The 51,916-nt window shown below is 63.5% G+C and carries 59 protein-coding genes, 1 tRNA gene and 1 pseudogene; 29 read left to right on the top strand and 32 right to left on the bottom strand.

The features are described 5' to 3' along the window. Positions 1-478: flagellin (locus V7D69_RS05830; protein ID WP_333605330.1), on the top strand; the 478-nt coding region annotated here is incomplete at its 5' end. Between the two features lie 88 nt (positions 479-566). Here V7D69_RS05830 and V7D69_RS05835 read toward each other — a convergent pair. From V7D69_RS05835 to flgB, 14 genes are all read right to left on the bottom strand, one after another. Then, positions 567-890: an Hsp20/alpha crystallin family protein gene (locus tag V7D69_RS05835; RefSeq protein WP_324060847.1), complete on the bottom strand. Its 324-nt coding sequence runs from the start codon at positions 888-890 to the stop codon at positions 567-569. Positions 891-1,224: 334 nt separating this feature from the next. Then, positions 1,225-2,064 (bottom strand): flagellar motor protein MotB, encoded by an 840-nt coding sequence (locus tag V7D69_RS05840; RefSeq protein ID WP_324062456.1) that lies wholly within the window; start codon positions 2,062-2,064, stop codon positions 1,225-1,227. 1 nt (position 2,065) lies between these two features. Continuing rightward, on the bottom strand, positions 2,066-2,929 hold the full coding sequence (gene motA, locus V7D69_RS05845) for a flagellar motor stator protein MotA (protein WP_324062454.1): 864 nt from the start codon (positions 2,927-2,929) through the stop codon (positions 2,066-2,068). 57 nt (positions 2,930-2,986) lie between these two features. Then, the gene (gene flgL, locus V7D69_RS05850; protein WP_324062452.1) at positions 2,987-3,907 is read right to left on the bottom strand and encodes a flagellar hook-associated protein FlgL; all 921 of its coding nucleotides are present in this window, start codon (positions 3,905-3,907) and stop codon (positions 2,987-2,989) included. Between the two features lie 7 nt (positions 3,908-3,914). Further along, the gene (gene flgK / locus V7D69_RS05855) at positions 3,915-5,252 is read right to left on the bottom strand and encodes a flagellar hook-associated protein FlgK (protein WP_324062450.1); all 1,338 of its coding nucleotides are present in this window, start codon (positions 5,250-5,252) and stop codon (positions 3,915-3,917) included. 3 nt (positions 5,253-5,255) lie between these two features. Further along, positions 5,256-5,591 (bottom strand): rod-binding protein, encoded by a 336-nt coding sequence (locus V7D69_RS05860; RefSeq protein ID WP_324062448.1) that lies wholly within the window; start codon positions 5,589-5,591, stop codon positions 5,256-5,258. Continuing rightward, positions 5,588-6,739 (bottom strand): flagellar basal body P-ring protein FlgI, encoded by a 1,152-nt coding sequence (locus V7D69_RS05865; RefSeq protein ID WP_333605331.1) that lies wholly within the window; start codon positions 6,737-6,739, stop codon positions 5,588-5,590. Before V7D69_RS05865 ends, V7D69_RS05860 begins: the two co-directional genes overlap by 4 nt. Positions 6,740-6,750: 11 nt before the next feature. After that, positions 6,751-7,443: a flagellar basal body L-ring protein FlgH gene (locus V7D69_RS05870; protein ID WP_324062444.1), complete on the bottom strand. Its 693-nt coding sequence runs from the start codon at positions 7,441-7,443 to the stop codon at positions 6,751-6,753. Continuing rightward, positions 7,440-8,228 carry a flagellar basal-body rod protein FlgG gene (flgG, locus tag V7D69_RS05875; RefSeq protein WP_324062177.1) on the bottom strand — a complete coding sequence of 263 codons (789 nt, stop codon included), beginning with the start codon at positions 8,226-8,228 and terminating at the stop codon, positions 7,440-7,442. The genes V7D69_RS05870 and flgG overlap by 4 nt, the downstream gene beginning before the upstream one ends. A gap of 14 nt (positions 8,229-8,242) precedes the next feature. After that, a complete protein-coding gene (locus V7D69_RS05880) occupies positions 8,243-9,001 on the bottom strand; it encodes a flagellar basal body rod protein FlgF (protein ID WP_324062176.1) in 759 nt (252 codons plus the stop codon). Positions 9,002-9,025: 24 nt separating this feature from the next. Next, on the bottom strand, positions 9,026-9,862 hold the full coding sequence (locus V7D69_RS05885; RefSeq protein ID WP_324062174.1) for a flagellar hook-basal body complex protein: 837 nt from the start codon (positions 9,860-9,862) through the stop codon (positions 9,026-9,028). A 22-nt stretch (positions 9,863-9,884) separates the two neighbouring features. Next, positions 9,885-10,226 (bottom strand): flagellar hook assembly protein FlgD, encoded by a 342-nt coding sequence (locus V7D69_RS05890; protein WP_324062173.1) that lies wholly within the window; start codon positions 10,224-10,226, stop codon positions 9,885-9,887. Beyond that, positions 10,223-10,627: a flagellar basal body rod protein FlgC gene (flgC, locus tag V7D69_RS05895; protein ID WP_414690951.1), complete on the bottom strand. Its 405-nt coding sequence runs from the start codon at positions 10,625-10,627 to the stop codon at positions 10,223-10,225. Before flgC ends, V7D69_RS05890 begins: the two co-directional genes overlap by 4 nt. A 2-nt stretch (positions 10,628-10,629) precedes the next feature. Then, positions 10,630-10,974, bottom strand: a complete 345-nt coding sequence (gene flgB, locus V7D69_RS05900) for a flagellar basal body rod protein FlgB (RefSeq protein ID WP_324062171.1) — start codon at positions 10,972-10,974, stop codon at positions 10,630-10,632. A 213-nt stretch (positions 10,975-11,187) separates the two neighbouring features. Here flgB and V7D69_RS05905 point away from each other — a divergent pair, with 213 nt between their 5' ends. From V7D69_RS05905 to V7D69_RS05940, 8 genes are all read left to right on the top strand, one after another. Further along, positions 11,188-11,859, top strand: coding sequence for a MotA/TolQ/ExbB proton channel family protein (locus V7D69_RS05905; protein ID WP_324062169.1), 672 nt, complete (start codon positions 11,188-11,190; stop codon positions 11,857-11,859). Then, the gene (locus tag V7D69_RS05910; protein ID WP_324062168.1) at positions 11,856-12,317 is read left to right on the top strand and encodes a hypothetical protein; all 462 of its coding nucleotides are present in this window, start codon (positions 11,856-11,858) and stop codon (positions 12,315-12,317) included. Before V7D69_RS05905 ends, V7D69_RS05910 begins: the two co-directional genes overlap by 4 nt. A 33-nt stretch (positions 12,318-12,350) precedes the next feature. Beyond that, positions 12,351-12,845: a flagella basal body P-ring formation protein FlgA gene (locus V7D69_RS05915; protein WP_324062166.1), complete on the top strand. Its 495-nt coding sequence runs from the start codon at positions 12,351-12,353 to the stop codon at positions 12,843-12,845. A gap of 109 nt (positions 12,846-12,954) precedes the next feature. Further along, positions 12,955-13,269, top strand: coding sequence for a flagellar biosynthesis anti-sigma factor FlgM (locus tag V7D69_RS05920; RefSeq protein ID WP_324062164.1), 315 nt, complete (start codon positions 12,955-12,957; stop codon positions 13,267-13,269). Further along, positions 13,266-13,598 (top strand): flagellar protein FlgN, encoded by a 333-nt coding sequence (locus V7D69_RS05925; RefSeq protein ID WP_333605332.1) that lies wholly within the window; start codon positions 13,266-13,268, stop codon positions 13,596-13,598. The genes V7D69_RS05920 and V7D69_RS05925 overlap by 4 nt, the downstream gene beginning before the upstream one ends. 68 nt (positions 13,599-13,666) lie before the next feature. Continuing rightward, positions 13,667-14,551 (top strand): lytic transglycosylase domain-containing protein, encoded by an 885-nt coding sequence (locus V7D69_RS05930; protein ID WP_333605333.1) that lies wholly within the window; start codon positions 13,667-13,669, stop codon positions 14,549-14,551. Between the two features lie 32 nt (positions 14,552-14,583). After that, positions 14,584-16,680 (top strand): flagellar biosynthesis protein FlhA, encoded by a 2,097-nt coding sequence (locus V7D69_RS05935; RefSeq protein ID WP_442947043.1) that lies wholly within the window; start codon positions 14,584-14,586, stop codon positions 16,678-16,680. Further along, a complete protein-coding gene (locus tag V7D69_RS05940) occupies positions 16,677-17,465 on the top strand; it encodes a sigma-70 family RNA polymerase sigma factor (protein ID WP_324062158.1) in 789 nt (262 codons plus the stop codon). Before V7D69_RS05935 ends, V7D69_RS05940 begins: the two co-directional genes overlap by 4 nt. An 8-nt stretch (positions 17,466-17,473) precedes the next feature. Here V7D69_RS05940 and V7D69_RS05945 read toward each other — a convergent pair whose 3' ends face one another. Next, a complete protein-coding gene (locus tag V7D69_RS05945; RefSeq protein ID WP_324062156.1) occupies positions 17,474-17,677 on the bottom strand; it encodes a hypothetical protein in 204 nt (67 codons plus the stop codon). 84 nt (positions 17,678-17,761) lie between these two features. Further along, entirely contained in the window at positions 17,762-19,822 is a 2,061-nt protein-coding gene (locus V7D69_RS05950) for a protein-disulfide reductase DsbD family protein (RefSeq protein WP_442947044.1), read from the bottom strand. Between the two features lie 97 nt (positions 19,823-19,919). Here V7D69_RS05950 and V7D69_RS05955 point away from each other — a divergent pair, with 97 nt between their 5' ends. Next, entirely contained in the window at positions 19,920-21,596 is a 1,677-nt protein-coding gene (locus V7D69_RS05955; RefSeq protein ID WP_333605336.1) for an alkaline phosphatase family protein, read from the top strand. Next, a complete protein-coding gene (locus tag V7D69_RS05960) occupies positions 21,593-22,837 on the top strand; it encodes a UbiH/UbiF/VisC/COQ6 family ubiquinone biosynthesis hydroxylase (protein ID WP_333605337.1) in 1,245 nt (414 codons plus the stop codon). Before V7D69_RS05955 ends, V7D69_RS05960 begins: the two co-directional genes overlap by 4 nt. A 50-nt stretch (positions 22,838-22,887) precedes the next feature. Here V7D69_RS05960 and V7D69_RS05965 read toward each other — a convergent pair whose 3' ends face one another. The 3 genes from V7D69_RS05965 to hemC all read right to left on the bottom strand — a co-directional run bounded on the left by V7D69_RS05965 (position 22,888) and on the right by hemC (position 25,502). Continuing rightward, on the bottom strand, positions 22,888-23,766 hold the full coding sequence (locus V7D69_RS05965; RefSeq protein ID WP_324062624.1) for a hypothetical protein: 879 nt from the start codon (positions 23,764-23,766) through the stop codon (positions 22,888-22,890). Positions 23,767-23,835: 69 nt separating this feature from the next. Next, entirely contained in the window at positions 23,836-24,552 is a 717-nt protein-coding gene (locus tag V7D69_RS05970) for a uroporphyrinogen-III synthase (protein WP_333605338.1), read from the bottom strand. A 2-nt stretch (positions 24,553-24,554) separates the two neighbouring features. Further along, positions 24,555-25,502 (bottom strand): hydroxymethylbilane synthase, encoded by a 948-nt coding sequence (gene hemC, locus V7D69_RS05975; RefSeq protein ID WP_333605339.1) that lies wholly within the window; start codon positions 25,500-25,502, stop codon positions 24,555-24,557. 44 nt (positions 25,503-25,546) lie between these two features. Between hemC and tsaD the strand changes: the two genes are divergently transcribed. The 4 genes from tsaD (at position 25,547) to V7D69_RS05995 (ending at position 29,836) form a co-directional block, all read left to right on the top strand. Beyond that, complete coding sequence (gene tsaD / locus V7D69_RS05980; RefSeq protein ID WP_333605340.1) at positions 25,547-26,596, top strand: tRNA (adenosine(37)-N6)-threonylcarbamoyltransferase complex transferase subunit TsaD; 1,050 nt, start codon at positions 25,547-25,549, stop codon at positions 26,594-26,596. Continuing rightward, a complete protein-coding gene (locus V7D69_RS05985) occupies positions 26,593-27,591 on the top strand; it encodes an NAD(P)H-dependent glycerol-3-phosphate dehydrogenase (protein ID WP_324061140.1) in 999 nt (332 codons plus the stop codon). The genes tsaD and V7D69_RS05985 overlap by 4 nt, the downstream gene beginning before the upstream one ends. After that, positions 27,588-29,108, top strand: coding sequence for a lipopolysaccharide biosynthesis protein (locus V7D69_RS05990; RefSeq protein WP_324061135.1), 1,521 nt, complete (start codon positions 27,588-27,590; stop codon positions 29,106-29,108). Before V7D69_RS05985 ends, V7D69_RS05990 begins: the two co-directional genes overlap by 4 nt. A 140-nt stretch (positions 29,109-29,248) precedes the next feature. After that, positions 29,249-29,836 (top strand): hypothetical protein, encoded by a 588-nt coding sequence (locus V7D69_RS05995; RefSeq protein WP_333605349.1) that lies wholly within the window; start codon positions 29,249-29,251, stop codon positions 29,834-29,836. Positions 29,837-29,884: 48 nt separating this feature from the next. On the opposite strand, the gene V7D69_RS06000 is transcribed toward V7D69_RS05995, so the two are convergent. Together V7D69_RS06000 and uvrB are read right to left on the bottom strand one after the other, a co-directional pair. After that, positions 29,885-30,307 carry a type II toxin-antitoxin system VapC family toxin gene (locus V7D69_RS06000; protein WP_333605341.1) on the bottom strand — a complete coding sequence of 141 codons (423 nt, stop codon included), beginning with the start codon at positions 30,305-30,307 and terminating at the stop codon, positions 29,885-29,887. A gap of 294 nt (positions 30,308-30,601) precedes the next feature. Beyond that, positions 30,602-32,788 (bottom strand): excinuclease ABC subunit UvrB, encoded by a 2,187-nt coding sequence (gene uvrB, locus V7D69_RS06005; RefSeq protein WP_333605342.1) that lies wholly within the window; start codon positions 32,786-32,788, stop codon positions 30,602-30,604. Between the two features lie 141 nt (positions 32,789-32,929). On the opposite strand from uvrB, the gene V7D69_RS06010 reads away from it, so the two are divergent. Together V7D69_RS06010 and V7D69_RS06015 are read left to right on the top strand one after the other, a co-directional pair. Next, positions 32,930-33,475: a DUF3617 domain-containing protein gene (locus V7D69_RS06010; RefSeq protein WP_324061137.1), complete on the top strand. Its 546-nt coding sequence runs from the start codon at positions 32,930-32,932 to the stop codon at positions 33,473-33,475. 35 nt (positions 33,476-33,510) lie between these two features. Beyond that, the gene (locus V7D69_RS06015) at positions 33,511-34,266 is read left to right on the top strand and encodes an esterase/lipase family protein (protein WP_324061138.1); all 756 of its coding nucleotides are present in this window, start codon (positions 33,511-33,513) and stop codon (positions 34,264-34,266) included. A gap of 44 nt (positions 34,267-34,310) precedes the next feature. On the opposite strand, the gene V7D69_RS06020 is transcribed toward V7D69_RS06015, so the two are convergent. Together V7D69_RS06020 and V7D69_RS06025 are read right to left on the bottom strand one after the other, a co-directional pair. Next, positions 34,311-35,183 carry a cytochrome P450 gene (locus V7D69_RS06020; protein ID WP_333605343.1) on the bottom strand — a complete coding sequence of 291 codons (873 nt, stop codon included), beginning with the start codon at positions 35,181-35,183 and terminating at the stop codon, positions 34,311-34,313. A gap of 149 nt (positions 35,184-35,332) precedes the next feature. After that, positions 35,333-35,536: a hypothetical protein gene (locus V7D69_RS06025; protein ID WP_333605344.1), complete on the bottom strand. Its 204-nt coding sequence runs from the start codon at positions 35,534-35,536 to the stop codon at positions 35,333-35,335. Positions 35,537-35,806: 270 nt separating this feature from the next. Here V7D69_RS06025 and V7D69_RS06030 point away from each other — a divergent pair, with 270 nt between their 5' ends. Together V7D69_RS06030 and V7D69_RS06035 are read left to right on the top strand one after the other, a co-directional pair. Continuing rightward, a complete protein-coding gene (locus V7D69_RS06030) occupies positions 35,807-36,706 on the top strand; it encodes a VOC family protein (protein ID WP_333605345.1) in 900 nt (299 codons plus the stop codon). 160 nt (positions 36,707-36,866) lie between these two features. Then, positions 36,867-37,250 (top strand): annotated as a pseudogene (locus V7D69_RS06035) (acetyl-CoA C-acyltransferase); the annotation flags it as partial. A gap of 158 nt (positions 37,251-37,408) precedes the next feature. Here V7D69_RS06035 and V7D69_RS06040 read toward each other — a convergent pair. From V7D69_RS06040 to V7D69_RS06055, 4 genes are all read right to left on the bottom strand, one after another. After that, positions 37,409-37,828: a hypothetical protein gene (locus V7D69_RS06040; RefSeq protein ID WP_324063039.1), complete on the bottom strand. Its 420-nt coding sequence runs from the start codon at positions 37,826-37,828 to the stop codon at positions 37,409-37,411. Beyond that, on the bottom strand, positions 37,818-38,579 hold the full coding sequence (locus tag V7D69_RS06045; protein ID WP_324063038.1) for a DNA/RNA non-specific endonuclease: 762 nt from the start codon (positions 38,577-38,579) through the stop codon (positions 37,818-37,820). Before V7D69_RS06045 ends, V7D69_RS06040 begins: the two co-directional genes overlap by 11 nt. Positions 38,580-38,779: 200 nt before the next feature. After that, a tRNA-Thr gene (locus V7D69_RS06050) sits at positions 38,780-38,855 on the bottom strand. A 127-nt stretch (positions 38,856-38,982) separates the two neighbouring features. Continuing rightward, a complete protein-coding gene (locus V7D69_RS06055; protein ID WP_333605346.1) occupies positions 38,983-39,579 on the bottom strand; it encodes a TlpA family protein disulfide reductase in 597 nt (198 codons plus the stop codon). A gap of 19 nt (positions 39,580-39,598) precedes the next feature. Here V7D69_RS06055 and argH point away from each other — a divergent pair, with 19 nt between their 5' ends. The 4 genes from argH to V7D69_RS06075 are packed head-to-tail and all read left to right on the top strand — an operon-like array spanning position 39,599 to position 43,375. Then, positions 39,599-40,972, top strand: a complete 1,374-nt coding sequence (argH, locus tag V7D69_RS06060; protein ID WP_324063045.1) for an argininosuccinate lyase — start codon at positions 39,599-39,601, stop codon at positions 40,970-40,972. A gap of 5 nt (positions 40,973-40,977) precedes the next feature. Next, the gene (locus V7D69_RS06065; RefSeq protein WP_324063036.1) at positions 40,978-41,247 is read left to right on the top strand and encodes a hypothetical protein; all 270 of its coding nucleotides are present in this window, start codon (positions 40,978-40,980) and stop codon (positions 41,245-41,247) included. A 15-nt stretch (positions 41,248-41,262) separates the two neighbouring features. Beyond that, positions 41,263-42,528 carry a diaminopimelate decarboxylase gene (gene lysA / locus V7D69_RS06070; protein ID WP_324063034.1) on the top strand — a complete coding sequence of 422 codons (1,266 nt, stop codon included), beginning with the start codon at positions 41,263-41,265 and terminating at the stop codon, positions 42,526-42,528. A 49-nt stretch (positions 42,529-42,577) separates the two neighbouring features. Continuing rightward, positions 42,578-43,375 (top strand): precorrin-2 dehydrogenase/sirohydrochlorin ferrochelatase family protein, encoded by a 798-nt coding sequence (locus tag V7D69_RS06075; RefSeq protein WP_324063032.1) that lies wholly within the window; start codon positions 42,578-42,580, stop codon positions 43,373-43,375. A gap of 33 nt (positions 43,376-43,408) precedes the next feature. Here the strand turns inward: V7D69_RS06075 and ruvX are convergent, their stop codons facing one another. The 5 genes from ruvX to pyrE all read right to left on the bottom strand — a co-directional run bounded on the left by ruvX (position 43,409) and on the right by pyrE (position 46,733). Continuing rightward, positions 43,409-43,897 (bottom strand): Holliday junction resolvase RuvX, encoded by a 489-nt coding sequence (gene ruvX, locus V7D69_RS06080; RefSeq protein ID WP_324063043.1) that lies wholly within the window; start codon positions 43,895-43,897, stop codon positions 43,409-43,411. Between the two features lie 71 nt (positions 43,898-43,968). Then, positions 43,969-44,916 (bottom strand): signal peptidase I, encoded by a 948-nt coding sequence (lepB, locus tag V7D69_RS06085; RefSeq protein WP_324063030.1) that lies wholly within the window; start codon positions 44,914-44,916, stop codon positions 43,969-43,971. A 13-nt stretch (positions 44,917-44,929) separates the two neighbouring features. Continuing rightward, positions 44,930-45,346: a holo-ACP synthase gene (gene acpS, locus V7D69_RS06090; protein WP_324063028.1), complete on the bottom strand. Its 417-nt coding sequence runs from the start codon at positions 45,344-45,346 to the stop codon at positions 44,930-44,932. A gap of 43 nt (positions 45,347-45,389) precedes the next feature. Beyond that, entirely contained in the window at positions 45,390-46,133 is a 744-nt protein-coding gene (locus V7D69_RS06095) for a pyridoxine 5'-phosphate synthase (protein ID WP_324063027.1), read from the bottom strand. A gap of 15 nt (positions 46,134-46,148) precedes the next feature. Next, on the bottom strand, positions 46,149-46,733 hold the full coding sequence (pyrE, locus tag V7D69_RS06100) for an orotate phosphoribosyltransferase (RefSeq protein WP_333605350.1): 585 nt from the start codon (positions 46,731-46,733) through the stop codon (positions 46,149-46,151). A 206-nt stretch (positions 46,734-46,939) separates the two neighbouring features. Here pyrE and coxB point away from each other — a divergent pair, with 206 nt between their 5' ends. The 6 genes from coxB to V7D69_RS06130 form a co-directional block, all read left to right on the top strand. Then, positions 46,940-47,974, top strand: a complete 1,035-nt coding sequence (gene coxB / locus V7D69_RS06105) for a cytochrome c oxidase subunit II (RefSeq protein ID WP_324063025.1) — start codon at positions 46,940-46,942, stop codon at positions 47,972-47,974. A gap of 28 nt (positions 47,975-48,002) precedes the next feature. Continuing rightward, positions 48,003-49,685: a cytochrome c oxidase subunit I gene (gene ctaD, locus V7D69_RS06110; RefSeq protein WP_333605347.1), complete on the top strand. Its 1,683-nt coding sequence runs from the start codon at positions 48,003-48,005 to the stop codon at positions 49,683-49,685. 111 nt (positions 49,686-49,796) lie between these two features. Continuing rightward, a complete protein-coding gene (locus V7D69_RS06115; RefSeq protein ID WP_324064387.1) occupies positions 49,797-50,765 on the top strand; it encodes a heme o synthase in 969 nt (322 codons plus the stop codon). A gap of 9 nt (positions 50,766-50,774) precedes the next feature. Next, positions 50,775-50,906 (top strand): hypothetical protein, encoded by a 132-nt coding sequence (locus V7D69_RS06120; protein WP_324064388.1) that lies wholly within the window; start codon positions 50,775-50,777, stop codon positions 50,904-50,906. A 4-nt stretch (positions 50,907-50,910) separates the two neighbouring features. Continuing rightward, positions 50,911-51,513 carry a cytochrome c oxidase assembly protein gene (locus tag V7D69_RS06125; protein ID WP_324064389.1) on the top strand — a complete coding sequence of 201 codons (603 nt, stop codon included), beginning with the start codon at positions 50,911-50,913 and terminating at the stop codon, positions 51,511-51,513. 75 nt (positions 51,514-51,588) lie between these two features. Next, the coding region (locus tag V7D69_RS06130; protein ID WP_333605348.1) for a cytochrome c oxidase subunit 3 at positions 51,589-51,916 on the top strand (328 nt) is incomplete at its 3' end.

The raw sequence follows: 51,916 nt of genomic DNA on the forward strand, positions 1-51,916 counted from the left end.
CGCGCTCACGCAGCAGGTCAGCGACGTGCTGACGCAGACCAAGTTCAACGGCAACCAGCTGTTCTCGACCACCTCGGGCACCAACGTCACGTTCGACATCCAGACCGGCGCCAACTCGGGCGAGAAGGTCACGCTGACCTCGACCGCAATTGACGGCGCCAACATCACCACCACTGCGCTGGACGTCTCCACCGCCGGGGCCGCCGCTACCACGATCGGCAACGTCGATCTGGCGCTGAAGGACGTGAACGCCACTCGCGCTTCGCTGGGCGCCGGCCAGAACCGTCTTGAATCGGCGATCAACAACCTGACCAACAACGTGACGAACCTGTCGGACGCGCAGTCGCGCATTCAGGACGCCGATTACTCGACGGAAACGACGGCGATGGCCAAGGCGCAGATCCTCTCGCAGGCTTCCACCGCGATGATCGCGCAGGCCAACCAGAGCCAGCAGAACGTGCTGTCGCTGCTGCGCTGATAAGTCACAGCTTAACCAGCCTGCCCTAACCAAGCAGGTTTTCGGACCCGGCGGGTTTCCCCAGACCGCCGGGTCCTTTTTGCGTTCGTCAATGCTGGGTTTCGGCGTCCTTCCATGCAGGGGATTGAGTGCTGGGTGGAGCGCCGCGATCGATGGCGATGCGATGGTGGCGGTGCTGCTCCCCTTCGTGGGGAATGATGACCGTCAGCACGCCGCGATCGAAATGCGCGCGGACCTGCTCGGGATCGATCGGCTGCTGCAGCCAGAGCGAACGCTGCAAGGTCCCGTACATGCGTTCCTTGACATGCCGGGTATCGTTTTCGCCCTCCGTCTCAAGGCGTTTCTCAGCGCGGATGGTAAGCATGTCCTGCTTGATTGACAGGTCGATGTCCTCTTCCTTGACGCCAGGCAATCTGCGCGATCGAAAGGGGCGTTCCCCGCAAGCCGCGGCGCTGCCTCTTCTCGCAAGCTCACGATCACTCCGCAAACGCGATCTTGGCCGGAGCCGTTTCCGCCGGATCGATACCTTGTGACCGGTCGAGATTGCTGCGCGCCCGGCTGATATCCCGGCCCACCGAAAGGGAATGAGGGGATCCTCTTTGAGTACGCGAGGAAGTCGCTGTCGATGCGCGCGAATCATCATTCCCGCGACCTGGGGAGGCGCGGGAATGATGATTCGGACGGGCTTTGTGGCGTCCCTTTCAGGTCGGCAGGACAGGCCCGCGTCCGCCTCTCGGGCAGTCGTTCTAATCGAGCACGGTGATCGATATGCGGCGGTTGCGCGGATCGTGCGGATCGGCGGGTATCAGCAGCTCCTTGTCAGCCACGCCTTCGATCCGCTTGAAGCGGTCCTCGCCGATGCCGTCGCGCATCAGCGCCTGGCGCGTGGCTTCCGCGCGGCCGGCCGAAAGCGACCAGTTGTTGCCGTAAATGCCTTGCTTGTAGGGAAGGGCATCGGTGTGACCGCGGATCGTGAGCAGTCCCTGGCTGGGGCCGACAGCGGCGGTGATCGCATGGATCAGCTCGGCGGCCTCGGGCGTGAGCACCGTGGTGCCAAGGCGGAACATCGAGAAATTCGCATCATCGACCAGATCGATGCGCACTCCTTCAGTGGTGTCGACAAGCCGGACCTGCTTGGCCAGCTTGCGCAGCCGCTCGGACGACTGGAGCTTCTGCTGCAATTCCTGCTTGGCATGCGCCGAACGCTTGATCTTGGAACCGCCCTCCAGCGGGCCTCCGGTGGCGTCGCGCGGGATAGTCAGCGATTTCGATCCGGTTTGCCCGCCGCGATGGGGGTACTTGTCGACATCGGTGATCGATGATCCGCCCAGCAGGCCCGCCGCCGAACCCGCAGAGGCGTCCTTGTTCTTCACCAAGGTTGGCGTGAAGTAGTCGGCAATGCCCTTGCGCTGCTTTTCGGTGGTAGCGCCGAGAATCCACAGGAGGAGGAAGAAGGCCATCATAGCGGTCACGAAGTCCGCGTAAGCGACCTTCCACGCGCCGCCGTGATGGCCGCCTGCAACAACGGTGATCTTCTTGACGATGATCGGCTTGGGCGGCTCGTTCTTGCCCCGTTTCGCGGCCACGTCAGCGGCCCCTCATCGCGTCAAGCAGCTCGGACAGGCCAGGCCGGAAGGCGTGACCCAGGCCGGAGCGGGCGGATTCGACCACCAGCGGTTGAGGCCATCCGTGCAGGCTGGCGATAATCACTTGCTTTACGGCGTGGAAGATCTGCTCGTCCTGCTCGTTCACCTGCTTGAGCCGCCCGGCCATCGGCGCGACGATGCCGTAAGCCAGAAGCACGCCCATGAAAGTGCCGACCAGCGCCGAACCGATCATCGCGCCCAGGATCGAGGGCGGCTTGTCGATCGAGCCCATGGTCTTCACCACGCCCAGCACCGCCGCGACGATGCCCAGCGCCGGCAGCGCGTCCGCCAGGTTCTGCAAGGCGTGCTGCGGTTCGTGCAATTCATGGAAATGCGTTTTCATCGCATTGTCCATCACATCCTCCACCGCATGGACTTCCAGCGTACCGGAAGACACCACGATCAGGGTCAGCGTGTCGCAGATCAGGTGAACCAGCGCCTCGTTCGCGAGCAAGCGGGGGAACTCCGCGAAGAGCGAGGAGGTCTTGGGATCATTGACGTGGCTTTCGAGCGCGACCGGGCCTTCCGAACGCAGGATCTTCATCAGACGCGTGGTCAGGATGATCGCGTCGACATGATCCTGCTTATTGTGCTTGGGACCTTTGAAGACTTTGCCGAAGCCGCTGCCCAGGGCCTTGATCTCGTGCATCGAGTTGCCGATCACGATCGCGCCCACGGCAGCGCCGCCGATGATGATGAGCTCATGCGGGATCGCTTCCAGCACCGGTCCCAGCGCGCCGCCCGTAAAAGCGAAGCCGCCGAACACCATCACCAGCAGGATGACGAGGCCGATGATTGCGAACATGGTTAATTACCCCCGTCGAAGAAAAAAGCCGGCCCTGGCGAGGCCGGGGCACTGGCGTCAGTTCAAATTGTTGAAGAGGCTGAGGTTGGCGAGCTTGGAAAAGCTGGCCTGGCTGGCCTCAAGCACGGTCATCGTCTGTTGTAGCTGCGCCACGGTGGAAGCGATGTCCGTCGCGCCGAGATTCGATTCCTCGTTTGTGCGCAGTTCGGATTGAGAGACGCGCCGCGTGTTGGTCACGTCGATCCAGGCCAGCCGCGTGCCCACCACCGTCTGCCCCGTGGTCAGCGTGTCCAACCCGGTCTGCAGCGTCGTCAGGGCGCCGCTGGCCGCTCCGGTCGGATTTGTTCCGGTTTTGAGCGCGTCGGAAAGCGTCTTGATCGTCGCCATGATGTCAGTCGGGTTGCCGCTTGCGTCCTGGAAGTTGAGAAACTCCGGCCCGGTCATCGAGCGGGTGACGCTCTGACCTTCGCCGATCGGCAGCGCATCGGTGGAACCCGTGCCGATGTAGACGGCGTTCCCGGACGCATCGAGCTTGTAGGCATCGCCCGCGCTTTCCCCCCCGAACAGCGCGTGGCCGTTGGAGTCGCGGGCATTGGCCAGCGCAAGCAGGTTGCTGTTGATCTGGTCCAGCTCGGTGGCGATCGCCCCGCGCTGTTGGTCCGTGATCGTTGAGCTTGCGGCTTGCGTCGCCAGTTCCTTGGCCCGCGTGATCGCGCTGGCCATGTTGGACATCGCCGCATCCGCCAGCGACAGGTCCGAGTTGGCGCGATCGGCGTTGGAGGTATCGACCGTGGATAGCGCATCAAGCCGCGACAGCGCGCGCAGCCTGGATGCGGCGACCGGATCGTCCGACGAGCGTGTCAGCTTCTTGCCGCTGCTGAGCTGCATCTGCAGCGCTTCGGACTGCGAACGCAGGTCCTTCATATCGGCGCGGCTTCGTTCGTAGAAAGCGCTGGTGCTGGTCGCGATGGTCGCCATGGCTGTGCTACTTTATAGAGAGGATGGAGTTGAAGATGTCGGAAGCCACCTGCATCACCCGGCCGTTGGCCTGGAACGCCTGCTGGTAGCGCACGAGATTGACGGCTTCCTGGTCCATGTCGACCCCGGCCTGCGCCTGAAGCGCGACCTTGGCTGAACTGGCGATCGCTTCCAGCGCGTCACGAGTGACCGTGCGGCCGGCAACGGCGCTGGAGACGTCGAACAGCATCGCGTCTGTGGCGCCGGCGGGGTCGGCGGAGCTGAAAGCATTGCGCATGGCCGAAAGGTTGGAGGCGTCGCGGCTGTTGGCGCCGCTGCCGGTGGCGGCCGCCGCAATTGCGCTGCCGCCGGTCGCGATCATTGCGATGTCGGCCGCGCCGGTGCCGGAGAAGAGTGGGGTGCCGGTGTTGCCATTGAGATCGACGCCATTCGCTTGCGCGGAGTTGACCACATTGATGATGCTCGCGGCCACCGCGTCCAGCTTGCCGCGCGTCGATGCAAGCTGCGTGAGCGCCAGGCTCTTGCCGGCGATCGAGCCCGAGGACACGGTCGCCGCGGTGCCGTCCAGAGTAAACGAAATGGTGCCATCCGCGGCCGTGGTCATGGCCAGCGTTCCGGAGGTCCCGCCGGTAACGAGCGAAGGGCCGCCGGACCCGCCGAGCGTCACGGTCACCACGCCGCTCGCGTCGAAGCTGGTTGAAATTCCGGCGTAGCCGCTCAGGTCCTGGAGCAGTTGATCGCGCTGGTCGAGCAGAGCGGTCTGGTCGCTCGATGCGTCCGATGCGCGCGAAAGGCGCAAGTTCACCCGCGCAAGTTCGCCGGTAATGCGGTTGACGTTGTCGACGCCGTCCTGCGCGTCGAAGCGCAGGCCCGTCCCCGCCGCGTCCAGGCTGGAGGCGGCAGTGTTGAAAGTCTGGGCCATGGTGCGGCCCTGTTCGATCACGGACGCACGCAGGGACCCATCCGTCGGGTCAGCGACGAGCTTCTGCAAGCCCGCTTCGAAGTTGACGACCGAGTCGTACACACCTGTCTGCTCGACGGCCGCCTCAACGTTCTCCAGTCCCTGGACTTCGGCATCGGCGCGCGCTGCGTCGGCGCCGGTGCGGCGCACTTCGGACTGGCGGAATGCATCGGCATTGCGGATCACGCCCGTTACTTGCGCGCCCGCCAGGTTGACGGCAGTGGGGGCGGAGGTACTCGAATTGGCGACGACTTCGGAAACCTGAACGCTGCGGCGGATGTAGCTGGGGGATGAAGCGTTGGCGATATTGTTCGACGTGACGTCCAGCGCCAGCTTGGCGACATTCGCCCCGGACCTGGCGATCGAGAGGAGGTCGGCGGCCATGGCTTAGGCTCCCGTGCCTTTGCCAGCAGTCGAAGGGGCCTCGTCGGCAGTGGGCTGGGGCTGCACGAAGCGCGCCATCTGCGCTTCTATGATCGTAGCGAAGCCCAGAGTTCCCGATTGCGCGGTGACGTCAGCGAAGTGTTCGTCCTGCATCTGGTCGAACGTGGCCATCGCCTGGCTGCCGAACAGGTCGTCGCCGAAGTTGGTCTTGCGGGCGGCGGCCAGCATCTGGCGCATGAACACGGCTTCGAACTGCTTGGCGACGGCGGAGAGCTTTTGCCGGTCGGACGCGCCCGCCGCCGTCGACATACCGGGAAGGGAAGGGAGGATCGTGCTCATATCACCACCATTTCCGCCCTGAGCGCGCCGGCTTGCTTCAGTGCCTCCAGGATCGCCACGAGGTCTGATGGGGTGACGCCCAGCATGTTGAGCGCGTCGACCACCTTGGAAAGCGAGGCGCCGCCCTTGAACAGCGCCACGGAATGCTTCTCTTCGTCCGTGGTGATATTGGACTTTTCCTGCACTGCGGTGCGCCCCCTGCTGAAGGGCGCCGGCTGGACGACCGTGGGATTCTCATCGATCCGCACGGTCAGCTTGCCGTGGCTGATGGCGGCGGGAGAGAGGCGCACAGCGGAGTTGATGACGACTGTTCCGGTGCGGCTGTTGACGATGACGCGGGCCGGGGTCTCGGCCGGGCTCACCTCGACCATCTCGATCGCCGCCATCACGCTGGAGCGGGTGTTGGGATCGAGCGGCAGGCGCAGCGCGAGAGTGACCCCGTCCTCCACCGTTGCAGTGCCCGGCAGGCGCGTGTTGATGGCGTCCCGCACGCGGGCGGCAGTCAGGAAATCGGCGTCGAAAAGATTCCAGCGCAGCACGTCGGAGCTGTCAAAGCCGGTGGCGACCGCGCGCTCGACGCTGGCACCGTCGGCGATACGGCCCACGGTGGGGATGTTGATGGTGACTTTCGATCCGTCCTTGCCGCCGGCGTCGAGACCGCCGACCGCAAGATTGCCTTGCGCCATCGCGTAGATCTGGCCGTCCGCACCGTAAAGCGGGGTCATTATCAGCGCCCCGCCGCGCAGCGACTTGGCCTTGCCGATGGTGGAAACGGTCACGTCAATGCGCTGGCCCGGCTTGGCGAAGGCCGGAAGATCGGCGGTGACCATGACCGCGGCGGCATTCTTGAGGCCCGGCGCGACGCCCGGCGGCAGAGTCAGGCCCATGCGGCCCGAGACACCCTTCATCGCTTGCGTCAGGTATTCCAGGTTATCATCGCCGGTGCCCGGCAGGCCCACCACGATCCCATATCCGGTAAGCTGGTTCGATCGCACGCCCTGGAACTGGCCCAGATCGCGCACCCGCTCTGCGGATGCGCTCCCCGGCGCGACCAGCACCAGCGCGCAAAGCAAGCTTGCCCACAGCTGCCCCTCCCGCAAGCGGGAGAGGAGAAGGCGCGCGGTCGCTTGGAGGATCGAAAATCGCATCGCGGACACCATTAGAAGGGCGAGATCAGGTTGAAGAACCGGCCGAGCCAGCCCTGCTTGCTAGACTGCTGCAGCGCGCCCTTGCCCGTGTACTCTATGCGGGCATCGGCGACGCGAGTGGAGGAGATCTGGTTCTCCTGGTCGATGTCGGACAGGCGAATGATGCCGGAAAACCGGACCCATTCGTCTCCCTGGCTGACCAGCATCTTCTTTTCCCCTCTGACAAGCGCGGTGCCGTTCGCGCGAACCTCGGCGATGGTGACGGAAAGCGTGGAGCTGAGCGAACTCGTCTGCGCCGCGTTTCCTCCGCCATTGAACGACGAGGTGGAGCTGCCTTTAAGCGCGTTGGGTTTCAGGAAGGACAGTAGCCCGGCCGTGGGCGGAGTGATCGAGGCGTCGCCGCCCTTCTGGTTTTTCGAACTGACGGACTTGGCGGCGGTGGTGTTTTCCACCAACAGGATCGTAACCGGATCGCCTATACGCGCCGCGCGCGTGCCGGTGTAAAGCGGAGCATAGCCTGCAGAGACATTGAAGATACCGCCGGTAGCGGCCTGGGCCGGCACGACCTGTTCCATCGGCAACGTCGGCTCGAATCCGGACGCTGTCGGCTTCTTCGCGAAAGCCGGTGCGGCCATGACGGCCAGGCCAACGGCCAGCGTCAGGCCAGCCCGCTTGGCGGCAGGAGCGTGCGTCATCCCGGTCATAGCGTCTGGTTCGCGTTCTTCAGCATCTCGTCGACGGCGGAGATCATCTTTGAGTTGATCTCGTAAGCGCGCTGCGTGTCGATCATGTCGACCAATTCCTCGACGATGTTGACGTTCGATCCTTCCAGCATGCCCTGGCGGATGTTTCCGCGCCCTTCCTGTCCGGCTACGCCTATTTGCGCAGGTCCGCTCGCGGCGGTTTCCAGCATGAAGTTGTCAGAGGATGCCTGGAGCGCGGCCGGGTTAGTGAAGCTGGCGATAGTGATCTGGCCGATCTGAGAGGGATTGCTCTGGCCCGCAAGCTGGGCCGAAACGTTGCCGTCCGCCGAAACGGTGATCGATGTGGCGCCTTCGGGAATGCTGATCGGCGGTTGCACAATATAGCCTTGCGCCGTGACCAGCTGTCCTTCGGCCGAGCGCGTGAAGTTGCCGGCCCGCGTATAGGCCAGCTGTCCGCCTGGCAGATTGACCTGGAAATAGCCGCTGCCGTCCAGCGCCAGGTCAAGCGAATTGCCGGTGGAGGCCAGCGAGCCCTGCGTCTCCATCCGCGTGGTGGATTGCACGCCGACGCCGGTGCCCAGATTGAGCCCGGTCGCATAGGCCGTCTCGTTCGAAGACTGCGCGCCGGCGACGCGGGCGTCCTGGTAGGCCAGCGTCGCAAAATTGGCGCGGTCGCGCTTGAAGGCGGTGGTCGAGACGTTGGCGAGGTTGTTGGCGATCACGCGCATGCGCGTGTCCTGAGCCTCTAGTCCTGTGCGGGCGACCTGGAGAGCGGAACTGGGCATGGTGTTGTTCTTCCTCAGCTATCAATGCGCATCAGGCGCGTGCCGGCTTCGTCTAGCTGACCGGCGGTCTGGACAAGCTTGGTGCGCATGTCGAAAAGGCGCTGGGACGAGATCATCTCGACCAGCACTTCGGACGGATTGACATTGGACTGTTCGAGCGCGCCGGGGATGACCTGCGCGTTCTCATCGATGGGCAGGATCCCGCCGCCGGCCCCATTGGCGCCAGGCACGCGGAACTGGCCGGCGATGTCCTTGGTGATCTTCGTGCCGGTCGTGCTGACCAGCTTGAGCCGGTCGACACGCTGCGGCGGTTGGCCCGGCGTCGCCGGATCGGTCACCAGCACGCCGCCGTCAGGGGCGATTGTGACGTTCGCGCCCGGCGGCACCGTGATCGGTCCATTGCCGCCGATCACCGGCAAACCTTCGCCGTTTTGCAGCACGCCCGTCACCGTTACCGAAAGATCGCCGCGGCGGGTATAGCTTTCCTGGCCATCGGGGGCCTGCACGGCCAGCATGGCATCGCCGCGCATGGCGATGTCGAGCGCGTTGCCGGTCCGGTTGATTGCGCCTTCCTTCATGGAGGCGCCGCTGACTTCGGTGCTGGACATGGACCGCACTTCCAGTTGCGGGCCCTCCAGCGTCATCGGCGTCGCCTGCAGGATTTCCGACTTGAAGCCGACGGTCTGGGCATTGGCCATGTTGCTGGCGATCACCCGCTCCCTGTTGAGCGAGGCGTTCATCCCTGAAACGGCGGTATAGATCAGGCGGTCCATCGATCAGCCTCCCAGCGATCCGCGTCAGCTCCGCAGGTTCATGATGGCCTGCGAGATCTGCGTGGCGGTGTCGATGGCCTTGGCATTGGCCTGGAAATTGCGCTGCGCGGTAATCAGCGAAACCAGTTCCTCCGCGATATCCACGTTGGAGCCTTCCAGCGAGCCCGAAAGGAGGCTTGCCGTGGTGCCCGAGCCGGGCTGCGCGTAAGTTGCGGCGCCCGAGTTGCCACTCGCCGCCCAAGTGGAGTCGCCCAGTTGCCGAAGGCCGGTGGGCGCAAGGAACGAGGCGACGGCCACAACGCCCAGTGTCGCATTCGAACCATCGGAATAAGTGGCGATGATCTGGCCGTTCTTGCCGATGGTCACGCCCGCGTACGATCCGGGATTGGCCGGATCTTTCGGATTGGGGCTTGCAGCCGGGATCTGCACGTCCTGAAGAGTGCTGGTGCTGGTGATTGCGCCGGTGACGGGGTCGGTCGGGAACGCCTGCAGACGCGCGCCCTGGGCATTCACGATATAGCTACTGCCGTCGATCGTCAGCGCGCCGTTGCGGGTATATTGCGTCTCGCCCGAAAGCGGCGATTTGACAGTGAAGAAGCCGTCGCCGTTGATGGTGATGTCCAGCGCGCCGCCGGTCTGGTTGATCGCGCCCAGCGAAAAGTTCTGCGTGATCGTGGCCACGCGCGAGCCGATGCCCACAGTGTGCGATGAATCGGCCAGCGCAGAACTGGCGACGATATCGGCGAACGAAGTGTCGCTTTTCTTGAAGCCGCTGGTCTCGGCATTGGCGATGTTGTTGGAGATGACGTTGAGGTCGGTCTGAGCGTTCTTCAGGCCGCTGAGAGACGTATAGAAGGACATGGCGTTGCTCCTGCGAAAGGGATCAGGCTGCGGGCTGGGCGCCGCCGGCGTTGGACGCGGCGATGCTGGCGGCCAGGGTCGAAATCGCCTGCTGCGTGGCGTTCTGGCTTGAGACGAGAGTGTCGAGCTTGGACGAGATTGTCGTCAGCGTGTCAGACATCTTGGTGCTGCTGGACAGCTGCGAGAACTGCGCCATCTGCGCCAGCATTTCCTTCTGGTCGACCGGGTTGGTCGGGTCCTGCTGCTGCATCTGCGCAAGCATCAGCTTGAGGAAATCACCCGAATCGAGAGACGAGAGCGAGGTCTTAGGCCCCGTCGAGGCGCCCGCCGTCGGACTTGTCGAGTTTATGGAAGTGACAGTCATTTCATCCTCATCGTATCGAGCATAAGCTGCTTGGCGGTGGACAGGGCCTCGACCATGTTCTGGTACTGGCGCGAGGCTTCGAGCATTTCGACCATCTCCGCGTTCTCATCGACGGGAGCGGTCCAGACATCGCCGTTGGCATCGGCCAGCGGGTGATCCGGGTTGTGTTGGCGCACCGCCGCTGCCTGTTCGCGCACGACTCCGGCCACCTTCACACTGGCAAGGCCGGTCGCTTGATCGAGATCCTCGGCGAAGACGGCGCGGATCGGCTTGTAGGCAGTCGCTTCGCTTCCCGAGACGGTCCCGGCGTTCGCCAGGTTCGATGCGGCCGCGTTCATCCGCACGAGTTGGGCAGACATGCCGCGCTGGGCGAGATCGAACAGATTCATGCCACCGGGCATTGTCACTCTCCCTTGAGCGCGCGAGTCACGCTGTTCACGCGCGCGCTGATGAATTGGAGGGTGGCGGCATAGCCCACCGCGTTCTCGGAAAAGGCGAGCTGCTCGTTCTGGAGTTCCACCGTGTTGCCATCGAGTGAAGGCATCACCGGCACGCGGTAAAGCGTCGCGCGGTCAGCAGCGGAGGAAACGTCGGTTCCTTTCTCGGCCGCCTTGAGGGCGGCGTTGAAATCGATGTCCTTCGCCTTGTAGCCGGGGGTGCCGGCGTTGGCGATGTTCGAGGCAAGCAAGCCCATCCGCTGCGAGCGCAGTTCCAGAGCCTTGCCATTGATCCCAAACAGGTCGGGCATTTCACTTTGCGTCCTGCAATTGCCTGTCCGCATGGTTCCGCAAACATCGTGCCAATTTGCGCGAGGCCCCAAGTTTCTCTGTTTTTATCGAGATTGCGACAGAGCGGCAGGGCGGGAACGGCAAGAGTTTGCCGGAAATGCGGCAAATGGCCGCCCCGGCAATGAAACGAAGCCCGCCGTTGCCGTTCTGAGTGGTCAAGGAGACCAGTATTCATGCAGCCCGAAAGTCTGTTGGACGCTACCAGCGCCTTGATCGTGGTGGTCGGCACGTGCCTCGCCACCATCCTGCGCTGCGGAACGGGCGATGTCGCAGCCACCTTGAAGGCGGTCGCGGACCTGCGCCGGACGCACTTCGACGCCGCGCGCGTGCGTGCTGAGCTGGCGGTTCAAGTTCGGGAAATCCAGCGTGACGGGGTGATCCGCGCGGAGCCACGCCGCTTTGGCGACGCCGAGTTTGACGAGGCGAGCGACGCCTTGATCGGCACCCGCTCCGTTTCGGCGCTGCGTGCCGCGCACAAGGAGCACAAGCGCCGCCGCAGTCGGCTGAGCGTTCGGGCGGTGATGACGCTGAACCAGGCGGCAGACCTTTCCCCGGTGTTCGGCCTTGCCGGCACGCTGATTTCACTGACGCAATTGCCGGTGCGCCAGGATGGGGATTTCACTGCAGCCATATCGATGGCGGTGTTGACCACGCTTTATGGATTGCTCCTCGGAAACATGGTCTTCGCGCCGCTCAGCCGCGCGGTGGCGCGTCGCGCGGTGCATGAAGAGCAGGCGCGTCAACGCGTGCTCGAATGGCTTGAGAGTCAAGTTACGGAAGGACTGCCCGCAGCGCCCGCGCCTGCCGTACGGCGACGGCCGACTCTGGTGGGGCAGGCGCGATGAGCGCCCGCAGCAGGCAGAACTGGCAGACTTCGCTTGCCGATCTCTCCCTGGTCCTGTTTCTGATTACTGCCGCCGCGGTCAGCCGCCATCCGGCCAAGGCGGCGAAACCCAGCTCATCATTTGCGGCGTCTCCCTCACCGGCGGCGGTTTCGGCGGCGCCTTCGCCGCAGAGTGAGCCCCTCTCGGTCTATGTCGCCGAGCCGGGCGCGCCGCCGTTGGCGCAATGGCTGGGCCAGCAGTTCGCCGATTCTCGCCAGCAACTGACGATAACCGTGCGCTATGGCGCCGCTCCCGGCAGCCAGGCCAGAGCGCTTGCCGCTGCGGCACGCCTATTGACCGAAGCCGGGGCGCACGGCCGAGCGGCGCGTCTGGTGGTGGAGCCCGGCGGGGGTCCCGCGCGCGCGGTTCTTGCTTATGACGTTCCGGGCGGAGACAAGGTGGCACAAGACTTGCGTTAGCTGGGCTTGAGTTCAACTTACGGAACGCATGCCATGAGCCTCAGTCTAGCCCTCGTTGCCGCGGCGACGGTTTCCGGCGCTTTTGCCGATCTCGATTCGATCGACCGCCAAGTCGCGGCTTTCACCGGGGCCGGCGTTGGGGAGATCGGCGGCGCGCTTACTCCGGTGGACCGTCGCCTGCGGCTGCGGCCGTGCCTGAACGGTGTGGAACTGTCCTGGCGCACGGCGTTGCAGGAAAGCGTCATTGTCCAATGCGCGGATGCCAACGGGTGGCGTCTTTTCGTGCCGGTTCGTCGCGCAGCCCCTGTGCCGGCGGCCCCTGCCGCCAACGCCGTCAATCGCGGTGATGCGGTCTCGATTGCTGTTTCCGGCGATGGATTTACAGTTTCGCAACCCGGAGAAGCGATGGAGGCAGGGCCGGTCGGCGCGTGGATTCGCGTACGGCCGGTTTCAGGCGGAAGCGCGGGCGGAGAGCCCATGCGCGCCAGGATAGAACGACCCGGACTGGTCACTCTGCCCTTGCCCTGACCGGCAGGTTTCTTGCGTTTTTTGCCGGTCGCTGGCAGATTTTTGCCGCCCGCTTAAAAATCCCGATATCGCTCCGTTCTGAGTGCAGGAACTTTCAAGGAGCGGCATTATGCCACCTATCGAAGTGGGGCCTGCACGCGCTGCAACAGCGATCGATGCAAGGCTGGCCCGCGCGGCGGGCGGTGAAGCGCTGCCGGGCGCGAACAGTGTTGCGGCAAGCAGCAAGAAGAGCGCGTCCGGCCTCGCCGTCGGCGCGGCCGTGGAAACCTCTGACGCGCTCGATCCGGGGGCGGCTCCGATCGACACCGACCGCGTCGAGATGATCCGCAAGGCTGTCGAGACCGGCAAATATCCCGTCGTCCCCGCCAAGATCGCGGATGCCATGATTGCGGCCGGCGTGCTGCTGAGGAGCCCGAAGCAATGAGCAACGCCCACCTTCGCGATACCCTGCGGCAGATGCTTGCCGTGCTCGAAGAGGAACGGCAGGCCCTTGCCGGGCTGGACCTGGACGGGATCGTCGGCGCCACTCATGATAAGAACCGGCTGTGCGGCACCCTTGATGCCGGAGATGTGGTGGAACTTGACGAGGAATGCCGGGCCATGCTGGAGACCGCGCGCCGTCTGAACGAGGTAAACCGCCAGGTTCGCAACATCATCGCGGCCAATGTCTCGCGTAGGCTGGATGCGCTGACGGGGGCGCCGCAGCTTTATCGCCCCGGGGGCACATACGCTCTTACCGGCAGTCGCGCCTGATCTTCGGAGGATTTGGCACACCCCTTGCTTAAACAGTTCCCGGTAACATTCCGTGCCGGGAGCTGACGTTGAGCGAAGGACCAGTCTTTGAGGGAATCGGCGCTGCCGCCGCGTCCAGCGGGACGCAGGCGCGCGCCGCGATCGCCCGGGCGTCCCAGGCCACCGGCGTGGATTTCCAGTACCTGCTCGCGCAGGCCAAGCTGGAATCCAGCCTCGATCCGTCCGCCCGCGCGCCCACCTCCAGCGCTGCGGGCCTCTATCAGTTCACGCAGGGCACCTGGCTTCAAACGCTGGGGCGCCACGGTGCGGAACACGGGATGGCCTGGGTCAACGATGTGATCCACGGCGGGCAGCTGGCCGATCCGGGGATGCGCGCGCAAGTCATGGGCCTGCGTTACAATCCCGATGTCTCGGCGATGATGGCGGCCGAACTGGCCAGCGACAACAAGGCGGAGCTAACAGCGCAGCTTGGGCGTGCGCCTGATCCGGCGGAGCTTTACCTGGCGCACTTTCTGGGCATGGCCGGGGCTGCGCAATTCCTCTCCGCGCTCGCCACGGACCCCTCGCAAAGTGCGGCGGCGATCCTGCCCAAGGCGGCGATGGCCAACCGCGGGATATTCTACGCCGGCGGCGCGCAGCGCAGCGTGGGCGAGGTGATGGAGCTGATGCGCGGCAAAGTGTCCGGCGCAATGGAAAGCGCCGATGCCGCTTCCTGGGCCAGCGCCGCCAGTCCCTCCGGGATGCCCGCGGCCGATAGCGCCGCCCAAGGGTGGCAACCGCCGATGGGGCCGATCGCTCGCGAGTTTCACGCCGGTTTCTCAGCGCCTGATGCGCCGGGAATTCCAGCTCGATCCATGGCCGAAACGCTGCAAAGCGCATTCGGCGGGGCGCCGGGCGCTACGCCTGCGCATGTACGTGATGCTTATGCCAAGCTGGCGAGGTTCAACCTGTGAACTTGCTCAAGCGCATAAACGACCCCGGCGCGATGGCGCTGCCGGCGGGCATTCTGGTGTTGATCGTGCTGATGATCGTACCGGTGCCGGCCTTCGTGCTCGATATCTCGTTTGTCATGAATATCGCCCTTTCCCTGGCGATCCTGATGGCGGCGATGAATGCGGAAAAGCCGCTGGACTTCTCCTCCTTCCCCTCCGTCCTGCTCTTTGCCACGCTGCTGCGGCTTGCACTCAACGTCGCGTCCACCCGCGTCGTGCTGGTTCATGGGCATGAGGGCGAGTCCGCCGCGGGTCGGGTGATCGAATCCTTCGGTGAGTTCCTGATCGGCGGCAATTTCGCCGTCGGCATCTTCGTCTTCATGATCCTGATGATTATCAACCTGGTGGTCGTCACCAAGGGCGCGGGCCGCGTTTCGGAAGTTTCGGCGCGCTTCACCCTTGACGCTCTGCCCGGCAAGCAGATGGCGATCGACGCCGACCTTGCAGCCGGCCTGCTCACCGCCGCCGAAGCCAAGGCTCGCCGCCTGGAAGTGGCGACCGAGGCGGACTTCTACGGATCGATGGATGGTTCCTCCAAGTTCGTGAAGGGCGACGCCATTGCCGCCTTGCTGATCCTGGGCGTGAACATCATCGCCGGCTTCTGCCTTGGCATGATTAGCCACGGCCTGTCCGCGGGCGAAGCGGCGCAGACCTACATCACCCTGGCGATCGGCGATGCGCTGGTGGCGCAGGTCCCATCGCTGCTGCTCTCGATCGCCGCCGCCGTCATCGTGACCCGCGTTTCCGACACGCGCGGCCTTGCCGGCCAGATCGGTGGCCAGTTCGCCTCGCCCGGCACCTGGCTGCCGGTGGCCGTGGTGCTCGGCGCGATCGGCATGATCCCGGCCATGCCGCAGACGATTTTCCTGCCCGCCGCCGGCCTCGCGCTATGGCTGTGGCACACGCTGCGCAAACGGGCGGCTCGCGCCGCCGTGCCGGTGGCGGCTCCGCCGCCGGAAGTCGATCCCTCGAAGATCGAGCTGGAGGACGTGTCGGATCATACCCTCGTCACCATAGAGCTGGGTTATGGCCTCGTGCAGCTGGTCGACGAACGGCGGGGCGCACCGCTGGTTGTCCGTGTTACCGGCGTGCGCAAGCAACTGAGCCAGGCTTTCGGCTTCATCGTCCCCCAATTCCGCGTGCGCGACGCGCTTGATATGTCGCCCTTCGATTACCGCATCACCCTGGGCGGGGTGAACCTTGGGGGCGCGACGATCCGCGCCGACAAGGTGCTGGCGATCGATACGGGCGAAGTGCGTGAGGCCCATGCGCTGCGCGGCGAGCCCACGCGCGACCCGAGCTTCGGTTGTCCGGCGCTCTGGATCGAGCCGGCCGCGCGCGACCATGCCACGGCGGAAGGGTTTCTGACGGTCGATCCGGGTACGGTGGTTGCGACGCACCTCAACCAGTTGCTGGTCGAGCGGCCGCAGGACCTGCTTGGGCCGGATCAGGTCAAGGACCTGCTGGATTCGCTCAAGGAACATGCCGCCGGTCTGGTGGAGACGATCCATCCGCAACCGCTCTCGCTCGCGGCGCTCACCCGCCTGCTGCGCGCGCTGCTCGAGGATCACATCCCGATTTCCCATCCGCTGCCGATCCTCGCCAGCCTATCGCGCGCGGTGCAGCAGACCACGGACCACGATCGCATGATCGAGCTGGTCCGCGCTGATCTGGGCGCCCTTATCGTCGGACGCATCTGCCCGCCGCATGAGCGCCTGCCGGTGATTACGCTGGACGCCGGGTTGGAAGCGGCGATCGTCCAGGGAATGCATGACCCGGTCACGGGGCAGCCGGTGATCGAACCGGATCTGGCGCGCATGATCGGCGAGCGCATTTCGATGCTGGCGGAAGCACGCGGGCCGGGCGCGATACCGCTCACGCTTGTGGTCCAGCCGCGCGCACGTCGCACCCTGGCCGCCTTGTTGCGGCTGCGGGCGCCATCGTGTCTCGTCATATCGATTGCCGAACTACCCGCCACGCAGCCGATCGAAGTGATCGACGTCGTTGGCGCTCCGGCTCCGGCACACCAGCCGCCGAGCCTTCCTCACCCCGATTCCCATCAAGACCCAGCTGAGAGCATGGCCGCATGAAGCAAGACCAAAGGGCCTATACCACGCCGTCCGTCACCCCGGTTCCCACTTATCTGCCTGCCGCAGTCCGACCGAACCGCATCGCCGGGGCGTACCGCGGCGACATCGCCGACCGGGTGCGGCGTTTCCTGCCGATGGTTCGCCGCCTGGCCTGGCATGTTCACGGCACGGGACGCCCCGGTATAGAGCTGGAGGACCTGGTCCAGGCCGGGCTCGTCGCACTTACCGAATGCGCGCAGAAGCACTCGGGGCCCACCGAGGACGGGTTCGCGGCCTATGCGAAAATGCGCGTGCGCGGCGCCATGGTCGATCTTATTCGCCGCAACGTGCCGATGTCGCGAGGAGCGACTGAGCGGCGTCGCCTTCTTGCGGAGAAGGAAACGGCGCTTCGCGGGGAGCTGGGGCGCGATCCGCTGCCGCACGAACTTGCCGCCGCCATGGGAATCGCGGGACCTGACCTGGCGTATCTGCGTGACACCAGCCAGCCGCTGCGTTTTGATTCCATCGACGAGATCTATTCCGATCAGGACGCGGCTTTCGCTGACGAAACGCCTGACAGCTTCTCGTTGCTGGCCGATGAGGAACTGCGCGGTTCAGTGATCGAGGCGATCGCCGATCTTCCCGAGCGCCTCCGGTTGGTGGTGCAGCTCTATTTCGTGGAGGAGTTGAACCTGGCTGAGATCGCGCAGGTCCTTCAAGTCTCGATCCCGCGCGTGCATCAGCTGAAGGCCCAGGCACTCGCCAAACTGCGCGAAAGCCTGGAGGGCGTGGCGGACATTCTCTGAGAAGCGCTCTAGATGACTTGAGAGAGCAGGGCGGCCAGCCCGCCCCAGACGAGGACTGAGAACACCAGCGCGATGCCCAGGCCAAGGGCCGGTCGACGATCGCCATTGTCCGGCAATTCCGTGGGGGCGGTCATCACCAGCCATTCGGGCGGCGCCGTTTCGCTGCGCTCCGATGATAACGGTGCGTCGATGAATGAGCGTTCGAGGATCATGCGGCCTGTCTCCACCACACCAGAAGGTTCGTTGCCGCGTATCTATGATCCCCGCCATGCTCCCGGTATTGGTAATGTCCCCGATCAGCGGCCGGCCTTCTGAGCCAGCAGCGCAGAGCTGAGGACTTGCGGCAACAGCTCTGCCCCGCGGCCCGGCGCGTACCACACGTATAGCGGCACCCCGGCTGCACCGTGCGCGGTAAGGTAACGGGTGATCTCGGGATCGCGCCGCGTCCAATCACCGCGCAGGACGATTACCCCGGCCTTTTCGAAGGCGGCCTTCGTCTCCCCGCGCTCAATGGCGACTTCCTCGTTCACCTTGCAGGTCAGGCACCAGTCCGCCGTCATGTAAACGAACACGGGATTGCCGCTGCGCCGCGCCTTGGCCAGCGCTTTTTCACTGAAACTCCTGGTATCAAGCACCGATTCGATGTGGGCCGCAGGCGGGGCGGGTCGGGGAAGGAGAGCCGTGCCGACCAGCGCCGCCAGCGCGGCGGCCAGGGCAGGGACGCGTGCGGCCTTCGCTCGGCGCTGTTTTCGGCCGGCCCAACCCAGGGCCGCTAGCACCATTGCCAGGGTCAGCAGGGCCAGCGCGACAAAGGTTTGCCCGCCGACTTTCCACACCAGCCAGGCCAGCGCCAGAGCCGTCAGCCCCATCGGCAGGGCCATCCAGCGGCGGAACCTCGCCATCCATGCGCCGGGCCTTGGCAGTCGCATCCTCAGTGCCGGAACGAAGGCCACCGCCAGGAAAGGCAGGGCGATACCGAGTCCGAGCGCGGCGAACAGCGCCAATGCCGGGACCATAGGCAGCAGCAATGCAGCGCCCATGGCTGACGCCATGAACGGCCCGGTGCAAGGCGTCGCCACGAAAGCCGCGAGCAATCCGGTGGCGAAGGCGCCCTGAGTATAGCTTCGCGATGACCCGGTGGCGGCAAAACCGGGCACCGCGAACTCGAACAGGCCCAGCAGGTTCGCCGTGATGACCGCCGCCAGGAGAAACAACGCGACGACGACCAGCGGTTCCTGCAGTTGAAACGCCCAGCCGACCTGCTCGCCGCCGGCGCGAAGTACCAGCAACATCGCACCCAATGCCAGGCAGGCCACGACTACGCCCGCCGTGTAAGCCAGTCCCTCGATCCGCGCATGTGCTTGGCTTTCGCCGGCGCGGGCAAGGCTTAGTGCCTTGAGGCTGAGGATCGGGAAGACGCAGGGCATCACGTTAAGCAGAAGACCGCCGGCCAGCGCGGCCAGCAGCAGCCACGGCAGGGCGGGAAGACGCGGCGCACCGCCGATGGGATTGCCGCCTGAGGGCACCTGTCCGGAACGAGCGGTGAAGGCGATGCCGTTGCCTGCCTCATCCAGCTTGAGCACGCCGCTCAGCGCGTCGGCATCGCGCGCGGCAAAGTGCGCGCGCGGTATTGTTACCAGCAGGACGTCTCCCTGCCGCGCGAAGACCTGCGATGCGGCATAGTCGACTACTTTGTCCTCACGAATGAAGACATGTGGAGCACCCAATGGAACCGCGGCGGGAAGAGGGATCGCGAGACGCAGGTTCGCGTCAGTCAACACCATGGCGGCTGCCCTATCGAGGGGCGCGGGCAGGCGGCGGGTCCAATTGTCGAATTGCCGCGAGACCTTCGCGTCCTGTTCCGCTGCACGTCCGGTGCTCACGGAAACTTCGGTGGCCAGCTCCGCCCTTTCCGGCACGCAGATTTGGTCAGTGCAGGCCAGCCATTGCGCGCGCACTTGCACCGGCAGTCGGCTGCCCGGCGCGGCGCCGGCGGGCACAGTGAATGGGACGAGGATCGCGTACTCGCTTTCATAGACGTGATTCATCAGTCCCTGCACCAGCAGGGTTTGCGGCACCGGATAGCGCGGCTCACCCGCTTTGGCGCCTTCGGGCAGGGTCCAATCGAGCTGCATGCCCAGGCCCGCGTCGCCCGGATTTACCCAATAGCCGTGCCAACCCTTCTCCGGGTCCATGCGGATGGCGATCGTGGTTTGTCCGCCCGGAGCAGCGGCGGGACCGGCGACAAGCTCGGCAGCGATATGGTTCGGGGCCGCCGCCGCGAGCGGACTCCACAGGATCAGCGCGAGCACCTGACACAGGAGTGCCACAAAGGGACGATAGCAGCGCAGTTCCATCCAGTTTCCGTGCGTTTGGCGGCTCTTGCGCGTGCGGCGCGTTCCCGTCATCGACGCATCTGCCCGTATTGCGCTGACAATTCAAGGAACCTCCCCGATGCGCCTTGCCGTCCCGCTCATTGCTTTTTCCGCCGCGCTCGCCCTGGCCGCTCCGGGGACGGCCGAGGATACTCCTGCGTCCACCCCCGCGCTTGCTCAGGCGCCGGTCCGGGCTCCCGTTAGGCCGCCAAGGCTTATCGTCGCGATCTCGGTCGATCAGTTCTCCGCCGATCTCTTCGCGCAATACCGGGAGCATTACAGCCACGGCTTTGCCCGTCTGCTGCAGGGTGCGGTGTTTCCTTCCGGTTTTCAGTCACATGCCGCGACAGAAACATGCCCCGGCCATTCCACGCTCTTGACCGGCGTTCACCCATCCCGAACCGGTGTGATCGCCAATACCTGGTATGACGCTGCGCTCGGCCGCGATGTCTATTGCGCCGAGGATGAGGCTAACCCGAACAGCACTGTCGATGATCCGGTGGTGAGCGCCGGACATCTCCGCGCGCCGACGCTGGGCGATCTGCTCAAGCGAAAGAACCCTGCCAGCCTCAACGTTGCGGTTTCCGCCAAGGACCGCGCCGTGGCGATGATGGGCGGCCACAGCACTGACGCTGCTTACTGGTTCAAGGGCAAGGGCTTTGCCACATATCCAGGGCGATCCCTGTCAGAGGCGGCGCAGGCCGAGAATGTCGCGCTGGCGCAGAGCGTGGGGGCCGGCGCCGATGACCTGCCGATGCCCGATTGGTGCGCCGCGCTCGATCGGACACTGCCGCTGGGGGCCTTCTCAATCGGCACTTATCGTTTCGCGCTCAAGCCCGGCGATTTCAAGAGCTTCAGTCGCAGCCCCCGCATAGATGCGGCCACCGCCGACATGGCGATTCATCTGCTGGATGAGATGCCGCTGGGCAAGGACGATGCGCCGGATGTGCTTTCGGTCAGCTTTTCGGCGACGGACTACGTGGGCCATGCCTATGGAACTGAAGGCGTGGAGATGTGCATCCAGATGGCGCAGCTCGACCAGAGCATCGGCCGCCTGCTTGATGCGCTGGATAAGCGCGGGCTGGACTATGTTGTCGTGCTTTCCGCCGATCATGGCGGCATCGACGCGCCCGAGCGTCTGAAGCAGCAGGGCTATCCCGCTGCCGCTCGCCTCGACCCCTCGCTCACGGCAAAGGCGCTGTCGGCAGCGGTGTCGCAGCAGACCGGGATCGCCGCCAAATCGGGCGATCTGTTTCACGGCGCCGGCGGCTCGGGTGATGTTTGGCTGGCGCCGGGCCTCGCACCCAAACAGCGCAAGACAGTGATTGCCGCGCTGGTCGCGCGCCTCAAGGCGAATCCGCAAGTCGCGGGTGCGTGGACCGCCGATGAACTGAAGGCGGTCAACGTGCCGAGCGGCGATCCGCAGGACTGGACCTTGGCGGAACGCTTCGCCGCCTCGTACGATTCCCGGCGTTCCGGCGACGTAGTCATGGCGACAAAGCGCGCCGTGGTGCCCGGCACCGCACCTGTGCCCGGTCTTGCCTCCACGCACGGCAGCCCCTGGGACTACGACCGCCGCGTACCGATCCTGTTTTGGCGCGACGGCCTGGCCCACGAGGAAATGCCACAGCCGGTCGAAACGGTGGACATCGCGCCGACCCTTGCCGCGCTGGTCGGGCTGAAGGAACCGGCAGGGACCTGGGATGGCAGGTGTCTCGACATTGACGGCACGGAGGCCGATAGCTGCGCTCGATGAGCGACTCGGATACCACGGCATCGCCTGCGGGGGGGACCCGCGACCTGATTATCCTCGGCGGCGGCCTCGTCGGCATGACGCTGGCGCTGGCTGCCGCCAGGGCCGGGATCACCAGCCACGTGATCGACCGCGCCGATCCGGCTGACCTCGTGGCCGAAGGCGCGGATGGGCGGGCCTCGGCGATCTCTACGGCCAGTTGGAATCTCTTCGCCAACATCGGGCTGGGGGATCGGCTCGCCCCCCTCGGCTGTCCGATCGACGCGATCGCGGTTACTGACGAGATGAAGCCCGGCCGGATCGACTTCGCGCCCAAGCCCGAGGAAGGTTCACTGGGCCGGATGTTCTTCAATCGCGACTTGCGCCTTGCGCTGTTCGATGCGGCGAAGGAAGAACCGAAGATCGCCTGGCATGTGCGGATGGAGGCCATGCGCCGTGAACGCGGACCCCACGGTGTCGAAGTGGAGTTGAGCGACGGCCGGGTATTGCGTGCTTCGCTGCTGGTCGCGGCGGAAGGGCGCCAGTCGCCCACCCGCGATGAGGCCGGCTTCGCCATGGCCAAGTGGGATTATCGGCATCGCGCAATGGTGACTGCGCTGTTCCACGAAAAGCCGCATGGCAACACTGCTTGGGAAATCTTCTATCCCGCCGGCCCTTTCGCGCTGCTGCCGCTGCTGGACGATGCGCAAGGTCGCCATCGCAGCGCGCTGGTCTGGACCGTGGCAGAAAAGGACGCAGCTGGTGTTATCGCCATGAATGACGCGATGTTCGTGAATGAAGTCGCGGCGCGGATGCATGGCGTGTTGGGCCGGATCGAACTGGCTGCCCCGCGCATGAGTTATCCTTTGCGTTTTCATCATGCCGGCAAAGTCGTGGATCAGCGGCTCGCGGTGATCGGCGATGCCGCGCATGGCATGCATCCGATCGCGGGGCAGGGCCTGAACCTCGGCCTGCGCGACGTGGGCGCGCTGGTAGAGGTGTTGACCGAGGGCATGCGTCTTGGCCTTGAACCGGGCGATGCGCAGTTGCTGGGGCGCTATGAGAAGTGGCGCAGCCTCGATGCCTTCATGGTCATGTCGGTGACGGATGGCCTCACCCGTCTGTTCGGGGTGCCCGGTCGCCTGCCCAGTGCCGTGCGCCGCCTGGGCATGGGTGCGGTGCAGCGCATGCCCCGCCTCAAGCGTTTCTTCATGGATGAAGCACGCGGCGTGTCGGGGAGGCTGCCGGAACTGCTGCAGGGTTAGGGAAGCCTACTCCGCCTGTCCGTGGAGGCCGACCCCATTCCGCGCCCGCGTCAGGGCGCTTGCTCCGGTTCGGGCGCGACCATCTCGACGGTTGCCGGCGCCGCCAGCGGGCTCGGCTGATTGACCTTGTTCCCCCCGGCATCCTGTAACCGGCTCGGTTCGAGCATCGCGGTCGTTTCCAGCAGATCGAGAGCCCGCTGCGCTTCCTGATAGCGGCGGGCGTCAGCGATCCATTTATCGGCGGCTTCCGCGCCCGGCAGCCGCTTCACGTCACTGATTGCATTGTCGATTCTCTGCTCGATCAGCATGATCTTGGCCCGAGCAATCCGCGCAGAGGGTGAGGCCAGGGCCGGGGAATCGCGATGTACCGTGAACAGTGAGGCAATTTCGTAACGTGCGCGTTCCCACGCGCTTTGATTATGATCGGCCTGCGCCAGATCCGGCGAAAGCGCTTCCAGGCGGGCGCTCAGTTGGCCGAGGGTAACCGGGTTCTTGCTGAAGGCGATGACCGTTTCAACCGCGTGCGGCTGCGCGTTCATGAAGCGCAGGCGGAGCTGATCCGTGACGTAGCCCAACGGTTCGCCGCGATCGATCAGGCGGCGTGCGGCGAAGGCGATCAGCAGGCCCTCCGCCCTTGCGGCATTGCCTGACGCAGCGCTGCTCTGGAAATCGAGGCGGGAAATCCTGTCCTCAAGCATTGCCACCCGCCCCTCGACCGTGCCGATAGCCGCCATCTGATCGGCAGGCGGCGTCACCGCAGCCGCTCCGCTGGGTTCGCCATCGCCGGTCGGCTCCTCGACTGGGCCGAGCGCCGATGCTTCGGTCCCTTCCTCTTCCGGCAGGATTTGGGAGAGATACCCGCGCGATGCGGCCCAGGCGACGATCGCCGCGCCCAGAACGAACGCTACCAGCGCAATGAACAGCGTCATCGTGCGTGAGCCCGAACGTGTGGGGGGTGTTGCGATCGGCGCCGAAGTGTAATCCTGCATTTAGCTTTTTCAGCCCTGTTCCGGCAGAGGGGATCCCGAACCAGCCTCTTCGCACATCTCAGCGGCCAAGGCCAGCAATGCGGCGTCGTTGGGCTGTTTCGCGCTGCGCAAGGTTGCCCAACCCTTTCCTGCACGCGTCGCTACTCGCGGAGCGATCGCTGCGACCAGCACGCGGTCACGGGCTATGCAGGTCTCATCGCAGAGCGTCGCAAAACGCGCGGCTGCCTCACCCGAATGAAGCAGGACCAGCGCCGGTTGCGTCATTGTGTGGGCAAAGTCCGCAGGTTGTGGCAGCGGCTCGCTGGCATAGACATCACGGGTCAGGATCGTGATTCCCACCGGCACGTCCAGCTCGACCCGCTCGCGGCCCGCAAGGCGCAGCAGACGGCGGTGCTCAGGGCGAAGCGCGCCAAGCATCTGCTGCAGGCCGCCCTGACCGGTGGCGATCACGTCCAGCCCGACTGCCCGCGCCGCTTCGGCTGTCTTCACGCCCACGGCGTAAGCGGGCATCCCGTGGTAGAGCGCAAGGGCATCTCCGCCCTGGCGCAAGGCATTGGCGCTTCCCAGCAACAGCGCATCCACCTGCTTTCGCGGCACCGGCTGCCAGGAGATGCCGCGCACGACGAAAAGCGGCATCGCGCGGGCATCAAGCCCCATCGTGCGCGCCGCGTCCACCGTTGCCGCCGCGCCCGGCTCGGGTCGCAGGACAAGAACCGGCAAGCTCACCGTCAATGATTGGGGCCGCCGAAATGATCGGCAATCGCAGGTACGGCGCGGGCGAGCAGATCGGCGGCGAGGCGGCCGGGCCCTCCCATGTCGTTCGTGGCGAAGCGCAGCGTGCCTTCGACATGTTCGGCGCCGTCAGGGCTGTAAAGCGCGGCGCGCATGACAAGCTCTTCATCGGCGAGACGCGTCAGTACCGCGATCGGGCTGTGGCAATTGCCGCCCAGCGCCGCCAACAGCGCCCGCTCGGCTAGCACCGCCGCCCGGCTCGGTGCGTGATCCACGGCGTTGAGGAAGCTGCGTGTGCGCGCATCGTCAGCGCGGCATTCGATCAGGATTGCTGCCTGTCCTGGCGCCGGCAGCCAGTGTTCCTCGTCAAGCGGATGGCCGGTTCCATTTTCGCCCAGACGCTTCAGTCCAGCAGCGGCCAGGAATGTCGCGTCGGCTTCGCCTGCCGCCAGCTTGGCCAGACGCGTGGCGACATTGCCCCGGAACGTCACGACCTTGCAGTCCGGGCGAGCATGCAGCAATTGCGCGGCGCGGCGTGGGGCGCTGGTTCCGACCACGGCGCCCTGGCGCAGCGCGGCGATGCTTTCCGCGCCGACCAGCGCGTCACGCACATCCTCTCGAGGAAGCACGGCGCCGATGGCGAAATCATCGGGTCTCAGCGTTTCCACATCCTTTGCGGAATGGACCGCGAAGTCGATCTCGCCGGTCGTCAGCCAGGCGTCGAGTTCCTTGGTCCAGAGCGCCTTGCCACCGATTTCGGCCAGCGCTCGGTCTTGAATGCGATCGCCGCTGGCGGTGACGGCGACGATCTCTATATGCGACGGATCGATTCCATGCGCCTTCACCAGCCTGTCACGCGCTTCTTCGGCCTGGGCCATGGCGAGCGGCGAGCGGCGGGTGCCGAGGCGGAAAGTCTGGTTGCGGGTATGTGTCTGCGTTTCCATGGGTTGCTTGTGCTACCCGCCAATGTCGTTCAGGGGAAGGCGGGATGAAGATCGTTCTCGGCATAGAATCCTCCTGCGACGAAACGGCGGCGGCGCTCGTGACCAGTGGTCGGGCGATACTGGCCCAGCGCATTGCTTCCCAGGATGAGGCGCATCGCCCTTACGGCGGCGTCGTGCCGGAAATCGCCGCCCGCGCGCACGCGGAACGGCTTGCTCCCTTGATCGAGGGAACGCTGATCGATGCCGGCATGAAGCTGGATCAGGTGGATGCCATCGCAGCCACGGCCGGGCCCGGCCTGATTGGCGGTGTGATGGTCGGCCTCGTCACCGCCAAGGCGCTTGCTATGGCGACCGGCAAGCCGCTGATCGCGGTGAACCATCTCGAAGGTCACGCGCTTTCCCCGCGCCTTGCGGACGCGAGCCTCGAATATCCTTATCTGCTGCTGCTGGTTTCCGGCGGCCATTGCCAGATTTTGTTGGTCGAGGGCGTCGGCCGATTCCGCCGCCTGGCGACGACGATTGACGATGCGCTGGGCGAGGCTTTCGACAAGTCGGCCAAAGTGTTGGGGTTGGGTTATCCCGGCGGTCCCGCGTTGGAACGACTGGCGCTGGAGGGAGACGCGCGCAAGGTGGCATTGCCGCGGCCGCTGGCGGGCAGCGCCGAGCCGCACTTTTCTTTCGCCGGTCTGAAGAGCGCAGTCTTGCGGGCGAAGCAGAGCATGGACCAGGCGGCAGTTGCTTACTCCGTTGCCGATATCGCGGCATCCTTCCAGCAGGCGGCGATCGATTGCCTGATGGACCGTCTGCGTCGCGCTTTTGTCGGACTGGGATCGGTCAATGCGCTGGTCGTCGCCGGCGGTGTCGCGGCCAACAAGGCTATCCGTGCCGCCCTCGAGACGCTTGCCGCCGAACAAGGTCTTGCGTTCATCGCGCCGCCATTGGAGCTGTGTACTGACAATGCCGCAATGATCGCCTGGGCCGGTGTCGAACGGCTCGGGATGGGCCAATCGGACCCGCTGGACGTAGCCGCGCGCCCGCGCTGGCCGCTGGACCCGCAGGCTGAGGCGGTGCGCGGCGCGGGAGTGAAGGCATGAGTGCGCAAGTGGGGGTGATCGGCGCGGGCGCATGGGGCACCGCATTGGCGCAGGCGCTCGCCAGCGACGGTAGCGAAGTGCTACTATGGGCGCGTGAACCGCAACTCGTCGCGCAGATCAACGAAGAGCGCCGTAACGGCCTCTATCTGCCCGCGGCAGAACTGGCCGACACCATTCGGGCGACCGGGGATCTTGCTGATCTTGACGCGTTGCCGGTGCTGCTGGTGGTCGTGCCTGCGCAATTCCTTGCTTCCGTGATCGATGGGCTGGCGGACGGCGAACGCGACCTGGTGCTTTGCGCCAAGGGGATCGAGGCGGGTGCTGGACGTCTGATGGCCGATGTCGCCGCCGAAGCCGCGCCCGCCGCGCGCCTCGCGGTGCTTTCTGGCCCTACCTTCGCGCATGAGGTGGCCGCCGGTCTGCCGACGGCTGTGACGCTGGCCTGCTCGGGCGGAGAAATGCAGTGGGATCGCCTTTCATCCGTGATCGCTCGTCCGGCGCTGCGCCCGTACTATTCCGATGACGTGATTGGGGCGGAGATCGGCGGCGCGGTCAAGAACGTGCTCGCCATCGCATGCGGGGTGGTGGAAGGACTGAAGCTTGGGCAGAATGCCCGCGCTGCCCTCATCGCGCGCGGTTATGCCGAGATGCTACGTTTCGGCCTTGCCCGCGGCGCGCGGCCGGAAACGCTGTCTGGCCTGTGCGGCCTGGGAGACCTTGTGCTCACTTGCTCATCCGCCTCGAGCCGCAATTTTTCTCTCGGCTTGGCGTTGGGTCAGGGGGCGACCGCCGCGGAAGCGCTGGCCGGTAAGAACAGTGTGGCGGAGGGCGCAGCCACGGCGCCGGTGCTGGCGGAGCTGGCCCGGCGCGACGGTGTCCAGATGCCCATCGTCGAAGCGGTCTGCCGCCTGCTTGAGGGCAAGTCCCCGGCCGCTGACGTGGTGGCCGAGCTTCTCGCTCGCCCGTTGCGCGCGGAGCAGGAGCCCCATCTTTGAGCGATTATTCGACATCCGAAATACTGGCCCAGGAAATTCGCCAACGCGATGACATCGCGGCGCTGGCCAGGGGCGGGCGGACGAACTTCTTCGGGTTTTTCCTGCGCCTTGCCGCTCGCATCCCGTTTCTGTTCATCGCCGGGCGCGCAGCCGTTTATGGCCCGGCGGCGCTTGGCCGTTTCGCTTCGGCGTTAGTGGTGATCGAGCTGACGTCCATGCTTTGTACGCTGGGCGAGAAGCGGGGCCTGGCTCAGCGTCTTTCGGAATCCGAGGGTCATGTTCACCCGGCTAACGTGATCGCGGACGGAACGATTCTGGCCGTCATCGCTTCTTGCGCGGCCGCCTTGTTCTTTTACCTCGTACCCGAACCGATGTTTCCTGGCGGCAAGTATACGCAGCTTGACCGATTGATGGTCGTGGCCATTCCGCCGCTGACGTTGACGGAGATATGGCTGGCTGCGCTGGCCTATCGCTTGCGGGTCAGCCCCACCGTCTGGTCGCGCGCAATTGTCGAGCCTTGGACGATCTCCATCATGGCCGGCGCCATGATCTGGATCGCGCCGGAAAGCGGCCTGTCGCTGGCTTACATTTCTTCCATCGTCGCCGCCGCAGTGACGGCTTTCGTGCCTTTCTTCCGCGAATATGGCGTGCCCCGGCACTGGCGGCCCAGGGCGATGGAAATGCATAAACTGGCGATGCGGTCGCTACCGATCGCACTGGCCGACGCGATTGAGTGGGGCACGCGGCGCGTTGACATCTTTCTGCTGGGGTTCCTGGCGCCTCCCTCTGCAGTCGGCGTCTATTATGCCGCGCAGCAGGTCGCCAGCCTGCCACAGAAGCTTAAAACGAGCTTTGAGCCGGTGCTTGGTCCGGTCATCACGCGCAATCTCAAGGAAAAGGACTACGCGGCGATCGCCCGCCAAGTCTGCCAGGTGGGCTTCTGGATCACGGCCGCGCAGGCCGGCATCGCGCTGGCGCTGGCCATTCCCGGCGAAGGCGTAATGGGCCTGGTCGGCCGCCAGTTCGTGGGAGGCACCGGCTCGTTGGCGCTTTTGCTCGCCGCTGAAGTGGTCGCGGCCACCGCTGTCGTCAGCGAAGCGGCTTTGATCTATGTCGCGCGCTTTAAGAATCTCATCGTCTCGTTGCTGACGATCGGTCTGCAGGCGGCGCTGACATTGGGTGGCATCCTGTGGATGCAGCACTGGGGCTATAACTCGCTTTACCAGGCTGCAACCGCCGCTGGCGCGTTGATGATCTCACTCGGCCTCGCGTCGATCGTCAAGTCGCGGATGCTGGCCCATTTTCTTGGTTATCCCGTTAACAACTGGCGATGGGCGCTTGTGTGGGCGGCAGCGCCCGCGGTCGTATTAGGCTATTTGGCGACGCGATATCTGCCCGAATGGGCTGAGCTGGCCTTCGGCGTGCCGGTGATCCTCGGGGCCTATATGTGGGTGATCTGGATGAAGGCGTTCGGTCCGGAGGACCGCGTGTTATTCAAGAAGACGAAGCCTGCATGACGGGCCGGACCGCGTGACGGGGGAAAAGCGCTTCGCGCCGTTATGCCTTGAGATGGCCGTGTCAGCGCCAGTGGCTTATAGGAACGGTTCCGGCATCGACCGGCTTTTGAGCAACGGGAAGGAATAGTTTCGTGCTGCAAATGGTCCAGGCCAACTGGCTGATCTTCGTCGCCGCGCTGCTGATCGGCATCCTGGTAGCATATTGGGTATTCGTGAATGGATCGAAACCCGCTCGACGTGATTATCGGCCGGATGTGCTGGACGAAGGCGCCACACCCGCGCAGCGCAACCAGACGCTGATAGACGCTCCGCCCGCAGCCAGATTTGAAGGGCCCGTCCACATCGATCCGCCGGCGATGGCGGGGACGATGGCCGGGATCGGTGAATTAATCGCCGTCGCCGCGCAGGAGGAGGTCGACAATCTCCCGCCGCAGCAGACCCCGGCGCCCCCTGCTTCGACGAAGAAAGCGTCGGATGCCGGTAATGGCAAGGCTGACGACCTGCGCAAGATCAAGGGCCTCGGCCCCAAGATGCTCACCCTGCTGCATTCGTTGGGGATCACGCGCTATCAACAGATCGCAAGCTGGACTGACGCCGATCTCGACGAACTCGACACCAAGCTAGGTTCCTTCGCCGGCCGCCCGCGGCGAGATAGCTGGGTTGAACAGGCAAAGTTTTTGGCGAGCGGCGATACTGGGGGATATGAGGCGAAGTTCGGGAAGTTGTGAGGCGTAAGGGCTTTGACGGGCAAGCGCTGAGGATGATCTCAGACTCTGTCATTCCCCCAAAATCTTTACTGCTGCCCAAACCTGAGTCGCTTTCTCAGCAAATTTGACGTCTGCCGTCACCAGCGGACATTCGCGTTCCATCGCCAACGCCAAGTAGATGCAGTCTTTCAGAGGATGACCGATGCTGATTGCAATTCCGGCGCCTTTGAAGAGGTGGGGCAAAGTCGTTTGGTGAAGCCGGACTTCTTCGTCCTGAAGCATTTCGTCGAATGTAACCAAGGCGGCTTCGGCCCCGTGTCTGTTGGCTTTGTCTCGATTGGCTTCGCGCACCAGCGCGGCACATACCTCGATCGCGAAAAAGTCCGGAGCGATCAACTCACCCGGTCGTTCGATGAGAAGGCGTTCGGCCGCAACGGAAAGGATTTCCGGAACGAACCATTTCACCGCCACACTGGCGTCGACGACGATCATTCATCATCCCGTATCGCCCTAATGAGGGATACGGAGTTCTCATCAGGTGCTAATCGGATCGGATATCTTCTGCGCAGCTCCCTGAGTTCGGTCACGCGCTTGTTTGTCCGGCGTGCACGAGCGTAGTCCGCAATCAACTGTCGCAGTTCTTCTGAGACTGAATGCCCATGTTCGGCTGCACCTTCGCACAAGATCGCATAATGCGCGTCATTCACATTGCGGGCAGTTATAGTGGCCATTTGTCCGCGCTCCATCCATGACGCTGCTAGCATATTTCGTAAAATTCCGCAAGCATCACCGTCCCCACTTCCGCTGCGTCTTCCCGAACCGCATCTTGCGCGTGCCCGGCTTGCCCTCGTTGCTCCGCCCGACCTTGGGCGCCTTGTGCTCCGCATCCGGCAGGCCCAGTTCGGTTGCCTCCAAGCGCCTGATCTCGTCGCGTAGCCTTCCCGCTTCCTCGAACTCCAGGTCCGCGGCCGCCGCACGCATGCGTTTTTCCAGGTCTTCGATGTAGGCGCGCAGGTTGTGGCCGACGAGGTTGTTGCGGTCGTCGTCCTCCAGCTCGATCACCACGCCGTCGCGGCTGGCGGTGTCGGCGACGATGTCGGCGATGCGACGCTTGATCGATTGAGGGGTGATGCCATTGGCCTCATTGAAGGCCATCTGCTTTTCGCGCCGCCGATCGGTTTCGGCAATCGCCCGTTCCATAGATCCGGTCATGCGGTCCGCGTAGAGGATAACTCGCCCGTCTACGTTGCGCGCGGCCCGGCCGATGGTCTGGATGAGGGAGGTCTCGCTGCGCAGGAAGCCCTCCTTGTCGGCATCGAGAATGCAGACAAGGCCGCATTCGGGAATATCCAGCCCCTCGCGCAGCAGGTTGATGCCCACCAGCACGTCATAGACGCCCATGCGCAAGTCGCGGATCAGTTCGATGCGCTCCAGCGTCTCGACATCGCTGTGCATGTAGCGCACCCGTACCCCTGCCTCGTGCATGAACTCGGTCAGGTCCTCCGCCATGCGTTTGGTGAGGGTGGTGATGAGGGTGCGATAGCCCTTCGCCGCCGTTTCCTTGCACTCGTTTATGCTGTCCTGCACCTGGTCCTCGACCGGGCGGATCGTCACCGGCGGGTCGATCAGGCCGGTGGGTCGGATCACCTGCTCGGCAAAGACGCCGCCCGTCTGCTCCATTTCCCAGCCGCCCGGTGTGGCTGATACGGCAAAAGTCTGTGGGCGCATCGCGTCCCATTCGTTGAAACGCAGTGGGCGATTGTCGATGCAGCTCGGCAGGCGAAAGCCGTATTCGGCGAGGGTAAGCTTGCGCCGATGGTCGCCCCGCGCCATCGCGCCGATCTGCGGCACGGTCTGATGGCTTTCATCAACGAAGAGGAGAGCATTGTCCGGCAGATATTCGAAGAGCGTCGGTGGCGGCTCTCCCGGCAGACGTCCGGTGAGAAAGCGGCTGTAGTTTTCGATGCCGTTGCATGACCCGGTGGCGGCGATCATTTCAAGGTCGAAGTTGGTACGCTGTTCCAACCGCTGCGCTTCCAGGAGCCGCCCTTCCGCTTCCAGTTCCTTGAGCCGTTCCTGCAATTCGAAGCGGATCGCCTCGCTCGCCTGCTTCATTGTGGGGCCGGGGGTGACGTAATGGGAATTGGCATAGACCCGCACTTTGTCCAGCGTCGAACCCTTCCTGCCCGTAAGCGGATCGAACTCGGCGATCTCCTCGATCTCGTCGCCGAAGAACGAGATGCGCCATGCCATGTCCTCGTAGTGGCTGGGAAAAATCTCCAGGTTGTCGCCCCGTACGCGGAAGTTGCCGCGGGCGAAAGCGGCATCGTTGCGCTTGTACTGCAGCGCGACCAGCTTGCGGATGATCTCCCGCTGGTCTTGTGTTTCGCCCACTTTCAGGTCGAAGATCATTGCCGAATATGTCTCGACCGAGCCGATGCCGTAGAGGCACGAGACGGAGGCGACGATAATTACGTCATCCCGCTCAAGCAGCGCCCGCGTGGCTGAGTGGCGCATGCGGTCGATCGCCTCGTTCACCGAGCTTTCCTTCTCGATGTAGGTGTCCGACCGGGGCACATAAGCTTCTGGCTGGTAATAGTCGTAGTAGGAGACGAAATACTCGACCGCGTTTTCCGGGAAGAAATCCTTGAACTCACCATAAAGCTGCGCGGCCAGGATCTTGTTTGGCGCCAGGATCAGGGCAGGGCGTTGCAGTTCCTCGATCACTTTCGCCATCGTGAAGGTCTTGCCGGAGCCGGTGACGCCCAGCAGCACTTGCGTCTTTTCTCCCTCGCGTGCTGCGGCGACCAGTTCGGTGATCGCGGTAGGTTGATCGCCGGCAGGGTGATAGTCCGACACGATCCGGAACTGCTTGCCGGGGAGGGATTTTTCCGGACGCAACGGCTTGTGGGGGACGAAGGCGCCCGAGGTATCGGGTTCTTCAAGTCCACGGCGGATAATGAGTTCGGCCATGGCGGAACATATGGAGTATGCAGGCTTGCCCCGCAATGAGTCGTTGGCACTGCCGAAGGGCGGTGTTAGCCCTGCGTCGCGGCCTGACAGGCGATAAAGAGGTTGTTTCGACATATGCGCAAGTTTGTTCGGAATACGGCGATGAGCCTGGGTCTCGCGAGTGCGACGCTTCTTCTTTCAGCCTGCGGCTCCAACAAGAAGGAACCTCAAGCGGAGGCGTCCGGCCCTCAGCCGATGGAGGAAGTGAAGAAGGAAGCCGCGCAGCTCGAGCGGCCGCAACCGGGGCAATACCGGCAGGCGGTGGAGATCACGCGCTTCGCGGTGCCGGGCATGCCCGCGCAGGCCGCTGACCAGATGAAGAAGATGATGTCGGCCAAGCGCGAAAATGTCATCTGCCTGACCAAGGCGGATACGGAAAAGGGTTTTCGCGACATGTTCAAGGATGTCGGCAAAGGCAACCAATGCTCGTATTCGCGATTTGACGTCAGCGGCGGAAAGATCGATGCCCAGATGGACTGCGCAGAGGCGCAGGAAGGTTCGGCCAGGATGACGATCAAAGGCATGGTGACGCCCAATGGTTCGGACGTGACTGTCGACATGGATGTCAAGGGCGGGAAACAACCAATGGGCAATATGCAGATGACGATGCATATGAAGAGTGAGCGCGTGGGCGACTGCGTGTCGTGAGTTAGATTTCGCGGACGGAAGGCGAGCAAGGAGAAGTGAGCACCACCTGGTGGCAACAGTCAGTTTCCCTGCGCGAGGCGATCGCCCGGAGGGCCGCTTTCGCGCGCGAGCCTCATCCGGCCGGGATCGCCAAGCCGCCACTGCAACTCATGCTCGCCGAATTGCGCTCTCTCTATCGCGGGCGGAGCAAGGGGCCGGAGATCGCGCCCGCCGTTCATCCGATGCCGGTGATGTTGCTGCCGGGCTTCGGTTCACACCCTCGCCGCATGAAGCCGATGGCTGATGCTCTCGCCGCGGCCGGGCACCAGGTCCATGAATGGGGGCTGGGCTTCAACCTAGGGCCCAATCAGCACAATTTTATGTTCCTGATGCGGCGGGTCGGCTCCATCGCCCGTATGCATAAAGCGCCGGTCGCGCTTGTGGGCTGGAGCCTGGGCGGCCTTTTCGCACGTGAGATCGCCCGGAGAGAGCCGCATATGGTCGCTAAGGTCATCACCTTGGGTACGCCGTTTTCCGGCGATCCACGCGCCAACAACGCCTGGCGCGCTTACCAGGTGGTCACCGGCCATTCCGTGGATGAGCCGCCGATCGAATGCGATTTCTCCGTGAAGCCGCCGGTTCCCACGGTCGCCTTGTGGAGCCCGCGAGACGGCATCATCGCCCCGCGCGCCGCCTGCGGCTGGCCGGAAGAACGCGACCGAGCGGTCGCGATCCGCTGCAGCCACCTAGACTTCGCCTGCGCACCGAAAGTGGCGGCGGAAGTGCTGCGGCAGCTGGATTGGGAGGAGTGATTCTTTCGGCCAGAGTAGACCTGGCTTTTTTGGCAACATTTCAATCAGACTGTGCCCGCAGTTGCGGGCAGGCGCATGGGCAAGCTGTCGATCCCATAAAGCCCGGCGTTGATACCGATTGTCGGCGCATCGGCTTCAAGATGCTCGACCCGTTCCAGCAGGCTTTCGAGCAGCACTTCCATTTCGAGTTTGGCCAAATGCATGCCCAAACACATGTGCGGTCCGGTTCCCCATCCCAGCTGGTCAACGGGATTTCGGGTCACGTCGAAACGATCCGGATCCGCATAATGACGCTCATCCCGGTTTGCCGATCCGTACATGAGCATTACTCTGCGCCCTTTGGGAATGACCGCTCCGTCTGCCGCATAATCCTCGACGGCGACCCGTGCGAACCACCGCGCGACCGCGCTGTAGCGGACGCCTTCAAGTACCGCGGACGGGATCAGGGATCGGTCTTCCTTGAGCATCCGCCATTGGTCCGGGGCGCTTGCCAGGTTGTATAGCAGATTGGCCTTGGCGTAGATTGTCGTGTCCAGACTGGGAATAACATACGATCGTAGCGCGCCACGTGCTTCCGATTCGGTGAGTTTGCCTTTGGACACAGCGTCGAAAAGCATCGCCGACCACGATCCGGGCGCCGGGGTCGAAGGATCAACCGCGGCGAAATATTCGCGCAATTCCGCCAGCAATGCGAGATCGTCTTTGATTTCTGGATCAAGCGCATCCAGGTCGAACGGGCGCACCGTGTTGAATGACGCCGCCGCCCAATCGAGCATTTTTCTACGATGCTCATCTGCCAGCCCGACCAGCATTGTGATAGCGCCGACCGGCAGGTGCCGGGCGAGGCCGAGCACGGCGTCGAAAGTATCCTGGCCCACGAGAGAGGTGACCTGGGCGTCCATAAGAGACTTTAGCATGGCCCGCCGTTCCTTGAGGGCGGAGGGCATAAATGGTTGCTGGATAACGCTGCGCAGCCGCCGGTGACGCTCGCCGTCTGAGGTGAGCACCCCGCGCTCTTCGGTTTGGTGATTGGTCAGGGCGTTGAAGCCCACGCCCGCGCCGGAAATCAGGACATGCGGCCTTCGGAGAGCGTCCTGAACGTCTGTGAAGCGCCCAATGCGATGATATCATATTGGGGTAGGTAGACCGCCGGTCCCAGATCCCGAATGTGCCGATAATGCGCGAAAGGATCACGCAGGGCATCGGGCGAAAAGAGTTCCGCCCGATATTCCGGCAGACCGCCGGACCCCATTGCGTGTTTATGGTCCAAGCCGCGCTCCAACTTGGCGAGGAATGTACGGTCCGACCTAATTGCGGAACGACAGGGTCATGCCGTAAGTCGCCGGCATGCCGACCAGGCGATCTACGGTATCGATCGTGTGCGTTACGCTCTTCTTCTACGTTCGGTTCCGACATCGGCTGTTCAATCTCCATCTCGATCAGTCTCCATCACCATAAATTGCGGGCCAAGGAAACTCTCAAACTTTACGTCTAATGATTAGACGTATAATCTATTATGGAGAGGCATAAGGAGAGGGACTTGCAGCCTGCCGTCACGCAAATCGGTTATCTGGAGATTGAGACCGCGGACAGGCCGTCCTGGCTGCGGCTCGCCAGGCTTATCGGCTTTGAAATCGACGCGCGTGAGCAGGCGACCGGCTTACGCATGGACGCCGATCGATGGGCGCGCATCATCCTGCGCGAAGGCGAGGCCGAGCGGTTGTCCGCTGTAGGCTGGGAGGCGGCTTCCCCTGATGATTTCCAGGCGATCCTTCAGCGGCTGGAGCAGGCCGGAGCACGACCCCGGATGCGCCCCGATCTCGCGCACTTTCATAACGTACAGCAGCTTGCCGAGTTCGAGGACCCGGACGGCAACCGCGGCGAACTCTACTGGAGCGCGTGCACGACGATCCGCAAGCCGTTCCGTTCGCCTGAATATGTCACTTTCATCGCCTCTGACAATGGAATGGGCCATGTGACTCTCGCTGCTGCCGACATCGCCAGAAGCATGGCCTTCTATCAGACGACACTCGGCCTGAAGCTCACTGAAATCGCTGATGTGGGCCAGTTGCCGGTCGTGTTCCTGAGGGCCGGAGACCGCCATCATACGCTGGCCATGGCGCAGGTCCCATCTGGTCGTCCGGGGATCGATCACATCATGATCGAAGTGGCCACTCTCGACGATCTCGGATCGATTCGCGACCGCCTGATCGCCGACGCTTACACCATCGAGCGCGATCTTGGCCGCCATCCCACTGATGGCGTGATCTCGCTCTATGCGGCTACGCCGGCGCCTTTCAATCTGGAGATCGGCTGGGGCTCAATCACCGTTGATGAGCGGACCTGGGCCAAGGACCGCTATGAGCGGCGCACCTGGTCCTGGGGTCACAGAAGGCCCGGTGCCCCCGAGACGGAGCTGGGCGCGATCGAAGCGTACTGAATAATCGGAATTGGGCTGGCTTTCACGGCTGCCGCCCATCGGACTGGAGGCCGGGAGTCCATACCATGAAGAAAGTCATCATCAGTTGCGCGGTCACGGGTTCGGTCCATACGCCCAGCATGTCGCCCTACCTTGATCTTAACTAGGGTTCCGGCTCGCGAAGAGAGGACTGCATCCGCTGGGTATTTATCGCGGTATGGCCGTGACCGGAACCGCGCCGGAGGAAATGGGCATCGGCCCGGTTGGCGCGGTTTCAAAACTTCTGGCTATCCACAAGCTCGATACCCAAGATATCGGCCTTTGGGAGCTTAACGAAGCGTTCGCCTGTCAGGCGCTCTATTGTCGCGACGCTCTCGGCATCGACCCCGATATCTACAATGTCGACGGCGGCGGGATCTCTGTCGGTCATCCCTATGGCATGACCGGCGCTCGGCTTGTCGGGCATGCCTTGATCGAAGGGAAACGCAGAGGCGTGCGCTACGTCGTCGTGACCATGTGCGTGGGCGGCGGCATGGGCGCGGCGGGCCTGTTTGAAGTGGCATGACGCGATCTATTCCATCGAAGGGGGCGATGAGCGGCGGAGGTCTTCCTTTTGTTGACTGAGCGCTTCGCCCGATGGGCCGTCATAGGTCTGGCTGCGGTATCATTGCTGTTTGCGGTCGAGCGCGAGCCGATCAACTAAACGACCAATCATGATGTGACCTATATGCCATATTCTGGAAAGTCGTCTTCGGGAGGCCAGGGGGGGTATACGATCGGCTTTTCGCCGAAGTGCCGCCGAACCGAACGCGCGCGACGCTCCACAACATCTTCTTCAGGATCGATCGCATCAGGATAAATATATGCTACTTCAAACCGGCCGTCGCGAACCAGATACTCGATCTCCGTCCACCGATCATCGCCCTCCTGCGCTTCCCACAGATCGAGAAGCGCGTAAGGCAACCCTTCAATGACCGGCCGCCGATACAAAATCTGATTGCCGAGTTCCTTGAAAATCGCTTCACCAACCATGTTTCGATCGAGCTGGGCATAGAGCAGCGTGGGTTCGAACGGATATTCGCGATCTTCCGCCAGCAATCGTCCGATCTCGTTCAGCAGTTCCTCGGCTTCGTCATTTGCCATGGGATTTCTCCGATCGTTCGTTGAGAAATTTCAGGCTCTTTTCGTTGCCATCGACCGTCCACCACACGTCGATTGCCGATGGTCGAACGGATGTGCCGGCGAACAGCGGAACAATTTTGACCGTGACAGCCCTTCCAGCATGCTTGTCTCTCGCCCACTCATTTTCGAGCACGCGATAGCCGCCCCTATTGAAGTTGGCGTCCTGCGCAAAGTGGTTGAACGCCTTGGTCGGCCCATTGAAGCGCGCCGCAACGTAATGGCCGCCGTCATCACTTGTCCGGCGTTCCACTCCGCCCGCCTGCCTTTGCGACGTTCTGGAGCGGATGGGCGCATCCGCAACTGTCAACGCACCGGAAACGCGCCGCGTCCGCTCTCGCGAGTCGATTTGGTAAGTGTAGCCGTTGCGAAGGACCGTCCGAAATGGCGCCTCTAAGGCAGCGACAGGTCGCGCGAAACCACTACGAGTCGGCTGACCAGGAGGGACGATTGTGGCTGAGGATATCTTTTGATTGGCGGGAACGCGTTTTGGCTGCGAGCGTTGCCACGTCCCTGTCGCCCCGCCACCGTTAAAGCCCCCGCCCCCGCCGTGGTATCGTCCTTTGCCGGCAAATGTAAAACGCCCATTTTCACGGTCATGCCAACGATTGAACTTGCACTCGATCTCATCGTCCTTGAAATAGGGCGGCAATCTTCCTGTACGCAACCATATCGGAAAGGCGCGGCGCCATTCCTCTTCTGATATCTCGATCATGCCGCATCACCTCTGCAATGAGGTGAGAACATTTCAAGAACATTATCCAACAAGTCAAGCCGGAATGGTGTGATTTTCTGCGTTGTTGATTGAGCGGTTCACAGCCCCGCCGGCTTCCGCATCAGACCAGATTGATCGGTTCTCAGATAAGTCCCCTATGGCATTTGGATAACCATAGCTTTTCCGCGGGTTTACAGGAGTGGTGCCGCTTACAGGACTCGAACCTGTGGCCCCATCATTACGAATGATGTGCTCTACCAACTGAGCTAAAGCGGCGCCCTGGTGCTGTTCAGGCGGGCCGAACGGCGGGCAGGGGGCGCCTTTACCGGGGCTCGGGGCCTTGCGCAAGGGGCTTTACGGCGTGAATGCCGATCGTGTTCGCGGGCCGGGAAGGGCGTGTTGTTTACTTGGCTTCGGCGATCAGCTTCATTGCTTCCGGGGAGGTCCAATCGTTGCCGCCCGAATAGCGCCAGACTTCCCTGCCTTGGCTGTCGAACATCACCGTTACCGGCAGGTTGCCGCCGTATTTGAAGCCAAGATCGCCCTTCTCGTCAATCCACGGTTCGACCATGTCAAGCTTGCGGCGGCGCAGGATTTCCAGCACCTTGGCGTCCTGGCCCATGTCCTGCGAGATCGGCAGGACGGTGATGCCGAGTTCCTTTTCCTTGCCGATCAGCGTGTTGAGCGTGGGCATTTCGGCAATGCACGGGGCGCACCAGGTTGCCCAGAGGTTTATCAGCAGCGGCTTCCCCTTGAACGAGGTAAGGTCGAGGGTTTCGCCGGTATTGTCGACCAGGGTGATGGGGGGGATCGGATCTCCCTTGTGCGAGCGGTTGACCGTGCCGCTGGCGGGCGTGGGCAGACTGCTTTCGGTTACGGCTTGCGAAGGCTGCGGTTGCGCCTTTTCCCCGCTTTGCCTATCGCAACCGGCAGCCAGCAGGGTCACGGCCCCGCCAAGTGAACACAGGACCAGCGATTTGAGCGATACGGAAACAGACAAGGCGGGTGGCTCCAACCAGATGTGGGGCGGACGGTTCGCGCAGGGGCCGTCAGCGATTATGCGCGAGATAAACGCCTCGATTCCCTTCGACAAGGCGCTCTGGCGACAGGACATCGCCGCCAGCAAGGCGCACGTCGCGATGCTGGGCGCCTGCGGCATAGTTTCGGACGAGGATGCCGTGGCGATCCGCGACGGGCTCGATCAGGTTGCCGCCGAGTACGACGCGAACGGGGTGCCGGAAAACTGGGACCTCGAAGATATTCATATGACCACCGAGTCCCGCCTTGCCGACTTGATCGGCCCGGTGGCGGGGCGTCTGCACACCGCACGTTCGCGCAACGATCAGGTAGCCACCGATTTTCGCCTGTGGGTGCGCGATGCGATCGATCAGGTCGATGCCGGGTTGGAGGCGCTGCAAGTGGCGCTCGTCACCCGCGCCGATGAGCATGCGGACAGCATCATGCCTGGTTTCACGCATCTCCAGACCGCGCAGCCGGTCACGCTGGGCCATCATCTGATGGCCTATTACGAGATGGTCGGGCGCGACCGGTCGCGCTTTCATGATGCGCGCAAACGCATGAACAGGAGCCCGCTCGGCAGTGCGGCGCTGGCCGGGACCGGTTTTCCCATCGACCGGGAAATGACGGCCCAGGCACTGGGTTTCGATGCGCCGACCGCCAATAGTCTGGATTCTGTCTCGGACCGCGATTTCGCGCTCGATTACCTGATGGCGGCCAGCCAATGCGCGCTGCATCTCTCGCGTTTGGCGGAGGAGTTCATCATCTGGGCGAGCCAGCCCTTCGGTTTCGTGGCCCTGCCTGACAGCCTGTCCACCGGCAGCTCGATCATGCCGCAAAAGAAGAATCCGGACGCGGCCGAGCTGGTGCGCGGCCACGCCGGGCGCATCGTCGGTTGCCTGACTGGCCTGATGATGACCATGAAGGGCCTGCCGCTCGCCTATTCGAAGGACATGCAGGACGATAAGCCGCCGGTGTTCGAAGCTGCCGGGCTGCTGGCCCTCTCGATCGCCGCAATGACAGGCATGGTCACCGAAACGACGTTTCGCACCGAACGCATGCGCGCCGCCGCCGAGCTGGGTTTCGCCACCGCAACCGACCTTGCCGATTGGCTGGTGCGCGAAGGCGACATTCCGTTCCGCGAGGCCCATCACATCACCGGCGCTGCCGTCAAACTGGCGGAGAGCCGGGGGGTGGCGCTGGACCGGTTGCCGCTGGCGGATCTCAAGGCCATCGACAGCCGCGTCGATGAGCGCGTATTCAAAGCGCTCTCGGTCGAGGCTTCCGTCGCCGCGCGCAAGAGCCATGGCGGCACTGCGCCTGAGCAGGTGCGCCTGCGCGTGGCCGAAGCCCGCGCCGCGCTTGGATTGGAGTGAACCGAATGCGCAAGGTTTCCGCTCTCGTACTGCTTCTCGCGCTTGCGGCTTGCGGTCAGCGCTCGGCGCTGGGGCTGAAGCCGGGCCAGCAACTCCCGCCCGCGCCTTACGGCCGGTCACAGAAACCGCAGGCGGTCGAATTGATGGAACCGCCCACGATCGCCATTCCCGAACGCAGCGTTGAACTGCGCACGCGTTCAGAGCCGCGCGAAGACGACCCCTTCGATCTGCCGCCGCCCGAAGCGCGCCAGCCCGATAACTCGCCGTCCCAATAATACCCGACAGGATCCATGGACCATTTCGAACTCAGGAACGGCGAGCTTCATGCCGAAGACGTGTCGCTTGCCGAAATCGCCCGCCAGGTGGGCACGCCCGTTTACGTCTACTCGCGCGCCACGCTTGTCCGCCACGCCCAGGTATTTCGCGAAGCGCTCTCGGCGCTGCCGAAGGTGCATATCGCCTTCGCCGTGAAGTCGAATCCTAACCTGGCTGTGCTGCGCCTGTTGGCAAAGGAAGGCTATGGGGCGGATGTCGTTTCCGAGGGCGAGATGAACCGCGCGCTGGCCGCCGGCATTGCGGCGCAGGACATCGTCTTTTCCGGTGTGGGCAAGACCCGCGCGGAACTGAAGGCGGCGGTGCAAGCGGGCATCGGCCAGTTCAACCTCGAAAGCGAGGAAGAGGGGGCCGAACTGGCGGAAATCGCCGCCGCAATGGGACGGACCGCCCCTTGCGCCCTGCGGGTCAATCCGAATGTCGATGCTGGCACTCACGCGAAGATTTCAACCGGCAAGGCGGAGAACAAGTTCGGCGTGGCTTATGATCGCGCGGTGGACATCTATGCGCGCCTCGCCGCATTGCCGGGACTGGAGATGCGAGGACTGGCCGTGCATATCGGCAGCCAGATCAGTGATCTGGAACCGTCGCGGCAGGCTTTCCTGAAAATGGGCGAGCTGATGAAGGCGCTGCGCGGACGGGGCCTTGCCGTCACGCACATGGACCTCGGCGGCGGGCTGGGCGTGCCATACAAAGCGGGAGAGCAATTGCCCACGCCTGCCGATTATGGCGCGATGGTGGCCGAGGTCGCGGGGGACTGGGATGCCACGCTGATGTTCGAGCCAGGCCGGGTGATTACCGGCAATTCGGGTGTTCTGGTGACGGAAGTGGTGCGCGTGAAGCAGGGGGCCAACCATCCTTGGGTGATCGTCGATGCAGCGATGAACGATCTCGCGCGTCCGGCGATGTATGACGCATGGCACGATTTCGTGGCCGTGAGGCCAAGCGGCGAGAGCATGATCGCCAACATCGTCGGCCCGATCTGCGAAAGTTCCGACACTTTCGCCCTGACGCGGACAATCGACGCGGTGAAAGCCGGCGATCTTGCGGTGTTCCGCACCGCCGGCGCTTACGGGGCGACGATGGCCAATACCTACAATTCACGTGCGCTGGTGCCCGAGGTCATGGTTGACGGCGATAAATGGGCGCTTGTCGCCAACCGCATCGAGCCGGCCACTATCCTTGCCGCCGAGCAAGTGCCTGAGTGGTTGGATTTGCCTTAAGCTTGTAAGGCGATATGCTGCGTTTCGCGAACCACATCGGCGCTGCCGCATGATTGAAAGCCTGCCCCTGTTTCATCGCATTGCCGGCCAACCCGTGGTGGTCTCGGGCGCCGGCGACGTGGCCGAAGCGCGGCGGCGCCTGGTCGAGCGGGCGGGCGGCGTGGTCATCGCCGATTTGCGTGAGGGGATTGAAAAGGGCGCGCGGCTGGCGTTCATTGTGCATGAGGATGATGCCATCGCCGAAGCGGAGGCGATGCGCGCGCGGGGGGCGGGCCTGCTCGTCAATGCCGCCGATCGTCCTTCCTTGTGCGATTTTACCGTGCCGTCGCTTCTTGATCGTTCCCCCGTTCTTGTCGCCATCGGCACGGCCGGCGCGTCAGCAGGTCTCGCCAAGCAGTTGCGCTTGCGGCTGGAGCAAATCATGCCGGCGTCGCTGGGCGGGCTCGCAACGGCGCTGGCAAAGGCGCGGGACGTGCTTCGCATACGCTTTCCCGATTCCGGGGAGCGCCGCCGCGCGCTGGATATCGCGTTGGGCCCCGGCGGTCCCCTAGATGTGTTGTCAGATATTGGCCCCGATCGTGTTCAGCAGTGGCTTCAGAGCGCCAGGTCTGATCCCGGAGGTGGAGTGGAGATCACTCTGCGCAGCGATGATCCCGAAGACCTGACGTTGCGCGAGGCGCGATTGCTTGGCTCCGCCGATGTCATCGCGGCGGAGGCGGGGGTGCCATCAGCAGTTCTCGATCGCGCCCGCGCCGATGCCAAACGGATCGTGCTGGGCAACGGGATTTTCGCCGAAGACCATCCCGGTCTGGTCGTGGTGCTGCGGACAGCGCGCCAGCAAGCCTGATGTGCGATGGAATGACGCGGGCGGCCCCGTTATTCAGAACAGGCCGCCCGCCAACGCATCGATAGCGCCTTGCAGGATCACCGCCGCTGCTGCCGAATCGATGCGTTCGGCGCGCTTTGCGCGGCTCATGTCCTGTTCGATGAGACCGCGCTCCGCGCCGGTGGTGGACCAGCGCTCGTCCCACAAGAGGATGGGCAGGCCGAGTGTTGCCAGATTGCGGGCATAAGCGCGGCTTGACTGTGCACGGGGGCCTTCCGAGCCATCCATGTTCAACGGCAGGCCGATGACCATTCCCATGATTGCACGCTGACGGATCAGTTCCTCCAGCACGGCCTTGTCCGCACCGAACTTGCCTCGCTTCAGCGTCTTGCCGGGTGAGGCGAAGCGCCAGCCGCCGTCGCAGAACGCGGTGCCGATGGTCTGCGTGCCCAGGTCCAGCCCCATCAATACGCCCCCTTGCGGCAGAGCATCGCGAAAGAGCAGCGCGCCAGTTGTGATTAATACGCCTTGGGCCACGTCCATGTTCCCCACTGACGATCCGATTTCATATTATCTCCGGCGGCATAATCTCGCCAGACGGCAGCGCTTCAATTTCAGCGCTCGCCTGGTGAGGAGGAGGCTGCGGTTCGCGCCGGGGCCGGTTCGATCGCGGGACGCAGGCTGGTGAAAGCGCGGCCGGGGCGCATCGCCTTCCACCAGCTCAGCGGGTTCCAGGTCTGCGTGCCGTCGAGCGAGAAAGTAATGAACTCGGCCCGGCCGCCAATGTCGGAAAGGGGAACCGGTCCGTTCAGTCCGCCGCCGGGGTTGCCCAGGAAATCGGTGTCGAACGGCGCGCGACTGTCGGCGGACCGGTCACGGTCGTCGCCCATCAGGAACACATGGCCTTCGGGCACCGTGATCTCGGCATAATTGTCGAGAACCTGGTCGACATAATCGATCACTTGATAGGTCGCGCCGTTAGGCAACGTCTCGCGGTAAGTCGGTAGTTCGTAAACTTCGCGCCCATTGGGCAGGCGAACGCGGAACTGTTCGAAACCATCGTAGCAATGGCCGGGCTGCTGCCCGTCGCACTGAAGGGAATCGTCGGCGGGGATTCTTACGGGGGGCTCGGTGTCCCGTCTGATGAACTTGCCGTTGATCCTAATGCGCCCGTCGACCACTGCGATGCGGTCGCCAGGCAGTCCTACCACCCGCTTTATCAGGTCCTCCTTGCGATTGCCCGGCACGACGATGACGATGTCCCCATATTGCGGCGTGCGCCCCAGTATTCGCCACGTGCCGCGAGGCAGCAGGTGGAAGCTCAGCGAGGACCAGTTCCAGCCGTAGGGATATTTGGAGACCACCAGCCGATCGCCCACCAGCAATCCCGGCATCATCGAGATCGAGGGGATATAGAACGGCTTCGCAATGAAGGAATGGAACGCGAGAACCCCCAGCAGCATGAGCGCGAGACCACGCAGCTCCTGCCACCAGTTGACCTTCTCGGGCTTGGCGCTCCCGTGCCCGGTCTCGGCGCGTGACGGCGTGGCGGTATCAGTCATGATCGGGTGCAACTCAGGTCCTGTCGGCGGATAGGGGACGGGCTTCGATGACGACGAAGGCTTGCGCCCATGGATGATCGTCCGTGAGCGTCAGGTGAACCACGGCTTCGTGACCTTCCGGTGTCAGCGCGTCCAGCCGTTCGCGCGCGCCGCCGGTCAATGCCAATGTCGGCGCACCGGAAGGGGCATTGACTACACCGATGTCCTTCATGAACACACCCGCCTTGAAGCCGGTGCCGACAGCTTTGGAGAAAGCCTCCTTGGCGGCGAAGCGCTTGGCCAATGTTCCAGCCTTGGTGAAGGGGCGGCGATTGGCCTTGGCCCGCTCGATATCCGTGAACACCCGGTTTTCGAACCGTTCGCCAAAGCGGTCCAGCGAAGCTTGAACCCGCTCGATGTTGCACAAGTCGGAGCCGAGGCCGATTATCATGCGGCCGATCTTCCTGCGGACGGGAGAAGGAGCGGCGTAGCCTTCACCGCGCTTCGTCCATTAAGTCGCGCATCTTGCGCACACTGGCTTCAAGCCCGCAAAAGATCGCCTCCCCGATCAGGTAATGCCCGATATTCAATTCCGCGAGTTGCGGAATGGCGGCGACCGGCTGCACATTCTCGTATGTCAGGCCGTGGCCCGCATGCGGTTCGATACCGTTCTTGGCGGCGAGCGCGGCCATGTCAGTGATGCGTTTAAGCTCCACTGCGACCTGGTCTCCTTCGGCATGGGCATATTCGCCGGTGTGAAACTCCACCACCGGAGCGCCCAGCTTTATTGCGGCCTCGATCTGGCGCGGCTCTGGCGCGATGAACAGGCTGACGCGAATCCCCGCGTCGGAAAGGCGCGCGACAATCGGGGCCAGCCGGTTGTGCTGCCCGGCGGCGTCAAGTCCGCCTTCGGTCGTACGCTCCTCGCGCCGCTCGGGAACGATACAGGCCGCATGGGGGAGGTGGCGCAGAGCGATCGCCACCATTTCGTCTGTCGCGGCCATTTCCAAGTTGAGCGGCAGGCCGGTCGCCGCCTGCACCCGTTCCAGATCCTCGTCGCGAATGTGGCGGCGATCCTCGCGCAAGTGGACCGTGATGCCATCCCCTCCGGCGCGGGCAACGATCTCGGCGGCGCGGGCGGGGTCGGGATGCTTACCGCCGCGCGCGTTGCGAATCGTCGCGACGTGATCGATGTTGACGCCCAACCGAAGGCGGGAAGGATTGAGGACGCTGCTCACGATAACTCCCGAAGGTCAGGACTGCGCGCGGCTGCCGGGCTTGACGGCAGGCGTGGATGCCAGTTCCGGCGGCAGTTCATCAGCGGCATAAGTCGGAAAGTTAAGCGCGACCAGGGGGAAGAACGGCACGCCCAGGTCGACGGTTCCACCCGAGCGATCCACCAGCGATGCGGCGGCGATGACCACGCCGCCCGCTTCCTCGATAGCCTTGATCGCCTCGCGGCTGGAAAGGCCGGTGGTCACCACGTCCTCCACCATCAGCACTTTGTCGCCTGGTTCCAGCGCAAAGCCGCGGCGCAGTTCGAAAGTGCCGGTCGGACGTTCGACGAACATCGCGTCCACCTGCAACGCACGGCCCATCTCCTGACCGATGATGACGCCGCCCATCGCCGGAGAAACGACCTTGTTGACCTGCTTGCGAATGTCATGAGGCAGCCGCGCGGCGAGCCCCACCGCCAGCCTGGCTGCGCGGTCCGGGTTCATCAACACTCTTGCGCATTGCAGATAGTGCGCGCTGTGTCTGCCGGAGGAAAGCAGGAAGTGCCCCTCAAGCAGCGCCTTGCTGGCGCGAAATTCGGCGAGGACCTCTTCATCGGTCATTGCGAACAATACCCCTGGTGCGATTTGCATGGATCGGCGCCCTATTGGAGCGCCTTCAGTCAAAAATTCCCCTAGAGGCGCTTGAGACACGCGGCAAGCACGCGTATAGGCCGCGGCGGAAGGGGGGCTTTCGCCTCCGGATCAGGGGTGCGTTCAGGCGGGGCGACTCGTTTGTTCGGTCAGAAGAAAACGGAAGCGCAACAACGATGAAATCCGGCAAAATCGCCAGCGCCGTTATTCAGTCCGTAAAGGCTGTCGGTCTTTCTCTCATCAGTATCCTTGCTGCCGTGGCCGTGCCAGCATGGGCGCAGGATTCCGCCGCTTCAGCGCCCGCCGCCGCAGCAGGCAGCTATACCCCGATGAAGCCGACACCCGGCGTCGGCATGCCGATCGATTCCGCCGTCGGTCTGCAGCACCAGTATTCCCGCATCGGCGAATATGGCGCGTGGATGCACAATGATATTCTGATGCCGATCATCACCTTAATCACCTTGTTGGTTCTGGGTCTGCTGATCGTCGTGGCGCTGCGTTTCAACCGCCGCGCCAATCCTCAGGCGTCCAGGACCAGCCATAACACGCTGATCGAAGTTATCTGGACGCTGGTTCCCGTGCTGATCCTGATCGGTATCGCTGTCCCTTCGATCGACCTCATTGCCAAGCAGTATAAGCCGGCCCCGAAAGGCGCGCTGACCATCAAGGTTACCGGCAACCAGTGGTTCTGGTCTTACGGCTATCCCGACAACGGCGATTTCGAAGTCGTCTCCAACATGCTGAACGTCCCCGGTCAGCCGACCATCAACAATGGCGTGCGCGAAGTCGGGTCCAAGCCCTGGGATGGCCCCGGCCATCTTGAAGTGGACAATCGCATGGTCGTCCCCGTGGGCGAGCCGATTCGATTGCAGATCACTGCGGCTGACGTGATTCACTCATTCGCTGTGCCTTCGCTGTGGTTCAAGCTTGATGGTGTCCCTGGTCGCATCAACGAGAAGGTGCTGATGATCGAGAAGCCGGGCGTTTACTACGGCCAGTGTTCCGAACTGTGCGGCGCCAAACATGGCTTCATGCCGATCGCGATCGAGGCGCTTCCGCGTGACAAGTTCGATGCCTGGGTGCTCACGCATCCCGGCGGCGTGATCGACGGCAAGGCAAAGCCCACCGCCGCTGCCCCGACCGCCGAAGCGGCGCCTGCCGCCGATGCCTCCGCGGCTCCTGCTGCTGACGCGACCGCCGAAGCCGAATAAGCGCGAATAAAGGACAGGGTCCCAGAACATGGCAACCACCGCTGAACACTTTCAGGCCCACGCGGACGATCACGGGCACGCACATGACCACAAGCCGGCGTTCTTCGCCCGTTGGTTCATGTCGACGAACCATAAGGACATCGGCACGATGTACCTTATCTTCGCGATCTTCGCGGGGATGATCGGCGGCGCCGTCTCCGGCATAATGCGACTGGAACTGGCTGAGCCGGGCATCCAGTATCTCGGCTTCTTCGCCAAGCTGGTTGGCGACAATCCGAACGATTTCAACGCCACGCTGCACATGTGGAACGTGCTGATTACGGCGCACGGCCTTATCATGGTGTTCTTCATGGTCATGCCGGCGATCATCGGCGGTTTCGGCAATTGGTTCGTGCCATTGATGATCGGCGCGCCGGACATGGCCTTCCCGCGCATGAACAACATTTCGTTCTGGCTGACGGTCGCGGGCTTCTGCTCGCTCATGCTCTCGGCCTTCGTGCCCGGCGGCACCGGTATGGGCGCGGGCACGGGCTGGACGGTCTATGCGCCGCTTTCCACCACCGGTTCGGTCGGCCCGGCGGTCGACTTTGGGATCTTCGCGCTGCACCTTGCCGGCGCCGGCTCCATCATGGGCGCGATCAACTTCATCACCACCATCTTCAACATGCGCGCACCGGGCATGACCATGCACAAGATGCCGCTGTTCGTGTGGTCTGTGCTGGTCACCGCTTTCCTGTTGCTGCTTGCGCTGCCCGTGCTGGCCGCGGCGATCACGATGTTGCTGACGGACCGCAACTTCGGCACCACCTTCTTCGATCCCTCGGGCGGCGGCGATCCGGTGCTGTATCAGCACTTGTTCTGGTTCTTCGGTCACCCCGAAGTCTACATCATGATCCTGCCCGGCTTCGGCATCGTCTCGCAGATCATCTCGACTTTCTCGAAAAAGCCGGTGTTCGGTTACCTCGGCATGGCCTATGCCATGGTCGCGATCGGCGTCGTAGGCTTCATCGTGTGGGCGCACCACATGTATACCACTGGCCTGCCGGTGAACACGAAGATGTACTTTACCGCCGCCACGATGGTCATCGCGGTGCCCACCGGCATCAAGATCTTCTCCTGGATCGCGACGATGTGGGGCGGCTCGATCGAGTTCAAGAGTCCGATGGTCTGGGCGATCGGCTTCATCTTCCTGTTCACGCTTGGGGGTGTGACGGGCGTGGTGCTGGCGAACGGCGGTATCGACGACGTGCTTCAGGATACCTATTACGTGGTGGCGCACTTCCACTACGTGCTGTCGCTGGGCGCGGTGACCGCGCTCTTCGCCGGGTTCTATTACTGGTTCCCGAAGATGAGCGGCCGCATGCACTCGGAGTTCCTTGCTCATGTGCACTTCTGGGTGTTCTTCGTGGGCGTGAACATGATTTTCTTCCCGATGCACTTCCTCGGGTTGCAGGGCATGCCGCGCCGTTATCCGGATTATGTCGAGGCTTATGCTCACTGGAACTACGTGGCGACGGTTGGCTATATGATTATGGCCAGCAGCCTTGTGATCTGGTTCATCAACATCATCTACGCCTTTACCGCCGGCAAGAAGGCGGAGGACAATTACTGGGGCGAAGGCGCCACCACGCTGGAGTGGACATTGTCGAGCCCGCCGCCGTTCCACCAGTTCGAGACGCTTCCGGTCATCGAGGAAGCGCATCACCACTGATAAGGATCCTGCCCGTCCTGTCGGGACCGGGCGCCTCAAACTCCCCTCCCGCAAGCGGGAGGGGTCGGGGGAGGGCTTGTTGCCCTCCCTTCATGCGTTAGATTCGATAAGATGAAACAGGCCCTCCCTCCGGCCCCTCCCGCAAGTGGGAGGGGAGAACACAGACAGCCACCCTCGGGGCTGGCGGTTGCTCGTCCTGCAGACTGGCGCGATTTATTTGCGCTGACGAAGCCGCGCGTGATGAGCCTGGTCATCTTCACCGGCCTTTGCGGCCTGATCGCCGCGCCTGACAGGATTCACCCGGTGCTGGCCTTCACCGCGATCCTGTGCATCGCCATGGGCGCGGGTGGGGCCGCCGCGCTCAATCAGTGGTGGGAAGCTGACCTTGACGCGGGCATGAAACGCACCGCCAAGCGTCCGCTGCCGCAAGGTCGCCTCGATCGCACGACGGCTCGCGATTTCGCCGGCGTGCTATGCGCCGCTTCGGTGTTCCTGATGGGCTTTGCGATCGGCTGGCTTGCCGCCGCCATCCTGGCCGTGTCGATAGTTTATTACGCCGTGATCTACACGATCTGGCTCAAGCCACGCACGCCGCAGAACATCGTCATCGGCGGCGGCGCAGGCGCTTTTCCGCCGTTGATCGGATGGGTCGCCGCTACCGGCCACATCTCTGCCATGCCGATCGTGTTGTTTGCGATTATCTTCTTCTGGACTCCACCGCACTTCTGGGCGCTCGCGCTCTTCGTAAAGAGCGATTACGCCAAAGTCGGCATCCCGATGATGCCGGTGGTCGCCGGGGAAAAGTCCACGCGGCGCCAGATTCTCTTGTATGCCCTATTGCTGTTGCCGTTGAGCGTGTTGCCCTGGAGGCTGCCCGGGGAACACACGGGCGCGGTCTATGGCATTTCCGCGCTGGTGCTGTCTGGCCTGTTCCTGTTCCTGTCGATCCGGGTCGCCTTTCGCGAGCGCGGCGGGCCGGAAGATGCGATGAAGCCGGAAAAGCAGCTTTTCGCGTATTCGGTGATCTACCTTTTCGCGCTGTTCGCCGCCCTGGTGGTGGACCGCTTCATTGTGATCTGAGGAACGGCTATGGACGACTCTCGCGGTAGCGATCAGCGCAGCGTTGAGCAGATACGCAAGAGCCGCAATCGTGTGCTGGGGCTCTGCCTCGCGGGCTTCGTGATCCTTGTGTTCCTGATTTCCATAGCCAAGATGGCCTGACGAGATGGAGGAACCGGTCGTCCCAGCCAGCCAAAGGGGAAAGAAAAACCGCAAGGTTGGCCTTATCGCCCTGTTGGTCGCGCTGGGGATGCTCGGTCTCGGCTACGCGTCGGTTCCGCTTTACCGTATCTTCTGCCAGGCCACCGGCTTTGGAGGAATAACCAAACGCGTCGATGAGGCGCAGGCAGCCGTGGTGAAGGACAGTGGGCGCACCATGGTGGTGCGTTTTGATGCCAATGTCGAACGCGGCATGCCGTGGGAGTTCAAGCCGCTGCAGCGGACGGACACGGTATCGATCGGCGTGCGTGACATGGCGCTGTTTTGGGCCAAGAACGATTCGAAAGAAACTGTCACCGGCACCGCGAGTTTCAATGTGGAGCCTGAGCAGGCGGCCAAATATTTCGACAAAATCCAGTGCTTCTGCTTTACCGAGCAGACGCTGAAACCCGGCGAGGAAGCGCGCATGCCGGTGATCTATTACATCGATCCGGCGATTCTGAACGATCCAGACAACAAGGACGTTCAGGAACTCACGCTTAGCTACACTTTTCACGTGAGCGCCACTGGCGGTGCAAAGGCACTGGACCAGAGCAATGCGGGCGGTTAAGGGCACGGGAAACCAAATCGCGGCGCCATGGGGACCCGCGGGGGAAACAGTTTCGAGAACGGGGACGAAGGCACCATGGCCGGAACCAGGCACCACGATTACCATATTCTTCCGCCGGACATCGCGCCGCTGGTGACGACGATCGGGGCTTTCACGTTCACTTCCGGCATGGTGCTGTTCATGCACAAGTTGCCGGGTGGCCATTTCGTGCCCTGGCTCGGCATGGCGGTTCTGCTGGCTTCGATGTTCATGTGGTTCTCCAAGATCATCAAGGAAGCGCATGCTGGCGATCATACGCCCGTGGTGCAGCTTCATCAGCGTTATGGCATGATCCTGTTCATCGCTTCGGAAGTGATGTTCTTCGTCGGCTGGTTCTGGGCTTTCTTCGATTTCTCGCTGTTCC

The organism is Novosphingobium sp. (assembly GCF_036733805.1).
GTDB lineage: Bacteria > Pseudomonadota > Alphaproteobacteria > Sphingomonadales > Sphingomonadaceae > Novosphingobium.

Bases quoted from the DNA above. Each gene is read 5' to 3' on its own strand.
- V7D69_RS06125 (WP_324064389.1), top strand. From the start codon at position 50,911: ATGGAGGAACCGGTCGTCCCAGCCAGCCAAAGGGGAAAGAAAAACCGC.
- V7D69_RS05905 (WP_324062169.1), top strand. From the start codon at position 11,188: ATGCAGCCCGAAAGTCTGTTGGACGCTACCAGCGCCTTGATCGTGGTG.
- V7D69_RS05950 (WP_442947044.1), bottom strand. From the start codon at position 19,822: ATGGAACTGCGCTGCTATCGTCCCTTTGTGGCACTCCTGTGTCAGGTG.
- V7D69_RS05915 (WP_324062166.1), top strand. From the start codon at position 12,351: ATGAGCCTCAGTCTAGCCCTCGTTGCCGCGGCGACGGTTTCCGGCGCT.
- ruvX (WP_324063043.1), bottom strand. From the start codon at position 43,897: ATGGACGTGGCCCAAGGCGTATTAATCACAACTGGCGCGCTGCTCTTT.
- V7D69_RS06115 (WP_324064387.1), top strand. From the start codon at position 49,797: ATGAAACAGGCCCTCCCTCCGGCCCCTCCCGCAAGTGGGAGGGGAGAA.
- V7D69_RS05910 (WP_324062168.1), top strand. From the start codon at position 11,856: ATGAGCGCCCGCAGCAGGCAGAACTGGCAGACTTCGCTTGCCGATCTC.
- flgG (WP_324062177.1), bottom strand. From the start codon at position 8,228: ATGCCCAGTTCCGCTCTCCAGGTCGCCCGCACAGGACTAGAGGCTCAG.
- V7D69_RS05935 (WP_442947043.1), top strand. From the start codon at position 14,584: ATGGCGCTGCCGGCGGGCATTCTGGTGTTGATCGTGCTGATGATCGTA.
- V7D69_RS05890 (WP_324062173.1), bottom strand. From the start codon at position 10,226: ATGACTGTCACTTCCATAAACTCGACAAGTCCGACGGCGGGCGCCTCG.
- V7D69_RS05965 (WP_324062624.1), bottom strand. From the start codon at position 23,766: ATGACGCTGTTCATTGCGCTGGTAGCGTTCGTTCTGGGCGCGGCGATC.
- ctaD (WP_333605347.1), top strand. From the start codon at position 48,003: ATGGCAACCACCGCTGAACACTTTCAGGCCCACGCGGACGATCACGGG.
- V7D69_RS05920 (WP_324062164.1), top strand. From the start codon at position 12,955: ATGCCACCTATCGAAGTGGGGCCTGCACGCGCTGCAACAGCGATCGAT.
- V7D69_RS05880 (WP_324062176.1), bottom strand. From the start codon at position 9,001: ATGGACCGCCTGATCTATACCGCCGTTTCAGGGATGAACGCCTCGCTC.
- V7D69_RS05945 (WP_324062156.1), bottom strand. From the start codon at position 17,677: ATGATCCTCGAACGCTCATTCATCGACGCACCGTTATCATCGGAGCGC.
- uvrB (WP_333605342.1), bottom strand. From the start codon at position 32,788: ATGGCCGAACTCATTATCCGCCGTGGACTTGAAGAACCCGATACCTCG.
- acpS (WP_324063028.1), bottom strand. From the start codon at position 45,346: ATGATAATCGGCCTCGGCTCCGACTTGTGCAACATCGAGCGGGTTCAA.
- tsaD (WP_333605340.1), top strand. From the start codon at position 25,547: ATGAAGATCGTTCTCGGCATAGAATCCTCCTGCGACGAAACGGCGGCG.
- V7D69_RS05925 (WP_333605332.1), top strand. From the start codon at position 13,266: ATGAGCAACGCCCACCTTCGCGATACCCTGCGGCAGATGCTTGCCGTG.
- motA (WP_324062454.1), bottom strand. From the start codon at position 2,929: ATGTTCGCAATCATCGGCCTCGTCATCCTGCTGGTGATGGTGTTCGGC.
- V7D69_RS06065 (WP_324063036.1), top strand. From the start codon at position 40,978: ATGCGCAAGGTTTCCGCTCTCGTACTGCTTCTCGCGCTTGCGGCTTGC.
- V7D69_RS05985 (WP_324061140.1), top strand. From the start codon at position 26,593: ATGAGTGCGCAAGTGGGGGTGATCGGCGCGGGCGCATGGGGCACCGCA.
- flgL (WP_324062452.1), bottom strand. From the start codon at position 3,907: ATGGCGACCATCGCGACCAGCACCAGCGCTTTCTACGAACGAAGCCGC.
- flgK (WP_324062450.1), bottom strand. From the start codon at position 5,252: ATGGCCGCCGACCTCCTCTCGATCGCCAGGTCCGGGGCGAATGTCGCC.
- V7D69_RS05995 (WP_333605349.1), top strand. From the start codon at position 29,249: ATGGTCCAGGCCAACTGGCTGATCTTCGTCGCCGCGCTGCTGATCGGC.
- V7D69_RS05870 (WP_324062444.1), bottom strand. From the start codon at position 7,443: ATGACCGGGATGACGCACGCTCCTGCCGCCAAGCGGGCTGGCCTGACG.
- V7D69_RS05885 (WP_324062174.1), bottom strand. From the start codon at position 9,862: ATGTCCTTCTATACGTCTCTCAGCGGCCTGAAGAACGCTCAGACCGAC.
- pyrE (WP_333605350.1), bottom strand. From the start codon at position 46,733: ATGACCGATGAAGAGGTCCTCGCCGAATTTCGCGCCAGCAAGGCGCTG.
- V7D69_RS06020 (WP_333605343.1), bottom strand. From the start codon at position 35,183: ATGCTAAAGTCTCTTATGGACGCCCAGGTCACCTCTCTCGTGGGCCAG.
- V7D69_RS05940 (WP_324062158.1), top strand. From the start codon at position 16,677: ATGAAGCAAGACCAAAGGGCCTATACCACGCCGTCCGTCACCCCGGTT.
- flgB (WP_324062171.1), bottom strand. From the start codon at position 10,974: ATGCCCGACCTGTTTGGGATCAATGGCAAGGCTCTGGAACTGCGCTCG.
- lysA (WP_324063034.1), top strand. From the start codon at position 41,263: ATGGACCATTTCGAACTCAGGAACGGCGAGCTTCATGCCGAAGACGTG.
- V7D69_RS06000 (WP_333605341.1), bottom strand. From the start codon at position 30,307: ATGATCGTCGTCGACGCCAGTGTGGCGGTGAAATGGTTCGTTCCGGAA.
- hemC (WP_333605339.1), bottom strand. From the start codon at position 25,502: ATGGAAACGCAGACACATACCCGCAACCAGACTTTCCGCCTCGGCACC.
- flgC (WP_414690951.1), bottom strand. From the start codon at position 10,627: ATGCCCGGTGGCATGAATCTGTTCGATCTCGCCCAGCGCGGCATGTCT.
- argH (WP_324063045.1), top strand. From the start codon at position 39,599: ATGTGGGGCGGACGGTTCGCGCAGGGGCCGTCAGCGATTATGCGCGAG.
- V7D69_RS06010 (WP_324061137.1), top strand. From the start codon at position 32,930: ATGAGCCTGGGTCTCGCGAGTGCGACGCTTCTTCTTTCAGCCTGCGGC.
- V7D69_RS06045 (WP_324063038.1), bottom strand. From the start codon at position 38,579: ATGATCGAGATATCAGAAGAGGAATGGCGCCGCGCCTTTCCGATATGG.
- V7D69_RS06075 (WP_324063032.1), top strand. From the start codon at position 42,578: ATGATTGAAAGCCTGCCCCTGTTTCATCGCATTGCCGGCCAACCCGTG.
- lepB (WP_324063030.1), bottom strand. From the start codon at position 44,916: ATGACTGATACCGCCACGCCGTCACGCGCCGAGACCGGGCACGGGAGC.
- V7D69_RS05860 (WP_324062448.1), bottom strand. From the start codon at position 5,591: ATGAGCACGATCCTCCCTTCCCTTCCCGGTATGTCGACGGCGGCGGGC.
- V7D69_RS05960 (WP_333605337.1), top strand. From the start codon at position 21,593: ATGAGCGACTCGGATACCACGGCATCGCCTGCGGGGGGGACCCGCGAC.
- V7D69_RS06040 (WP_324063039.1), bottom strand. From the start codon at position 37,828: ATGGCAAATGACGAAGCCGAGGAACTGCTGAACGAGATCGGACGATTG.
- V7D69_RS06120 (WP_324064388.1), top strand. From the start codon at position 50,775: ATGGACGACTCTCGCGGTAGCGATCAGCGCAGCGTTGAGCAGATACGC.
- V7D69_RS05955 (WP_333605336.1), top strand. From the start codon at position 19,920: ATGCGCCTTGCCGTCCCGCTCATTGCTTTTTCCGCCGCGCTCGCCCTG.
- V7D69_RS05865 (WP_333605331.1), bottom strand. From the start codon at position 6,739: ATGCGATTTTCGATCCTCCAAGCGACCGCGCGCCTTCTCCTCTCCCGC.
- coxB (WP_324063025.1), top strand. From the start codon at position 46,940: ATGAAATCCGGCAAAATCGCCAGCGCCGTTATTCAGTCCGTAAAGGCT.